This window comes from Paraburkholderia rhynchosiae, assembly GCF_002879865.1.
GTDB classification, from domain to species: Bacteria; Pseudomonadota; Gammaproteobacteria; order Burkholderiales; family Burkholderiaceae; genus Paraburkholderia; species Paraburkholderia rhynchosiae.
Genome location: NZ_PNXY01000034.1, coordinates 1 through 57,671, shown reverse-complemented (window position 1 = coordinate 57,671; position 57,671 = coordinate 1). Strand labels below are relative to the sequence as shown.

At 57.5% G+C, this 57,671-nt stretch carries 53 protein-coding genes and 4 pseudogenes (1 of these 57 running past the window's edge); 20 read left to right on the top strand and 37 right to left on the bottom strand.

Annotated elements, in window-relative coordinates; all coding sequences use genetic code 11:
* Both C0Z16_RS30950 and C0Z16_RS30945 read left to right on the top strand, forming a co-directional pair.
* Positions 1-721 carry the 3' portion of a cytochrome P450 gene (locus C0Z16_RS30950; protein WP_102635849.1) on the top strand. 476 nt of this gene lie to the left of the window's left edge, so the window shows 721 of its 1,197 coding nt (coding positions 477-1,197); the start codon falls outside the window, past its left edge; the stop codon is at positions 719-721.
* Positions 722-740: 19 nt separating this feature from the next.
* Positions 741-1,547, top strand: coding sequence for an SDR family NAD(P)-dependent oxidoreductase (locus tag C0Z16_RS30945; RefSeq protein ID WP_102635848.1), 807 nt, complete (start codon positions 741-743; stop codon positions 1,545-1,547).
* 106 nt (positions 1,548-1,653) lie between these two features.
* Here C0Z16_RS30945 and C0Z16_RS30940 read toward each other — a convergent pair.
* Positions 1,654-2,070, bottom strand: a pseudogene (locus C0Z16_RS30940) (tyrosine-type recombinase/integrase); the annotation flags it as partial.
* A gap of 2 nt (positions 2,071-2,072) precedes the next feature.
* On the opposite strand from C0Z16_RS30940, the gene C0Z16_RS30935 reads away from it, so the two are divergent.
* Complete coding sequence (locus C0Z16_RS30935; protein ID WP_455430271.1) at positions 2,073-2,414, top strand: transposase; 342 nt, start codon at positions 2,073-2,075, stop codon at positions 2,412-2,414.
* Positions 2,415-2,910: 496 nt separating this feature from the next.
* Here C0Z16_RS30935 and C0Z16_RS30925 read toward each other — a convergent pair whose 3' ends face one another.
* The 10 genes from C0Z16_RS30925 to C0Z16_RS30880 all read right to left on the bottom strand — a co-directional run bounded on the left by C0Z16_RS30925 (position 2,911) and on the right by C0Z16_RS30880 (position 14,080).
* Complete coding sequence (locus C0Z16_RS30925) at positions 2,911-3,702, bottom strand: SDR family NAD(P)-dependent oxidoreductase (RefSeq protein ID WP_102635846.1); 792 nt, start codon at positions 3,700-3,702, stop codon at positions 2,911-2,913.
* 187 nt (positions 3,703-3,889) lie between these two features.
* Complete coding sequence (meaB, locus tag C0Z16_RS30920) at positions 3,890-4,870, bottom strand: methylmalonyl Co-A mutase-associated GTPase MeaB (protein ID WP_244201419.1); 981 nt, start codon at positions 4,868-4,870, stop codon at positions 3,890-3,892.
* Between the two features lie 14 nt (positions 4,871-4,884).
* Positions 4,885-5,295, bottom strand: a complete 411-nt coding sequence (locus C0Z16_RS30915; RefSeq protein WP_102635844.1) for a cobalamin B12-binding domain-containing protein — start codon at positions 5,293-5,295, stop codon at positions 4,885-4,887.
* Between the two features lie 6 nt (positions 5,296-5,301).
* Positions 5,302-6,972: a methylmalonyl-CoA mutase family protein gene (locus tag C0Z16_RS30910; protein ID WP_244201416.1), complete on the bottom strand. Its 1,671-nt coding sequence runs from the start codon at positions 6,970-6,972 to the stop codon at positions 5,302-5,304.
* Between the two features lie 50 nt (positions 6,973-7,022).
* Positions 7,023-8,417, bottom strand: coding sequence for an aromatic ring-hydroxylating oxygenase subunit alpha (locus C0Z16_RS30905; RefSeq protein WP_102635843.1), 1,395 nt, complete (start codon positions 8,415-8,417; stop codon positions 7,023-7,025).
* Positions 8,418-8,843: 426 nt separating this feature from the next.
* Positions 8,844-9,641 carry an enoyl-CoA hydratase/isomerase family protein gene (locus C0Z16_RS30900; protein WP_102635842.1) on the bottom strand — a complete coding sequence of 266 codons (798 nt, stop codon included), beginning with the start codon at positions 9,639-9,641 and terminating at the stop codon, positions 8,844-8,846.
* 46 nt (positions 9,642-9,687) lie between these two features.
* Entirely contained in the window at positions 9,688-10,080 is a 393-nt protein-coding gene (locus C0Z16_RS30895) for a Rieske (2Fe-2S) protein (protein ID WP_102635841.1), read from the bottom strand.
* Complete coding sequence (locus C0Z16_RS30890; protein ID WP_158244549.1) at positions 10,080-11,699, bottom strand: AMP-binding protein; 1,620 nt, start codon at positions 11,697-11,699, stop codon at positions 10,080-10,082. Before C0Z16_RS30890 ends, C0Z16_RS30895 begins: the two co-directional genes overlap by 1 nt.
* A 20-nt stretch (positions 11,700-11,719) precedes the next feature.
* Complete coding sequence (locus C0Z16_RS30885) at positions 11,720-12,919, bottom strand: acyl-CoA dehydrogenase family protein (RefSeq protein ID WP_102635839.1); 1,200 nt, start codon at positions 12,917-12,919, stop codon at positions 11,720-11,722.
* A gap of 60 nt (positions 12,920-12,979) precedes the next feature.
* Complete coding sequence (locus C0Z16_RS30880; protein WP_158244548.1) at positions 12,980-14,080, bottom strand: acyl-CoA dehydrogenase family protein; 1,101 nt, start codon at positions 14,078-14,080, stop codon at positions 12,980-12,982.
* A gap of 380 nt (positions 14,081-14,460) precedes the next feature.
* Here C0Z16_RS30880 and C0Z16_RS30875 point away from each other — a divergent pair, with 380 nt between their 5' ends.
* The 3 genes from C0Z16_RS30875 to C0Z16_RS30865 all read left to right on the top strand — a co-directional run bounded on the left by C0Z16_RS30875 (position 14,461) and on the right by C0Z16_RS30865 (position 18,438).
* A complete protein-coding gene (locus C0Z16_RS30875; protein ID WP_102635837.1) occupies positions 14,461-15,912 on the top strand; it encodes a hydroxymethylglutaryl-CoA synthase family protein in 1,452 nt (483 codons plus the stop codon).
* Positions 15,913-15,924: 12 nt separating this feature from the next.
* A complete protein-coding gene (locus tag C0Z16_RS30870; RefSeq protein WP_102635836.1) occupies positions 15,925-17,121 on the top strand; it encodes an acetyl-CoA acetyltransferase in 1,197 nt (398 codons plus the stop codon).
* A gap of 63 nt (positions 17,122-17,184) precedes the next feature.
* Positions 17,185-18,438: an acetyl-CoA hydrolase/transferase family protein gene (locus C0Z16_RS30865; RefSeq protein ID WP_102635835.1), complete on the top strand. Its 1,254-nt coding sequence runs from the start codon at positions 17,185-17,187 to the stop codon at positions 18,436-18,438.
* Between the two features lie 10 nt (positions 18,439-18,448).
* Here the strand turns inward: C0Z16_RS30865 and C0Z16_RS30860 are convergent, their stop codons facing one another.
* Complete coding sequence (locus C0Z16_RS30860) at positions 18,449-19,132, bottom strand: nitroreductase family protein (protein WP_102635861.1); 684 nt, start codon at positions 19,130-19,132, stop codon at positions 18,449-18,451.
* 320 nt (positions 19,133-19,452) lie between these two features.
* Here C0Z16_RS30860 and C0Z16_RS30855 point away from each other — a divergent pair, with 320 nt between their 5' ends.
* The 5 genes from C0Z16_RS30855 to C0Z16_RS30835 all read left to right on the top strand — a co-directional run bounded on the left by C0Z16_RS30855 (position 19,453) and on the right by C0Z16_RS30835 (position 23,274).
* A complete protein-coding gene (locus C0Z16_RS30855) occupies positions 19,453-19,896 on the top strand; it encodes a nuclear transport factor 2 family protein (protein ID WP_102635834.1) in 444 nt (147 codons plus the stop codon).
* Between the two features lie 159 nt (positions 19,897-20,055).
* Positions 20,056-20,568 (top strand): SRPBCC family protein, encoded by a 513-nt coding sequence (locus C0Z16_RS30850; protein ID WP_102635833.1) that lies wholly within the window; start codon positions 20,056-20,058, stop codon positions 20,566-20,568.
* Positions 20,569-20,639: 71 nt separating this feature from the next.
* Positions 20,640-21,383 (top strand): glucose 1-dehydrogenase, encoded by a 744-nt coding sequence (locus C0Z16_RS30845; RefSeq protein ID WP_102635832.1) that lies wholly within the window; start codon positions 20,640-20,642, stop codon positions 21,381-21,383.
* Between the two features lie 132 nt (positions 21,384-21,515).
* Entirely contained in the window at positions 21,516-22,424 is a 909-nt protein-coding gene (locus C0Z16_RS30840) for an LLM class F420-dependent oxidoreductase (protein WP_102635831.1), read from the top strand.
* 13 nt (positions 22,425-22,437) lie between these two features.
* The gene (locus C0Z16_RS30835) at positions 22,438-23,274 is read left to right on the top strand and encodes an NADPH-dependent F420 reductase (protein ID WP_279635087.1); all 837 of its coding nucleotides are present in this window, start codon (positions 22,438-22,440) and stop codon (positions 23,272-23,274) included.
* Between the two features lie 717 nt (positions 23,275-23,991).
* Here C0Z16_RS30835 and C0Z16_RS30825 read toward each other — a convergent pair.
* The 19 genes from C0Z16_RS30825 to C0Z16_RS30735 all read right to left on the bottom strand — a co-directional run bounded on the left by C0Z16_RS30825 (position 23,992) and on the right by C0Z16_RS30735 (position 43,323).
* A complete protein-coding gene (locus tag C0Z16_RS30825) occupies positions 23,992-24,405 on the bottom strand; it encodes a nuclear transport factor 2 family protein (RefSeq protein ID WP_158244547.1) in 414 nt (137 codons plus the stop codon).
* Between the two features lie 55 nt (positions 24,406-24,460).
* A complete protein-coding gene (locus C0Z16_RS30820) occupies positions 24,461-25,405 on the bottom strand; it encodes a zinc-binding dehydrogenase (RefSeq protein ID WP_102635829.1) in 945 nt (314 codons plus the stop codon).
* Between the two features lie 78 nt (positions 25,406-25,483).
* Entirely contained in the window at positions 25,484-25,870 is a 387-nt protein-coding gene (locus tag C0Z16_RS30815) for an EthD domain-containing protein (RefSeq protein ID WP_102635828.1), read from the bottom strand.
* A gap of 112 nt (positions 25,871-25,982) precedes the next feature.
* Positions 25,983-26,930 (bottom strand): SDR family oxidoreductase, encoded by a 948-nt coding sequence (locus C0Z16_RS30810; protein WP_102635827.1) that lies wholly within the window; start codon positions 26,928-26,930, stop codon positions 25,983-25,985.
* A gap of 144 nt (positions 26,931-27,074) precedes the next feature.
* Positions 27,075-27,959 (bottom strand): LLM class flavin-dependent oxidoreductase, encoded by an 885-nt coding sequence (locus C0Z16_RS30805; protein ID WP_158244546.1) that lies wholly within the window; start codon positions 27,957-27,959, stop codon positions 27,075-27,077.
* Between the two features lie 120 nt (positions 27,960-28,079).
* A complete protein-coding gene (locus C0Z16_RS30800; protein WP_158244545.1) occupies positions 28,080-30,047 on the bottom strand; it encodes an oxidoreductase in 1,968 nt (655 codons plus the stop codon).
* 220 nt (positions 30,048-30,267) lie between these two features.
* Positions 30,268-31,020 carry an SDR family oxidoreductase gene (locus tag C0Z16_RS30795; RefSeq protein WP_208638652.1) on the bottom strand — a complete coding sequence of 251 codons (753 nt, stop codon included), beginning with the start codon at positions 31,018-31,020 and terminating at the stop codon, positions 30,268-30,270.
* A 133-nt stretch (positions 31,021-31,153) separates the two neighbouring features.
* Complete coding sequence (locus C0Z16_RS30790; RefSeq protein ID WP_102635824.1) at positions 31,154-31,909, bottom strand: NADPH-dependent F420 reductase; 756 nt, start codon at positions 31,907-31,909, stop codon at positions 31,154-31,156.
* A gap of 237 nt (positions 31,910-32,146) precedes the next feature.
* Entirely contained in the window at positions 32,147-33,535 is a 1,389-nt protein-coding gene (locus tag C0Z16_RS30785) for a DUF1329 domain-containing protein (RefSeq protein ID WP_102635823.1), read from the bottom strand.
* Positions 33,536-33,648: 113 nt separating this feature from the next.
* Complete coding sequence (locus tag C0Z16_RS30780; protein WP_158244544.1) at positions 33,649-34,161, bottom strand: SRPBCC family protein; 513 nt, start codon at positions 34,159-34,161, stop codon at positions 33,649-33,651.
* A gap of 96 nt (positions 34,162-34,257) precedes the next feature.
* Complete coding sequence (locus tag C0Z16_RS30775; protein ID WP_102635821.1) at positions 34,258-34,653, bottom strand: putative quinol monooxygenase; 396 nt, start codon at positions 34,651-34,653, stop codon at positions 34,258-34,260.
* Positions 34,654-34,719: 66 nt separating this feature from the next.
* Positions 34,720-35,472: a 2-oxo acid dehydrogenase subunit E2 gene (locus C0Z16_RS30770; RefSeq protein WP_102635820.1), complete on the bottom strand. Its 753-nt coding sequence runs from the start codon at positions 35,470-35,472 to the stop codon at positions 34,720-34,722.
* A 19-nt stretch (positions 35,473-35,491) separates the two neighbouring features.
* A complete protein-coding gene (locus C0Z16_RS30765) occupies positions 35,492-35,722 on the bottom strand; it encodes a biotin/lipoyl-containing protein (RefSeq protein ID WP_102635819.1) in 231 nt (76 codons plus the stop codon).
* 37 nt (positions 35,723-35,759) lie between these two features.
* Positions 35,760-36,746 (bottom strand): alpha-ketoacid dehydrogenase subunit beta, encoded by a 987-nt coding sequence (locus tag C0Z16_RS30760; protein WP_102635818.1) that lies wholly within the window; start codon positions 36,744-36,746, stop codon positions 35,760-35,762.
* Entirely contained in the window at positions 36,743-37,675 is a 933-nt protein-coding gene (locus C0Z16_RS30755) for a thiamine pyrophosphate-dependent dehydrogenase E1 component subunit alpha (protein ID WP_244201414.1), read from the bottom strand. Before C0Z16_RS30755 ends, C0Z16_RS30760 begins: the two co-directional genes overlap by 4 nt.
* Positions 37,676-37,742: 67 nt before the next feature.
* A complete protein-coding gene (locus C0Z16_RS30750; RefSeq protein ID WP_102635816.1) occupies positions 37,743-40,184 on the bottom strand; it encodes an efflux RND transporter permease subunit in 2,442 nt (813 codons plus the stop codon).
* A gap of 39 nt (positions 40,185-40,223) precedes the next feature.
* On the bottom strand, positions 40,224-41,258 hold the full coding sequence (locus tag C0Z16_RS30745; protein ID WP_244201417.1) for a WD40/YVTN/BNR-like repeat-containing protein: 1,035 nt from the start codon (positions 41,256-41,258) through the stop codon (positions 40,224-40,226).
* A 91-nt stretch (positions 41,259-41,349) separates the two neighbouring features.
* The gene (locus C0Z16_RS30740) at positions 41,350-41,532 is read right to left on the bottom strand and encodes a hypothetical protein (protein ID WP_102635815.1); all 183 of its coding nucleotides are present in this window, start codon (positions 41,530-41,532) and stop codon (positions 41,350-41,352) included.
* A gap of 81 nt (positions 41,533-41,613) precedes the next feature.
* Entirely contained in the window at positions 41,614-43,323 is a 1,710-nt protein-coding gene (locus C0Z16_RS30735) for a DUF1302 domain-containing protein (RefSeq protein WP_102635814.1), read from the bottom strand.
* A 434-nt stretch (positions 43,324-43,757) separates the two neighbouring features.
* Here C0Z16_RS30735 and C0Z16_RS30730 point away from each other — a divergent pair, with 434 nt between their 5' ends.
* On the top strand, positions 43,758-44,324 hold the full coding sequence (locus C0Z16_RS30730; protein ID WP_102635813.1) for a MarR family winged helix-turn-helix transcriptional regulator: 567 nt from the start codon (positions 43,758-43,760) through the stop codon (positions 44,322-44,324).
* A 108-nt stretch (positions 44,325-44,432) separates the two neighbouring features.
* On the opposite strand, the gene C0Z16_RS30725 is transcribed toward C0Z16_RS30730, so the two are convergent.
* The 4 genes and pseudogenes from C0Z16_RS30725 to C0Z16_RS30710 form a co-directional block, all read right to left on the bottom strand.
* A complete protein-coding gene (locus C0Z16_RS30725) occupies positions 44,433-45,371 on the bottom strand; it encodes an HpcH/HpaI aldolase/citrate lyase family protein (protein ID WP_244201413.1) in 939 nt (312 codons plus the stop codon).
* Between the two features lie 23 nt (positions 45,372-45,394).
* Entirely contained in the window at positions 45,395-46,552 is a 1,158-nt protein-coding gene (locus C0Z16_RS30720; RefSeq protein WP_102635812.1) for an acyl-CoA dehydrogenase family protein, read from the bottom strand.
* Positions 46,553-46,582: 30 nt separating this feature from the next.
* Positions 46,583-47,044, bottom strand: a complete 462-nt coding sequence (locus C0Z16_RS30715; RefSeq protein WP_102635811.1) for a MaoC family dehydratase — start codon at positions 47,042-47,044, stop codon at positions 46,583-46,585.
* Positions 47,045-47,257: 213 nt separating this feature from the next.
* Positions 47,258-47,721 (bottom strand): annotated as a pseudogene (locus tag C0Z16_RS30710) (TolC family protein); the annotation flags it as partial.
* 1 nt (position 47,722) lies between these two features.
* Here C0Z16_RS30710 and C0Z16_RS30705 point away from each other — a divergent pair.
* Positions 47,723-48,532: pseudogene (locus tag C0Z16_RS30705) on the top strand (efflux RND transporter permease subunit); the annotation flags it as partial.
* Positions 48,533-48,560: 28 nt separating this feature from the next.
* On the opposite strand, the gene C0Z16_RS30700 reads toward C0Z16_RS30705, so the two are convergent.
* Positions 48,561-49,082 (bottom strand): MarR family winged helix-turn-helix transcriptional regulator, encoded by a 522-nt coding sequence (locus C0Z16_RS30700; RefSeq protein WP_102635810.1) that lies wholly within the window; start codon positions 49,080-49,082, stop codon positions 48,561-48,563.
* A 427-nt stretch (positions 49,083-49,509) separates the two neighbouring features.
* Here C0Z16_RS30700 and C0Z16_RS30695 point away from each other — a divergent pair, with 427 nt between their 5' ends.
* From C0Z16_RS30695 to C0Z16_RS37900, 7 genes are all read left to right on the top strand, one after another.
* Entirely contained in the window at positions 49,510-49,803 is a 294-nt protein-coding gene (locus C0Z16_RS30695; RefSeq protein ID WP_102635809.1) for a hypothetical protein, read from the top strand.
* A 339-nt stretch (positions 49,804-50,142) separates the two neighbouring features.
* Positions 50,143-50,811 (top strand): NADPH-dependent F420 reductase, encoded by a 669-nt coding sequence (gene npdG / locus C0Z16_RS30690; protein WP_102635808.1) that lies wholly within the window; start codon positions 50,143-50,145, stop codon positions 50,809-50,811.
* 91 nt (positions 50,812-50,902) lie between these two features.
* Positions 50,903-51,673, top strand: coding sequence for a coenzyme F420-0:L-glutamate ligase (gene cofE, locus C0Z16_RS30685; RefSeq protein ID WP_102635807.1), 771 nt, complete (start codon positions 50,903-50,905; stop codon positions 51,671-51,673).
* Entirely contained in the window at positions 51,670-52,623 is a 954-nt protein-coding gene (gene cofD, locus C0Z16_RS30680) for a 2-phospho-L-lactate transferase (protein WP_102635806.1), read from the top strand. Before cofE ends, cofD begins: the two co-directional genes overlap by 4 nt.
* On the top strand, positions 52,607-53,320 hold the full coding sequence (cofC, locus tag C0Z16_RS30675; RefSeq protein WP_102635805.1) for a 2-phospho-L-lactate guanylyltransferase: 714 nt from the start codon (positions 52,607-52,609) through the stop codon (positions 53,318-53,320). The genes cofD and cofC overlap by 17 nt, the downstream gene beginning before the upstream one ends.
* Positions 53,317-55,737: a 5-amino-6-(D-ribitylamino)uracil--L-tyrosine 4-hydroxyphenyl transferase CofH gene (cofH, locus tag C0Z16_RS30670; protein WP_102635804.1), complete on the top strand. Its 2,421-nt coding sequence runs from the start codon at positions 53,317-53,319 to the stop codon at positions 55,735-55,737. The genes cofC and cofH overlap by 4 nt, the downstream gene beginning before the upstream one ends.
* A gap of 250 nt (positions 55,738-55,987) precedes the next feature.
* The gene (locus C0Z16_RS37900; RefSeq protein WP_158244542.1) at positions 55,988-56,164 is read left to right on the top strand and encodes a hypothetical protein; all 177 of its coding nucleotides are present in this window, start codon (positions 55,988-55,990) and stop codon (positions 56,162-56,164) included.
* 66 nt (positions 56,165-56,230) lie between these two features.
* On the opposite strand, the pseudogene bktB reads toward C0Z16_RS37900, so the two are convergent.
* Positions 56,231-57,410 (bottom strand): annotated as a pseudogene (bktB, locus tag C0Z16_RS30665) (beta-ketothiolase BktB).
* Positions 57,411-57,671: the final 261 nt, after the last annotated feature.

Below are 57,671 nucleotides of genomic sequence, written 5' to 3'. Positions count from 1 at the left end.
TCTGGACAGATTGCTGGAATGGACTGAGCAGACAGTGCGTCCCAAAGACGAACATGCGACGGCATGGGCGTTCAGAATGACGAGCGAGTACCTGGACGACGTCATCAGGCAGCGTCGAGTAAGGCCTGGTGATGATCTCGTTGGCGCGATCGTGCACGCTAAGGTGTTCGGCCGCGATATCAGCGATGCGGAGATGCGCGGCGTCCTGTTCAACGTCCTTTTCGGCGGGCTCGATACCGTGACCTCCACGATGGGCTTCGCCGCAAACTTCCTCGCGCATAACCCTGCCCATCGCAAGCAGTTGTCCAAACAGCCAGAGCTTATTCCGAAGGCGGTGGAGGAATTCCTGAGGGTGTTTGCGCCTTCCAGCACCGGAAGACTGGTGATGCGCGACTACGAATACAAGGGCGTGCAATTCAGGAAGGGTGACCGTGTCTATGTCCGGCCGTTGCTTCACGGAATGGACGAACGACGTTATACGGACCCCCTTGCGGTGAAATTCGACCGTACCTCGAACATCCATGCTGCATTCGGTAATGGTCCACACCGTTGTCCCGGTGCAAATCTCGCTCGGAGCGAATTGCGGATTTTCCTCGAGGAATGGTTCCGGCGCATACCAGAATTCGAACCGCAGCCGGACCATGCGCCTCGCTTCCATGCAGGTATGGTGAATTGCGTGATCACCGTTCCGTTGAAATGGCGTGCGCCGGTTGCCGCCTGAATCTCACTACAGGGATCCTATGAACACACTGGAAACGATCGCTACACGGCTGGCGAATACCTTTGGCCTGGAAGGCAAGACTGCCGTCGTGACAGGGGCAGCGTCCGGCCTCGGACGCACGACCGCCATGCTGTTTGCGGAACTGGGCGCCAATGTGGTGATCGCCGATCTGAATCTCGAAGCGGCGGAGATCACCGCTCAAGCAATCGCTGCACAGTGCGGCAGCGCGATTGCCGTGCACGCTGACGTGTCGGACGAGGCATCTGTAACGCAGCTGTTCGAACGTATCAGCACTCGTTTCAACGGCGTCGACATCCTCGTGAACAATGCCGCAGACCGATCCAAGGCGGAATTCTTCGACATGAGTGTTGCGCAATGGGACCGCATGCAAAACGTCACGCTTCGCGGTTCATTCCTTTGCTCCCGCGAAGCCATAAGGCGGATGCGCTCATCGGGCAATGGAGGGTCGATTGTCAATGTCTCGACGGTTGGCTCTGTTCGCACCACCCTATGGGGCGTGAACGCGCACTATGATGCCGCGAAGAGTGGTGTCGACAGCTTGACACGTACGCTTGCCGGTGAATTCGCCGCTGACAACATCCGTGTCAATTCGGTTCTTCCAGGCGGTATGTGCACCGAAGGTGGACAGAACATCAGCCATTCCTTCAACATTCGTGGACCTATGATCGGGCAACACCGCATTCCGCTTGGACGCATCGCGGATCCGCTTGAAGTCGCAAATGCCATTCTCTTTCTGGCGAGTCCCGCTTCAAGCTATGTGACCGGACAGCTGCTTGCAGTCGATGGCGGCTTTATGGTGAGCTGACGGGCTATGAACAGGGTGAGTGCAATTCCCTATCATAAGAATTGACGGTATGAAATTTCCGACGTTTATACCGAAAGCGCTATAAGCGACTTTTTCCCAACTACCGCTAGAGATCCCGTGAGCGAAATGCCTGATCGAACTGCCGGGCTCGCTGCACCTCGTCGCTGTGCAGATAGGTCGAAGTCGTCGAGATCGAAGCGTGCCTCAAGTTGTCCCGCACCATGATCAGTTCTGCGCCACGCGCGAGCGCGTGCGACGCATGCGTGTGCCGCATCCAATGCGGGCTCGCGCGCCGCAGCTTCTCTGCGGTCGCCGGTCGTTCGTCCTGGATCGCATCGGCCGCCAGCACGAAGAACCGTCGCATCACGCGCCAGAGCCGTGTGCTTTCGATGTGCGCATCATCGTCCTCGAGACTCACAACAAGCGGCGTCGCCGGGCTCCAGCGTTCCGGCGTGACTGGTAGGCCGCGCTGCAGAAGATATTGATCCAGCGCGGTTCGGGCCAGCGACGGCAGCGTGCAACGCAGTGCGAAGTGACGCCGCCGGCGATCTGATCGTCGACAACTACGCGACATACAAGCATCCGAGGGTCAGGGCGTGGCTGACCAGGCATACGCGCTACCCCATGCACTTCACGCCGACCTACTCAAGCTGGCTGAACCAGGTTGAACGCTGGTTTGGCCTGATTACGCAGCAGGCGATCCGGCGAGGGTTGTTCAAGAACGTGCGCCAACTCGTTACCAGCATTGAGCGGTATATCGAACAGTACAACCAGCACGGCCGGCCGTTCGTATGGACCGCGACTGCCGATTCAATTCTCCAGAAAGTGGCTCGGCTATGCAAAGTTATTTCTGCGACGGAACACTAGCATTTCTTTTACCACGGGTGAACGCAGTGCGAGTCTCATCGAGGTCATTCGGTATTATGCTTCCCGTCGAGCGGCTTCCCGTTGCGTATCGGACAGCGGTCATCATCGATGCACCACCCTACGCTGCCCGCGACGTCATTGGCAATCCTCCGTTCGTAGCGGCGGTGGCTGGACAACAGTAAAAAGCCCTTTCAGCGCCGCCGCAAACGACTGACTAAGCGAAGCATCGTTACATGTGGCCGCAGCATCTTCGCAGTACCTGACCAGATCCGGGGTGATGACGGCGCCAAACTCCGCAGCCATGACAAACCGGATAGCGGCGAGGCGGCAATGACCAAAGCGAATGCTTCGATCCAGCAGCCTTAGAGCGGCAGCCCTAGCCCCAACGCCCGCTTGCAGCGTGTTACCACAGCTGATTCCCAGCTTGATCGCCCGCGTCATATCGCGAACGTGCTGCCTTGACATTGCAATACCCTTATATACTCCGCGGGACGCGCTACGCCTGCATGCCGCCGTCGACAGCGAGTGATTGGCCCGTAACGAAGCGAGCGCGAGACGAGAGCAAGAACAGCGCAGCGTCGGCAATGTCGCGCGCCTCGCCCATAGTCCGCAACGGAATCCCCTTGGTGATCGCTGCAACGGCTTCCGGCGTCAGTTCATTGTCGATAGCATGTTGCCCCAAGCCGGCTCGGATCCATCCGGGTCCCACGCAGTTCGCTCGTACGCCATTGCGCCCCTCCTCCTTGGCAACGCCGCGCATCAACATCTCGATAGCGGCTTTGGGTGCGGCGGACTGTATATCCCTGACCGGCACACGCTCCACCGCTGCGGTGATGACTGCGAGATAAGCGCCGCGAGCTTTTCGTACATGCGGCAGCGTGGCATGAACTAGGTTGAAGCAGCCGTTGACGTCGACTGCTATAACTTTCGCCCAGTTCGACGGGTCAATGTCGCCAATCAATTCCATGTGGAGACCAGGCCCAGAAGCATAGACGACGGAGTGTAAAACCGAATGGCGCGATGCCACATCATTGACGAAGCGAGACACGTCTTCGGAATTCTCGATTGCGAGCGCCGCGATCTCCGCCTTTCGTCCCATTGCTGTGATCTGCCGTGCCACCTCCTCTGCAGCCTTTTTATTTCGACCGTACGTGAGGACAACATCGCTGCCCGCACGTGCCAGTGTGAGGGCAATCTCGCGGCCGATACCGCCACTTCCCCCAGTAACGATTGACACTCCTTCTTTGAATCGCGGCTCGTCGGCAAGCCAACTGGTTCCCGCTTCCATACTCCGCTCCAATCGATTGAGTTGCTCGAACTTTAAAAAAGCTACATACCCTCTGATGCGCATTCACACATTGTACGCTAGCATATCATCTTATGAAATGAACTCGCATGAAGGTGGTGCGAGTACTGACGGCCCGGATTAATAACGCTTGCAATGTGGAGCAAGCCTCTGAGTGATCGGCGTTCGGTCAATTTGAGTGGGAATCCCACGGCGCCAATTGCGTATAGAACATGAGATCGGAAAGCTCGTATGGGTCGATCTCGCGGTTCAACGCGTCGAGCAGTAGTTGGCGGTCACTCCCATGCCCGTCCAATTCTTGCGCGATGCGGCGTCCTATCATATCTTTGGCAATCTCAAAGGCGCGGGCGCGCAATTGAGTCAACGACAAGTCGCGCGCCGCCGCGGGGTTTGCAGCGAGGAAATCAAAACGACGCTCAATGTGTTCATACAACTCATCGACTCCCCGTCCCGTGGTAGCTTCCGTTGCAACGACACTGGGATACCACCCTTCCATCGTATTCCGGTCATCGCGGGAGTGGACCATCTCCTTGAGCGCGTTGACCATACGGTGGCTTCCTTCAACATCAACTTTGTTGACCACAAAGATGTCGCCGATTTCAAGGACACCGGCCTTGGACACCTGCGTTTCGTCGCCGCTTAAGGCAGTCTGCAAGAGAACAATGCATGAAGCGTGACGGATGATGTCCATCTCGCTCTGGCCTATGCCGACAGTCTCCACGATGATAATGTCCCGCCCCATTGCGTCCATGATGGTAAGAGCGTCACCTACCGCCGCCGACAGACCGCCGAGGGCACCTCGCGTCGCCATACTCCGGATGAACACGTTTGCGTCGGAGTCGTGTCGGCTCATGCGAACGCGGTCACCTAACAGGGCTCCGCCCGAGTGCGGACTAGAAGGGTCGACAGCCAAGACTCCAACTCTCTTTTCCTGTCGCCGATACTTTGCTATGAGTTGATCCAATAGCGTGCTTTTGCCCGCTCCTGGAGGACCAGTGATGCCAATAGTCCGCGCTCGGCCGCCGTAACGATAGAGTTCCTTCACAGTATCACGGACCGTTGGGTCTCGATTTTCAGCCCGCGTAATTAGCCGTGCAGCGACGCGTAGATCTCCCGACCGCACAGCGTCGACCTGTTCAGCGACGGTCATTTGTTCCAGTGCACTCATTGCACAGGCGGCAAGCATGCGCTATGCACAAACGCCAATATCTCTGGCGTAGTGGACCCCGGACCGAAAATTCCTGAGACGCCGAGCTTTCTCAACGGCTCGTGGTCATCAGGATGCACCAAGCCTCCCACCATCACTGGGACGTGGTCAACGCCGCGCGCACGCATTGCATCAATGAGCTCTTTTGCATAATGCAGGTAGGTGGCAATCGAGAAACTGATGCCGACAAGGTCCACGTCTTCCTGGATCACCGCATTGACCATGCCGTCCACAGTATTGTGCTCTCCCAGGTACACCACCTCAATGCCGTTATCCCGGAACAACTGGGCCAGCGTGCGGATTCCCTTTGTGTGCACATCGGTGCCGAGCATCCCAAGCAGGCAGCGGATTTTCCTTTCGCCGGTCATGTGTTCTCAGCTCCCGGTATAGGTAAAAGGTGATTCGATCACCCTGAACGGATCGTAAGGCAGTCCATTAGCCACACGCACGGTACCCCACACCTCGCCGATGGACGCATCAGCGATAAGCGCGTCAATCATAGCTTGGTGCGAGTTTTCTCGACGCTTGGCCACACGGTAGAGGACGTCGATTTTCCCGGCAAGCCGCCGCTGGTCACGACTGGCCTTCATTTCCTTGAACCGCTCCAGGTGGCTCACCATCATTTTCTGGTCGAAGGAAAAACGCTTGGGGGGCGGTTCGTCTTTGGGAATGAATGCATTTACGCCGACCTGTATCCGCTTCTTGTTATCCAGTTCCCGCTTCTGGTTGTAGTTGAACTCGTCCATCAATCCCTCGATGTATCCACCCTCGACAGCTTTGACCAGGCCGATAGCTTCGATCTCCTCCAACATCTTCATCGCGTCTGCTTCCACGAGGTTGGTCAGGCTCTCGATGTAGTAACTTCCTCCCAGCGGATCACCGACGCGCGCGGCACCTATTTCATGTGCCAGAATTTGCTGGGTGCGCGTAGCCAATTCCCGAGCTTCCTCAGTGGGAATGCAGACGGGTTCGTCGTATGTACAGGTTTCCACCGACTGCACCCCGCCCAGCAGTGCAGCCAGAGTCTGTACCGCGGCGCGAGAGAGGTTGTTAAGCGGCTGCTGGTAGACCAGGGAGCGACCGGAGGTATGACATGCAATGCGCAGCCTTTGCGCACGCGGATCGTTCGATCCGAAACGTTCCTTCATGGTGCGCGCCCAAATCCGTCGCAGGGCGCGAAATTTCGCTATTTCCTCAAAAAAATCTATATCCGATGGCGACACCCAAGCCATGCTTGGGCAGACCTGATCTGCCGACAAACCGCGTAGGGCCAAGTCCGTGAGCGTCTGATTGACAATGGCCATGCCTACAGCGATTTCGCCGGCTGCACCAAGGCCTCGCTCACGCATATCGTAAGCCTGCGGGCACCCCAAGGCCCAGCGAGGGCTATTCCTGACACTGTACTCAAGGCAATCCACCGTCGTGCGATGGCCTAGTTCCGCGGGAACAATCTTTTCGCTCCAGCCGGCGAGCCGAAGCTGCAGATGGTCAGGCATATGCGAGCCTTGTAGCTTCGCCATGTCCTTCCCCTGTTTCTGGGCCAGCGCCGCAACAAGCGGATACGTCATCATGGTGCTGTGCCACGCGACGTCTTGCTGCGTCACGTCGATGCCTCGCAGAAGCACCTCAACGTCGCGCACGCACGAGATAGAGCAACCCTCTTGACCAGCGTCGTTCGTCAGCGCCGGATGGTCAGCGTCGATTGCCTCCTGGCCCAAGGTATCCACGACGATGTTGATACCAGCCGTGCCCATTTGCAAAGCACGTTCAATTCCGCCGCGCGTATCTTCGGGTGCGCCGAATCCCACGATGTTGCGCAGTGTCCACATGCGGCTGCGGTACATCTGCGGATATGCACCTCGGGTATAGGGGTATTGCCCTGGATCGCCGAGATCGCGATCGTACTCAACGTTTTCGACATCCGCCGGACCGTAGCTGGCCTTCGTTTCAATGCCGCTCCACGTGGCAGTCCGGGACAGCTTGACCTCGACGTTCGCGATATTTTCTGCCAGAGACGCCGCACTGTTGCGGTCTTCAATACCCATTCACCGCTCCAAAATAAGCATTGCGCGTTGCAACGGCCGGCGCCGCCGGCTCATCGTTTTGCAGGATTGCGCCCCAGGTACGCATCTATCTCAGCCAAGTAGTGACGAATTCTCGATTCGGACTCGCTAAGCAGAGAGCCTTTGAAAGCACCACTGCGCAACCCAGCTTGAACCTGGGGCACGGTGACGGCGTCCTGAGCCAGTACGGCGCCCAACTCGACCAATTCCTTGGCGTGGACTCGTTTTGGGCGAACCGACCCATCCCATCCCGCGGGTCCGATCGCCTCAGGACCAAAGGAATTGATGTCGAAAACATGCTGTTTCGGATCACGGACCGGCAGCACCATCGTGTATACCTGATAGATGCTCTTATTCGGATCCGTTGGATGCGGTCGAAAGTTCTGGATCAACATCCCGTCTGAAAACACGTTAAGGGTGATGGTCGGAAAAATGTGGTAGTTCCAATCGTCGGTGAGTTGGTCATCGGTCAGCTTGGCAAAGTCTTCGGCATAGCCATTGCGCTCGGCCCACCTTTTGCGCGTGTCGACCATTGCCTTATGGTAGTCGCTTGCGCTCAGATGCCTGTAGTCCTCCGGGTTCCCGCCGTACAGGCCTATCATCGCTTCCAGGGCGGGGTGAACGTCCGCCCCGTCGGATACTCTGAGCCGGGAGGCGCCAAAGGTGATGATCATGCGGCTCATGCCGTTTTTATAAAGGTCGTACTGGGTTTCGGTCGTCGACGTAATAGGAACGATCTCTGGATGCGTTTGGTCCGCGTGGTAGAACTCAATGAAAGCTTCCAGCGCGGTCTTCCAGTTCGCATCCCAGTGCCATTCGATATCTTTTAGCACCCGCATTTTTTCAAGCGGATAGTTCTCGAGGTGTTCCGGAATCACATCGAGGTACTCAAGCAGCGGCACCGGCTCAGGATTCATCGTAATGAATACCAGCCCCTTCCAGGTTTCGCAAGGTACTTCGACCATGTCGGGGCGAACCGCCAGCACTTCTTTGCGGAAAACCTGCTCGTCGTGAATCTCTTTCAGGTTACCGTCCAGATTGAACTTCCAACCGTGAAAGGTGCATTGGAAATGCTCTGCGAGCCGCCCGAAATCGCGATGCACAAGTCGATTTCCGCGATGCGGGCAGACGTTGTAGAACGCCTGAACTCGATCCTTCGCTGTCCGGACAATGACGAAGGATTCCTTGCCGATGTCGTATCGGAAATAGTCACCCACCTCGGACACGTCCTGAGCGACACCTGCAAAAAGCCACACCTTCCGCCAGAGCTTGCTCCACTCGAGGTCTGCCTCTTCCTGCAAGTAGTAACGCCGCGGATCTGGCGCCTCCGTACCGTGGTCTAGATAGGGAGCTTTCCGGCCTGCCTGTCCCGAACTATCGTCTGGGTAAACGACATATCCAGTCTTAACGTCGTACGACGAATCCATGCCATGTCTCCTTTCTATGTCGTTGACCTGCCAAAAGCGCGGCCAACGCTGTAACAGAGTTCTCGCCCACTGAATGTGGCTAGGTGATCGACGCAACGCAACATAATATGCAAGCCATATCGTATTTATACATACCAACTACAGCTTGCGGCCAGTTGTCGATAATGTCAAGACCGTGGGTCCGCCGTAACGCCGCGCGGGCTGATGCGGCCGGGAGCCACGCCGATAATCACGCGCACGCATTGGCCGCCGCTGTCCTTGATGCTTGTCTATATGCATCCGTTGGCGAACCAGTCGATGCATTTGCGGACAACGGAGCGCCTGTTGGACCGATCAGCTACGCGGTCCGGATGTCACCTTGTAGGCATTGGGACCATCATCGCGAGTCCCATCCTCGGCCGCCGGCGCCGTCAATGCGTTACGCCCTCAAGTCTTTTTGCCCAGCTTGTCCCGCAGCGCGGCGACCAGACTGCGGAATTCATCGCCGAAAAAAAGGCTACTAGCCACGATTCGTTCGACGTTGCGAGCTTGCGCCCGATCAAGGTCGGCGCTTAGCTCAATGGCGAGTTTCGCTGCGCCGATAGCTTCGGCCGGCTGTTTCGCCAAGTTCATGCAGAAATCCCGCACCCGCGACCCGAATTCGTCATCCGCGTACACCTCATGAACCAGCCCGATGCGCTCGGCTTTGTCTGCATCCATCTGCAAGTTAGCCATGATGAACCAGCGTGCCCACTGAGGCCCGACAAGCCGCGTCATTCGGCTGGTGCCACCAGACCCGGGTATGTTGCCGAACGCAGTCTCAGGCAGACCATAGCGGGCGCTTTGCGCCGCGAGCCGAAAATCGCAGGATAGCGACATCTCTAGCGCACCGCCCAAGCAAGGACCGTGGTGAGCGACGACGATAGGCTTTTCAATCACCTCAAAACGATCCAGCAACGGATGCAGGCTGCCGCGCCCTTCCCGGTACCACTGGCGGAACGCTGTCGGGGTCGCCAGGTTCGGATCTGGGCCCAGTTCGCTGTTGAGATCGACGCCAGCACTGAAATACTTGCCTTGCGCCCGGATCAACATTACTCGCAGCGAAGGATCGGTGGCAAAGCGCTCCGTCTGCGCAATCAACGTATCGTACATCTCCCCGTTGATGGCGTTCAGTTTTGACGGGCGGTTGAACACCAACTCCAAAATTGCATCCGATTCGGAGACCAGCACAAGAGGTTCGTTCATGCAAATTCCCCGCAACTAGGTTAGGACTATCCTTAATCCTTCGGCTCTACGGCTCCGTACGCTTGTCCTTCTGTCTGTCGGCCAGGTATTCCATATGCCTTGCCATGCTAGTTTCCGGATGCGCGACGTCGACCAACACCTGGGAGTCAACCACTCGGCAGGGATAGCCACATAATGGAAAAACTGACGGCCCATCCAGCCGGCGACCGTCCCGAATGTCGAAACTGGCGCCATGATGGGGACAAACGATTTCATACTCCTGCATGATGGCTTTATCCATACGCAGATTTTGATGCGGGCAGTTATTAGCCACCGCAAACACCCGCTCTCCCACGCGGCAAAGTAGCAGGCTAACGCCCTCCACATCGAAGCACTTGAAGTTACCGTTCGGGAGCTCCGCGAATCGCGCGACGGCGAGCCATTGTTCCGGAACTTGCATTAAAGCGACCTATCCTTGACATGCTCAAGCCACAGATCGCGCAGGAGGAATTTCTGCACCTTACCGGAAGCGTTGGTGGGGAAGGCGTCGACCCTCATCCAGTGTCGCGGAATCTTGTGCCGGGCGATCTTGCCATCCAGAAAGGCCTCAAGGCTCTCACTGCTTGCCGTCGCACCAGGCTTCACGCGTATCGCGGCGGCAACTTGTTCTCCCCACCGCTCATCCGGGATCCCGAAGACAGCGACATCGGCTAGCTCTGGATGGCCAGACAGCAGATCCTCAATTTCGCGTGGATAGATGTTCTCCCCACCGCGAATGATCATGTCCTTGAGGCGACCGGTGACTCGAATGTATCCGTCGGGACGCATAACGCCCAAGTCGCCCGTGTGCAGCCAGCCGTTACCGTCAATCGTGGCAGCGGTCGCCTCTGGCATGCGCAAGTATCCCTTCATCAGAAAAGGACTACGCACGCATATCTCCCCGATTTCCCCTATGGGCAACGGCTCACCGCTTTCTGCATGGGCGATCTTCATTTCGCAGTTACTGATCGCTCGGCCGACGGAATTGCATAAGCGCTCTTCGGGTTCCCCGCGACAGGTTTGCGCCATCACGCCGCCCGCTTCCGTCTGACCGAAGATCACCCCAACGTCAACGTTGAACTCCTCTCGAATGCTCCGAACGATTTCAGGCGTGACGATGGTTCCGCCAGTCAGCATTAGCTCCAGGCTGGACAGGTCGAACTGACCAAATGTCTCATGCTCGAGCATATCCAAAACCATAGTAGGCACCACGGTCGTAATGGTGGCCCTGTACTCTTCAATGAGCCGCATCATAAGATCCGGTTTGAACTCGGGCATCATTACCTGTGTACCCAGGTTCGCGATGCAGCCCAGCGTTGCCGTCACGCTTCCCCCGACGTGGAACATCGGCAAGGTGGCCAGCCAGACGGCCCCGGTGTCCAGGCCGTAACGCGCCGTCGAGGCGCGGGCATTGTTAACCAGTGACTGATGCCTGTGCACAACCCCTTTCGGTTTGCCGGTGGTGCCGGACGTATAGAGAATGAGCACTGGGTCGTCGATATCGACCTGCGGCAATGGACGCGGACTATGCGCTTCGCCGAGAAATTCTTCCCAATCATCGAAGTAAGCGATGGTTCGAAGATGCCCTAGTTCGGCTCGCAGACAGTCGATTACCGCAGCGTTGTCCAAGCCTCGGAACGTTTGACTCATAACTAGGCCGGCAGCTTCGCTTTGGTGCAAGAAATAGCGCATTTCCTCCGTCCGGCAGGCCGGGTTGAGGGTCACCAGCACGACCCCTGCCAGTGCCGCACCTAATTGCAGTGAAACATATTCCGCCCGGTTGGACGCCCAGACTGCTAAACGCTCGCCGGGCGCGAAACGACGCAACAGACCTGCAGCAACCCGTTCGCTCTCGACGAGCAATTGCTGGTAAGTCCAGGTTCTGCCTTTCGGATGCGACCCACTTGGGATCTCGACCAATGCAAGTCGATCAGGTACCGTGCTCGCCGCATCACGGAAGAAGTCACCCACTGTTTTGTGGATGACTGGCAATTCGTTCGAGGCAGCCACATACGAATCAGTAAGAAGATGGTCAGTCATATCTGCGCAGATCGAGTTGGTCAACGCCGCAACAACGCGCCGGCAATGATATTGCGCTGGATTTCGTTTGAACCGCCGAATATGCTCCAGCATCGCCCGTACAGATAGCCGTAGTTGATCGCTGCCGCTTGCCGCCACGGCTCCGCGGCACCCAGCCCACCGTCTCTGCGACTGGCGGCGTCATAACATGCCCCATAGAGCCCGAGCAACTCCTGCCAGAACTCGGTCATCTGCTGCAGCAGCTCGGTGCTACGCACTTTCAGGACAGATGCTCCGATTCCGTCATCACGCCGAGCCTCCCATTCGTCGACGTAACGCCGCTCCACGGCAAGAAGAGCTGAGAGATTTGCCTCAATTTCCGCTAGTCGAGCTCGCATGAGGCTCCGCTCGACGTTCGATGTCCGAGCCACATAATGAGAAAAGGTATCCTTGATCTGTCGCATGAGCCGGACCCTGCTTCCGGTATCCGCGATTGACGTCCTCTCGCGCGACAAGAGAAACTTTGCCAGTTTCCAGCCCTCGCCCTCGACACCAACAAGGTTTTCGCGGGGTACGCGGACACTGTCGAAAAATACTTGATTCGTGTGATGCTCCCCGTCAAGGGTCACAATTGGTTCAACCACAATGCCGGGTGTCCGCATGTCGATCAGCAGGAAGCTGATCCCCTGCTGTTTTTTGCCGGTTCTGTCGGTACGCACAAGGCAATGCATCATGTCAGCCCAATGCGCTTCGGTCGTCCACATCTTCGTGCCGTTAACGACGTAGTGATCGCCGTCGACCACAGCTGACGTCGATAGCGACGCCAGGTCCGACCCGGCATTGGGTTCCGAGTACCCTTGGCACCACCAGACATCGCTGCTGAGAATACCCGGGAGATATTGACGCTTCTGCTCCTCAGTACCGAAGGTGTACAGTACGGGGCCGACCATATTGACGCCATAGGGGATAATCATGGGCGCCGCATTCAAAGCACACTCCTGCAAAAATGCGTGCTCTTTTCGCAATGACCAGTCTTGCCCCCCGAATTCGGAAGGCCAAGCTCCCGCAAACCAACCGCGGCGCTGCAGTAGTTTCTGCCAGCCGACGTAATCAGATTTTTCGAGGTAAAGCCCATTCTCTATTTTGTGTTTCGTCTCCGCTGCGAGTTCAGAGCACACAAACTCACTGACCTCGTGCCGAAACTCAATCTCGTCGAATCCTGAAGCTGCATCGCCTTCCATCTCCACCCTCCGATGTTTTGTATTGCCTGGATCCGCTCCGTGAGCAAAACCGGCGCACCACTATGTTCGCAACGGCACCTCCTCATCGACCCAAGCGCGTATCAGGCGTGTCAGGACCACAAGCCTTGCATTGCAGTGGCTTACGATTAGCTCGTCGGTAACACCCATGCCGCCATGCATCTGGATGGCTTCATGACCGATCAGTCGCGCCGCGCGCTCCACCACCGACGCTGCGGCAAAACGAAGCCATGCTTGATCCTCTGAAGTTCCTTCGTCGATACTTATTGCAAGCTCGCGTGCAATTGCCTGCGCTTCTATGAGACGCATGTGCATGTCAGCAAACCGGTGCTGCAACGCTTGAAACGTCCCGATAGCGACGCCGAACTGAACTCGCGTGCGCAGATATTCCCCAGTGTTTTCCACAAGCATAGCCATTACGCCCACTGCATCAGCGCAGTAGGCGCTGACTGCTCGTAGGCTTGCGAGGCGCAACGCCTGGCAAGCCGCGTCTCCTTCGATCCATACGCCTGACGAAGGAATAGTCGCCTCATCGAAACTAACGTCTGCAGCAGGCCTGCCATCCATAAGCCGATAGCCAGAAATGGACGCGGAAATTTCGCGCCGGGGCACCCTGAGAACCGCTGGAATTCCATCGGCGTCAACCGCTGCGAGAAGCCAAAAGTCCGCTTGCTCTGCGAACGGAACCACGCACGATGTGCCGGATACCCGATAGCCGCCAGGGATCTTCCGGTATGCCAACTCGCCCGGCAGACCGGGCCGCCCACCCAGCGTCATCGTTACGCTGCTGCCGTCAATCACTCGGGTAATCGCCTGCTCGCGCTGTTGTACGTCTTGGCGGGCAGCAAGAATGCCCCCCGAGATTATCGCTGCCTCAACGAATGGTTCGAATACCAAGCCGCGAGCGAGTACGACCAATGCGTCAGCAACATCGACACTCGCTCCGCCCAAGCCACCAAAAGCCTCGTCAAACGGCAGACCGAGCACGCCGAGCTCGGCCAGCAACGGCCAGTGCAGCAAGCAGTCAACCTCCCGCTGTTTCAGTCGCTGATGCCGTGCCGTCGGTTCATACGATTCCGTAATGAAGCGGCGCAGCGTATTTTCAATGATGCTCTTCGATTCGAGATCCAACGCAAGACTCATGACCACCTCAGAAAGTGACGCCGAAACGCCGTGCGGTTCAGATCGACGCGATCCCAGACGAACCAAACTACCGAGGGAACTACTCCCGTTCGGAAGCCTACACCGTGCAATCGGAGCAAGGAACATCCGGTGCGTTTGCATTGTCAGCGGCCCTCGCACTGCGCATCACGGACGCCGTAACCCTCGCGTACCTTCGGTGCGCACCGCAAATGGTTCGCAAGCATACTATATCTGACCTCTTGCGATGTAAAGCCCGGACATAACCCTGGCTGTCTGTTCATCGCCCAGTCGAATTGATCTTTACCGTCCCCTAGTGTATCGTATTCATGCATACTTCTTTCGCTGAACCTAGTGACCAACGTGAAGGGCGACAAGTGCCGATGAACAACACCTATGGAATAACCGGCTTCGGAGGCTACATTCCGCGGCTCCGAATGCAGCGGGCCGCCATCGCCGCAGCGCACAAATGGATGGCACCGAACCTCCGCTCCCTGAGCAAAGGGCAGCGAGCATTTTGCAGCTGGGACGAAGACGCTGTAACGATGGCAGTCGAGGCCGCTCGAGACGCCCTTGACACGAAGTCAACGTCCCGCTTTGTCGCTGTGTCTATGGCGTCGACCACGATGCCGTTTGCTGATCTACAGAACTCGGCCATCGTCGCAGGCGCCCTCGGACTCCCTTCTGGCGCACGGACCATGGATGTCGGTCATTCGCAGCGTGCAGGTACTTCTGGGCTCCTCGCGGCCTTGCAGTCAACATCAGGGCCCGCCCTTTTTGTTGCAAGCGATCGCCCTCGCGGCAAGCCAGCCAGCACTCAGGAAATTAGCTATGGCGCTGGCGCCGCAGCCTTTATGCTCGGCAGCGAAGGCGTTCTGGCGCGAGTTATCGGCTCATCCAGTTGTAACGCGATGTTTGTCGACCGGTTTCGCGCGGCAAACGCCAAATACGATTATGTTTGGGAGGAGCGCTGGATCCGGGACGAAGGCTATGCGAAGCTGGTCCCCGAAACGGTAAATGCCGCACTGGAGCAAGCGGGCGTCTCAGCAGGACAGGTCGACCATTTTATTTTGGCGACGCCGATGAAAGGCATCGCGGCCATGGTTGCCAAGCGTCTCGGCATTCCCGCCGAAGCAGAGGCCGACAATCTCAACGAAAACTGCGGTTTCAGTGGCACTGCCCACGGGTTGCTCATGCTGGCCCACGTGCTCCAGCACGCCAGTCCCGGTGAGGTCATCGTATTAGCCAGCTTCGGCCAAGGCGTTGACGCGCTGGTTATCAAGACGACAGACGCGTTGAAGTCGTTTTCGCCCCGGCGCGGCATTAGCGGCGCTCTGGACGATGCACAATCTCACGATGACTATTTACGTTTGCTCTCATACGATGAAGCAATCGAATTGGAATGGGGCATGCGCGGCGAGAAGGTGCTCAAGACAGCCCTAACTGAGCAGTATCGCTCGAATTTCCAATTGGCCCACTTCATGGCGGGCAAGTGTTCTAAATGCGGGACCGTCCAGTTCCCCCAACTGGCCTACTGCGTGAACGCTTCATGCAGCGCACCAAGCGCCGACTTCGAACAGCTATCGTTGGTTGACGAGAAGTGCCGTGTGCTCACCTTTACTGCCGATTGGCTCTCGTATCATCCGGCACCGCCCCTCTACGTGGGTTTCACGCAGTTCGAGAACGGCGCCCGCCTGCTGACCGAGACAGTCGATGTCGGTACCTCTGGGCTCGAGGTCGGCACGCCACTGAAGGTCGTCTTCCGAATCAAAGACGTAGACAAAGACCGGGGCTATCCGCGTTATTTCTGGAAAACCTCACCGGTGCGTGCATAACAGGAGCAAGACATGGCATCTGGCATCAAAGACAAGGTGGCAATCCTTGGCATGGGCTGTACGCAGTTCGGCGAACGCTGGGACGTCGGCACGCACCAGCTAATGGCTGAAGCTTTCGAAGAAGGTTTGGCCGACGCTGGTATCGAACGAAAGATGATTGACGCTGCGTGGTACGGCTCCTGTCTTGATGAGATCAACGTAGGAAATTCGTCGATTCCCGCGTCGCTAGCTTTGCGTCTCGAAGGTATTCCGGTCAGCCGCATGGAAAACATGTGTGCGACAGGTACAGAGGCGTTACGCGGTGCTGTCTATGCCGTCGCGTCCGGCGCAGTTGATATCGCTCTCGCGATTGGCGCCGAAAAGTTGAAGGACACCGGCTACGGTGGCCTTCCCGCGCCTTACAAGGGAACGCTGAACGACCTCTGGTTGCCGCTAGGCTCCGCACCAGCCGGTTTCGCGCAGTTAGCGGCGGGATATCGCAGCAAGCACGATGTTTCTCAGGAAGATCTGAAGAGAGCGATCGGCCACGTATCGTGGAAAAGCCACCAAAACGGCGTAAAAAGCCCTAAGGCACATATCCGCAAGAAGATAACGATGGACCAGATTCTCGGCGCGCCGATGATCGCCGAGCCACTCGGGTTGTTTGACTGCTGTGGCGTTAGCGATGGTGCCGCTTGCGCGATAGTAACTACGCCCGAGATCGCCCGGTCACTGGGCAAGCGGGATCTGGTAACGGTCAAGGCGATCCAACTTGCAAGTAGTTCTGGTATCGAATCGCACACGACGCAGTGGGATGGCAGCCATGTCCGGACAACGCGGCACGCGGCTCGGCGCGCTTATGAGGAGGCTGGCATTACGAAGCCGCGCGAGCAGTTGAGCCTGATGGAGGTTCACGACTGCTTCTCGATTACCGAGCTAGTGACGATGGAAGACCTGTTCGTCTCGGAGGAAGGCCGGGCTGTCACCGACGTCCTCGATGGCTTCTACGATGCAGATGGAGGTGTGCCTTGCCAGATCGACGGTGGCCTAAAGTGCTTCGGCCACCCGATCGCCGCATCGGGACTGCGCATGGCATACGAGATCTACAATCAACTGCTGCATCGTGCCGGAGAACGGCAGTTGGCCAATCCAACTGTCGGACTAACTCATAATCTGGGTGGCGTCCCGTATCTCGGTGTCGCAGCGATCTCTATTCTCGGTCTTCTCTAATGACCTGCGTCACTGGCTTGCCGCGGGCTAGCGGCAAGCGGTGCGCGAGCTGGTACAACAATCATGGCTGAGTACATCGCGGAGGCGGCGCTTGCCCAATTGGTCAAGCCGCACGATCATATATTCATTCCCGGTTCAAGCGGCGAACCGTCAGCTTTTATGTCAGCGTTGCTGTGTGAGTCCGACGGTACAAAGGATCTGCGTATATTGACAAGCTACGTTCCGGGAATCAACAAGCTGGAGATCGACAGGTTCGCGCCCACGGCAAGCGTTAGTGGCTTGTTCATGCAGCCAGGGTTGCGTGATGCGCAGCGCGACGGGCGCTATCGTTTTCTTCCAATCACGTATGCCGGGTTCGTCCGCCACCTTCAGGAAAATGTTGAACTGGACCTGATTGTCATCCAGACGTCGCCGCCAGACGATGATGGCTTGTGTTCCCTCGGGCCGGCAGTGGAATTTGCTCCCACCGCGGTAAAAAAAAGCCGCCGCATCCTCGGCTTGCTCAACCATCGCACACCGCGCGTCCGCGGAGCCGTCAAAATTCCATACTCCCACTTCGATTATGTATGCGAGGTTGACTCAGAGCTGCCGGAATACACCACTACGCTCGATGACAGCTCGATATCCGTCGCACGCAACGTTGCCTCTCTGATAGATGATGGATCGATCGTTCAGATTGGGCTGGGCAGAGTCCCAGCCGCCCTATCCCTACAGCTTAGCGACCGTCGCAAACTGCGGTTTCATTCGGGCATGCTCTCAGACGGTTTGATTGACCTCGTGAAGGCGGGAGCAGTGGATGAAGATTGCATCCACAGTTGCTGTGTGCTCGTCGGAAGCGAATCGCTCTATCGATGGGCAGCCGACTACGGAGCGCTTCAGGTTGTGGGTTGCGAAGTTACGCATAACCTTCAGACTTTGTCCGCTCAAGACCGTTTCATCTCAGTCAATTCGGCCCTGGAAGTGGACTTGTTTGGACAATGCAATCTCGAGCACGCAGACGGCCGCTCTGTCAGCGGGCCTGGCGGCGCGCCGGACTTTGCGCGCGGAGCACGCCTTTCCAATGGCGGAAGAAGTATCGTCGCGCTTTGTGCCACTCACAGCGCGGGCACAGCGTCGCGCATCGTCCCGCGGCTGGGCGAGCGATCGATCGGGACTCTCTCCCGAGTCGACGTCGACTACGTGGTAACAGACTTCGGCGTCGCACGGTTGGTCGGTGCAAGCGTCCACGAGCGCGCGAAAGCCCTTGTCGCTATTGCGGCACCCGAGTTTCGTGAGGACCTATCGCGCTCGTGGCGGGATATTGCCGCCTGGCTTTAACTTCTCCAGCTCAAGTACCGCTGCTTCCAGTGCCGCCGCTGCGAAAGAACACCGTGACGTCGCGAATTGAGCGCCGCATAAACGGCTTCGGATCTGCCGAGGGGTAGCCCAGAGTGACCATTCCTTGCGCTTGCCAGTGCGCTGGCAAGCCAAGAACCTGGCCAATCACGTCAGGACAAAACAATGGGGCGCATAGCCAACACCCGCCCAAGCCAACGGCATGGGCAGCCAGCAGAAGGTTGGCGCCGGCCATCGCTGTACTTTGTACCGCCATTAGATGTTCGCAACGACTCCGGACTGGGTCCGGATAAACGTCCATGTCTTCCATTGTCATGCAGACAACAACGATCACCGGAGCGGATACGATTCGCGCATAGGATCGCTCGACGTCCCGCTCGACGTCGCCTTCGTCATCACCATCCCGTAGACGGTCGATGCGCAGACGCTCGCCCATGGACGTCGCCAACGCCGCCTTTCGGTCGAAAGAATCGATCACCGCGAACCGCCAAGGTTGCCTGTTGTGCGCAGACGGCGCAGCAATTGCCGCTCGAAGTAGGTCCTCAACCGTTTCCGGGTCAACCGCATCTGCCTTGTATCGCCGCACTGATCGTCGGCCGGAACCCGAAAGTGCCGCAGAAGCCACAGCGACGGGTGGGTATGCAATTGTCAACTTCTGTCCTTTGGCTGAGCCCATCCTCGGATCAATCCAGAGCCCTTTAAGTAGGCACCAAATCATCACCGGAGAACGGGCAGTAACCACAACATGACACAAGATCAAGTACTGGAACATTGCCTTGACGCAATGAGCGACCGGAGTATAGTATTGAAGCATATCATATGCAATGACTATGCAGGACCCTTGGCTGCTGTGCTTGGCAGTGGACGACGTTTCATAGTCGGCGGTCGCCGGATTCGCGAATTGGGCTGTAGCAGAGAAAATCGGCTCGTACCGCGGCCCCCTCTGCACCACCGGGGGCAACTCTCACCTCCACTTAACCTGTTGCAGAGGTTCCAATGAACGTAGAAGATCGCTTGGAGATTCAGGAACTCAACCACCGGTACGCTTATTTCGTGGATTGCTTTGAGATCGATGAATGGGTCAGGGTATTCGCGCCCAACGCAATCTTCGACGAGCGCGAATTTGGCAATGATCTTTTTGTGGGGCACGACGCCATCCGACGCTACGGTCATGACATTGTGGCGGTTACACAGCATGCGGTACATCTGATGAGCAACCACATTATTTGGTCCCACGACTTTGACACAGCTCGCGGGACGGTCTTCGGTCTCGTGGAGGCACTCAGCAAGCGTGGTGAGCGCACCCGCTATCAGGTCAGGTACGAAGACGAGTATGTGAAGATCGCTGGCTCCTGGAAGATCGGGAAGCGAATACTGCGCAAGACGTTCCCGCCGGAAACGGTCAATGCGCAACTGCCCGCGGAAGGATCGAGTCGTTGAGCGGTAGAAACAATTCAAGCAATCAACCGTGCGCCGCCAGCATTACCCTGGCGGCCCTTGCCGACAACTCTCCATGAGAAGAGAGATTAGTGGCCCATCATCCACCAACTTTTCGACTGTTTATATCGGAATGAAGTGGTCTCAATAAGGAGGTTTCTAATGTCTAACGTACAAAGAGGCTCTGGCAAGCGAGAGGGAATCATCGAGAGCAACGTCGAGCCGCTCTGGCAATTGCTCACCGATTGGGGAAACATGGATTGGTGGGGCAACGAGCTAGAAGACGGAGGCATGAAGGCCCATAAGACGTATCTTGAGGGTGAAAAAGGACAGGTTCCACGTACCAAGGTGATCGAGCGATCAAATGCCGACGGCGCCAAACTTCCCGTGGTGAATCGCGAGACGCTGCTTCACGAAGATCCGGTGGCGCACCGGCTCTACTACAACGCGAGCGACGGCTTTCTACTCGGCGCGCGGAACTATCTCGCTTCATGGAGTCTCGATCCGCTCTCTCAAGAGCGTTGCCGCATGACGATCACGTCGACCTTCGACGTTCTTGAGCCGGGCAACGTGGATGTGGTGCGCGACACGCTCGAAGCAGTTTATGAGGCGATTTTCAACGGGCTCAACCACTACCTCTCGAAGCGCAGGGCAGCGCAGACAGGAGTCCGCTGACTGCCGTCGCAATGGGCGCACGACGACGCCCAACATATATCAAAGCAACAAGTCCATTCAAGGAGGCCAACATGGGCCGAGTGAGCGGCAAGGTCGCTATCGTAACAGGCGCCGCGCGAGGCATGGGCGCCGCGCATGCGCGCCGGTTGATCGAGGAAGGCGCAAAAGTCATGTTGACCGACGTGCTCGACGCGGAAGGCGAAGAGACCGCTGCCTCGCTGGGAGAAAGCGCGCGCTATCTCCACCACGATGTGACTAAGGAAGATCAATGGCAGCGCGTTGTCGGCGAGACCGAGGAAGCGTTTGGCCCTGTGTCCGTGCTAGTCAACAACGCTGGCATCGTCGCCCACAGTCCGATTGAAGTCATGGAAGAACGTGACTACCGCCGGGTGATCGATGTCAATCAGGTCTCCGTTTTTCTCGGCATGAAGTCGGTCATTGCTTCAATGAAGCGCGCTGGCGGAGGGTCTATCATCAACATCTCGTCTGTCGCGGGTCTGTTCGGCGCCGCGGAGGTGCTTGCGTACACTGCCTCGAAATTTGCGGTGCGCGGCATGAGCAAATCAGCTGCCATCGAGTTGGCGCCATATAACATCAGGGTCAACTCAGTCCATCCAGGTTTGATCAGTACTCCGATGACCGTCTCGACGCCGGAATCTGAAGCGAGTACCGCTCAATTTATCGCCGCGACTCCCGCCGGTCGGCCGGGCGAGCCCGACGAGGTCGCCAATGTAGTTCTGCTTCTAGCCAGCGATGAATCGCGCTTTTCGACGGGCGCCGAATTTATCGTCGACGGCGGGATCAGTTGCCAATGAACTGTCGAATGCTTGGGCGAGCTCGGGCCGCCCTACCAACCACTTTGCCTGGTCTTGTGCCTTCGAACCACAGCTTGCTCTCAAGACGTTGGGCAGGAGGTTCGAGAATGAAGGACGACTCGCGGCGAATAGTTGTCACTGGACCAAAACCTCCGCGTCGACAACCAAACGGACGGCGAAATGAAGTACGGAATAAGCTGCAGCACACTGCTGGGTCTCTCCCCCAGTGCCGATGACGTTGTGCGTTTTGCACAGGAAGCCGAGAGGATCGGTTTTCATTCAATCCAGTTGGGAGATCATGTACTGGGTCCCGAAGAATTCGACGCATCCGCCTACCCTGCTGGTGTGTTCGACCCCAGATGGCCTTGGTACGATCCGCTCGTCCTACTGGCCTCGATCGCCGGCGCCACCAAAAGCGTCCGCCTTGCGACAGGAATTGCGGTCTTGGGCTACCGCCCGCCCATTCAACAGGCTCAGGCTGTGGCCACTCTGGATTTTGTCAGCGGCGGGCGCTTCAGCTACGGCGTTGGTATTGGCTGGATGCGTGAAGAATTCGAGGCGCTCGGGGTTCCGTTTGCGCAGCGCGGCCAACGTGCCGACGAATACCTCGACGTCATGAAGCTGCTATGGTCGGGAAGCGGGCAGGCGTTCCGTGGCAAGTTCATCGATTTTACCGGCGGACGCCTCAACCCCCTGCCGGTACAAAAGCCCCATCCGCCAATCATCGTCGGAGGGGAAACGCCACCCGCCCTCAGGCGCATTGCGAAATATGGAGATGGATTCCAGATAAATTGGAAAACGTTCCCAGAATTCAAGCGCATTCTCGACGAACTCACCACGATCATGGCGGATAGCGGCCGGCAGCTTTCGGATCTGTATAAACAACTGGCCGCGACGAACATCGAACTTGTCCAGGCGGAGAAGGACAATCTCCCCAACTATGAAGCGCTAGGCCTGGATGAAATTATTTTCTGTCCCGCCTGCTATTCCGTTAGCGAGGGGTTCCACACGATGAGAAAGTTCGCCAGTGAGTTTTTCTGATTTCAATAGATCCATGCTCATCATGACCTGCTGGATATGTGCCTCGTACGGTTCGAAATATCGCATCGAGACTACCTCACCATTTAACCCAGTAATTAAGGAAACGACCATGAAGATAGGTATCATCGGGGCGGGAAATATCGGCGCTACGCTCGCTCGCAAATTCAGCGCAGCCGGCCATCAAGTCTTGCTGGCGAACTCCCGCGGGCCCCAGAGTATCCAGTCCCTTGCGACGGAGGCCGGCGCGGTCGCCGCCACGGTGACCGACGCAGTAAAAGACGTCGATGTCGTCGTCATCTCGATTCCGCAGAAAGCGGTCCCGCATTTGCCGAAGGCCCTCTTCGCCGGCCTCCCGGAGAACGTGGTCATCATAGATACCGGCAACTACTATCCCGCGGTGAGGGACGAAACGATCACTGCGATCGAAGGTGGAATCCCGGAAAGCCAATGGGTCTCGCAGCAGATCGGACGGCCAGTAGTGAAGGCGTTCAACAGTATCATGGCGCAGAGCCTCGCCACCAAGGGCCAACCGGCGGGCACGAAGGGGCGGATCGCGCTGCCCGTGTCCGGCGACGACGCGCAAGCAAAAAAGATCGTCATCGGTCTCGTCGACGAGGCCGGATTCGACGCCATCGATGCAGGAACGCTCGCCGAATCGTGGCGGCACCAGCCGGGCGCGCCGGCCTATTGCACTGATCTTGACGCAGACGAGCTTAGGCTCGCGTTGACCAAGGCAGACAAGGCTCGCTCCCCTCAGTTGCGCGACCTCACGCTGCAAAAGATGGCAGGCTTGGCGCCGGGATACACGGGCGAGGATTTGCTCAAAATCAACCGCTCGTTGCACGAGTGACGAGCGCGTAGGCCGAAGCTTTTGCCGCGAATGAGCCGGTGAGCCAGCCCAGCCACTTGCGGCGCCTTTTAAGTCACAGGGGGCTGCACGCCGCTTGGTCCCCGTCCAGAGGTGCCGTAGCATGCCAAACGCCGCAGCGCGGGCCGACCTTCCGATCACGCCGCCCTACGGACACGGCATTGCCCGTTGCCCGCAAGCGCCCAGTGTCCTTGGTGATCGCCTTGTGATAGGAAACTTTTAATTCAAGAGTCGTGTAGGCCTGCTCCGCCGACAGCCCCGGATTGAACGGCACAGCCGCACGCGGAGTCCAGCAAGGTTGCCGCATAGCCTCCGTGGACCGTTCCGATCCGGTTATATGCATGCGCTCTCCCGGCTGGCCGGCAAAAACAGCCGTGCCGGGATTGACCTCCACCAGATCAAAGTCCAGCGTTCGCAGCATCCCAGGTTTGCGCCCTGAAGTCATCAGGGCACGCAGTTGATACAAGCCGACAAGGGCGGGAGCGGTTTGTTACACGGAACTTATTTCAAGTCCAGAGAAGGACATTCAGCTGTTCCAACAAGAGAAGTGAAGCACCCAGTGACCAGCACGTAGCGCGAGACGGCATGCTGCGCGAAGCGCCCCGGCGCCGTACTCTTCGCATTTGAAGGTGTCCCACACGCGGTGCCATCAGGGCTGATCTGAGATGTCCCGCGTGCGACCTTCCACTCAAGACACGTTCATTCGACCGTCTCAGGAGGAAACGTCTTGCGCAACACGCGCTTGGCGATCTTCCAGATCCCATCGAGTTTGACGTACTCATCGTCGTACTTGACCTGATAACGCGACCGCTGACCGGTTTTGCGCATTGACTCCACTAGTCCGAAGACCGTCCCGCGAGCCGAACTCGAGTCGCCCTCCCAGATGATAAGGTTGCTCATCAGATGCACCAGATGGGCCGTCTTTTCAGCGATTGAGGACGCGTATTGCCGAATGGCATCGTGTCCAACGAACACGCCATTGCCGAATTCGCTCTCGTCGAAGAAGGCATCCGGAGCGAATACATCTACCCACGATTCGACTTCGAAAGAGTCCACAAAGTACGCGTAGCGATGATTCAATTCCTGAATCGCGATTCGATCTTCCGCATTCATAGCAACTCCAGTAATTTGTCGACGCACTATTCCAAGCTGGCCAGAGTCCGACATCTCAGTTGACTTCGGCGACGAGTCGTCCAACGACCTTACGTGCCTCGAGTCGCTCAAGTCCTTGGGGGATCTCCTCGAACGGGATGACGCTAGCCTTTATCTCCAGTTCGCCGGCCTTCATGTGTCCCAGCACGGCAGCCGTATCGCCGGGGCGTCCGCCATTGTTGCCCCGAAGGCTAACACTGCGTCCAATCAGCGCGCCGGTGGAAATCGTCGCCTCGGTCACGCCCAGACCGACCAAGACAACGATACCGCCCGGCCGGACTACGTTGATCGCGCCGGCGGTGGTGGTGCCGAATCCAGCGAAGTCGACGATCAGATCCAAGTTGTATTGCGCCAGATCCAGCACGTCCGCGACTACTTCACGAACACCTTGCTCTTTAGCCATAGCCCAGGCTTCGCGACGAGGCTCGGCAGCATAAACCTCGGCACCGTTAAGCACGGCGATTCGCGCGCCGGTCATTCCGAGGCCCCCAAGACCGATGATCCCGACACGCTGGCCGGCCCTGAGTTCGCCTGTGCCCATCAACGCGCCATAGGACGTTTGCCCCGCGTCCGTTGCCGCGGCACCTTGCACAAAGCTCACCTCCGAGGGCAAAGGAATTAGGATCTGTTCCCGCAACAGACAGTGCGTTGCATAGCCTCCATCCACTCCCCATCCCGGGCAATAATCGGGACTAGCTGAGGCGACGACTCGATCGCCGACCTGGTAGTCCGTTACACCCGGTCCCACCTCGGCGATCACGCCGGCCATTTCGTGACCGAGAATGATCGGCGGCTGCTTTGCCATCATGGCTGTAATAGTTCCATCAATGCATCCGACGTCACTATGGCAAAGCCCAGTGGCACGCAACTCAAGTATCACCTCGCCGGGACCTGGCCGGGGCGTCTCGCGCTCTATCAGTTGCAAGGGCTCGTGCGGTGCAGTGAATAACCAAGCCTTCATGATTTCTTCCTTTCAATCCCCGAAAACAAAAGCGGCTTTTTTTCGGAGCCGCAGACGCAGAGTGGCGATGCCGCGACCTTATCCATTGATTCCTGGCCCGAAAAATTCCTCTGCGCTGCCCTCGAGGGTCGCAGCTCGATCGCAAAAGCGTTCCTCGTCTTCTGTGATGAGCCGTAGGAACTCCGGGTTCTGGCCAATCCGCATCAGCTCCTCGAAGGAAGTTTCATCCTTGATCGTGTAGACGGAGATGGCATCATAGGGTGTGCCTGCGGCAGTACCTGAATCGGCGTCGGGGCGACCGTGATACAGGTTGTTCAGGTTTTTCGGGTAATACCGACGGAAATCGTGGAACAGATGTCCGATCCATTTGGCGCACAGGGGAACATGGACGTTCTCATAATGATTACGGAAATCCTCAAACGACATACCTTCCTTTTTTTTAAGAAGGACTATCATTTTCTTCATGGTTCGCTCCTAAGTAAGGCTCCATCCTGGCGACTCGGTAGTCTCCTAGTCACCCTTGCCGGTTTCCAGATGACAGATGCGGGTCTTCAACATCGATCAATTGACTTTTTTCTCACCCTGCCAGTGAACCTACCGCGACGGGTCCCTTCGCTTCTAATGACCAGTCTTGACGTGATGCCCATTCACGAAGGGTACTCATATGAATGGGTATTTCCTTTAGTACCGTTGCCATGTCGACAACGAACGGTTGATGGGCAGACTCGTTGTTAAACGTATAGAAGCTGCGCATCATCTCGGCGTACGCCTCACGGGGGAATTGATCACCGAGACCAAGAACACCGTGCATTCTCACGCCGAGGTCATACGGGCTTTCATATTCGTAGGTTATGGAGCGTCCAAGAATTTCAGAAAGAATGGAGACAACTTCTTCAATGGCTAGCGTTTGCGGGCCGCCAACCACAACTCGTCGACCAATCAAGTCGTCCCGATCCAAGGCCGCAACCATGAACTTAGCAAGATCATCCATCGAAATCCAGTTGGCCATCAGGCCTGGCCTCTGACAATAGCGATACAGCCCGCGTCCGACAAGATCGGGCTTTTGGAAGCGGGTCAGCAGATTGTCCATGAAAAGCACTGGCCGGAATATCGTTACGTCAAGACCGGAAGCAGCAAAAATGTTCTCAAGTTCGAGAACCAAGTCGTAGAGCGGCTCTCCGCATGGTGTGTCGGGGGCCCACATGGCGGAATTGTGGACAATCCGGGTAACGTCGGCGCGTTTCGCGGCGTCAATGAGATTACGCGCGTATTGAAACGAGTTCGCGCCTGCGAAGGACGGAATGGTGCTGAAAATCGCGTCAAGGCCCTCGAACGCCGACGCCATGGACTCCACGTCGCCAAAGTCAGCCGCGACCGCCTTCACGCTACGAAACTCCTCCGCAACGGCTTTCCAACTACGCGAAAATGCACGCGGACTGTGGCCGGTCGCGAGCAACTGACGAACTTGCGCCTGCCCCATGCGTCCACTCGCGCACATTACCCCCACTACTCTCTTCTCAGACATATTAAACCTCCTATTCCATAGGGTTAGGCCGCTGGCCGCTCTCGATGGTTGGGCTCTGTTGCATAAAGTCCGGATCTTTACCGGTGATTTAAAGAGTTACAGCCTCTTTAATGACCACCTCGAGCGATGACCGTTCCTAATCCATTAAAGCAACAACGGAGCTAATTTAATCAAGCTTTCCAAGTCGGACTCTGCATTCCACTCTCTTCCGGGTACATCGCCCGCTGCGCCACGGATCGGGTTGAGAACGACCCGCGTGGCTCCCGCGACCTCGTATTCATCCACGCGCTGCTTGATCTTTGGCGGGTCCCCCCAAGCGACGATTGCATCAATCAGTCGATCGCTTCCGCCATTTTCGAAGTCATCGGCCGCGAAACCTATCGCCGTATAGGCAGACCGGTAATAATCGAGCTGTAGGTATGACGATAAAAATTCTCGGGCAATCTTTCGAGCCTCGTTTTCGTTTGCGTTCACAACGCAAGGGAAATTCGCGGTGATCTCGAGGTCGTTGCCAATATGACTCCGAGCGACCCGGACACTGTCTACGGGAAGGATCCATGTGATGATCCCGCTAGCATGCTTGATAGCCAGATTCTGCAAACCGGGCGCATGGGCAGCAAGGTAGATAGGTGCGAGGGCTCTTGGGCGCGGATGGGCCAGTTCCGTGGTTACCATTGCTTCCAGGTACGCTGACATCTTCTTCACGGGCGGCATCCACGCCCCTCCCCGCATTTTCACGATCGTCTCATTTGACGCACCGAGTCCCATCAGGAAGCGTCCAGGGTAGTATTCCGAAAGAGTCTCTCGTGCTTGTACAGCTGCCATGGCATCACGGCTGTAGACCGTCGCGATACCGGTCCCGACCGCAATCTTGTCCGTCTTGCTGAGTATGAACGAAGCAGTGATAAACGGATCTCGGCTAAAGGAGTCGAGCAGCCAAACACTCTCGTACCCCAATTGTTCAATCTGTTTCACTGCGCCGATGAGTTCGTCAGATGCCAGGTTATAGGCATTCTGATCTAGAAGCACGGCCACTCTTGGCATGGCGACAACCTCATATGGGTGAGACGCAGCACTAGTCACCGAGACAAAAAATGCTGCGTAAAGACAACCAGGTCCGAAATAACAGGCATTCCTGGCGCGAGCCCGTCAGACGGACTTGCCGGCGATATGGCCTTCACGGATGGCCGTTTGCAAGAACCGCGGCGAGGCGGCATCTCCTACAACGTGGAGGTTTTCGATCTGACCTACCAAGGCATCGTAGACGTCGCGATTTGGCCTATTGTGTGAAACGAGAACTACCGTATCTGCTCGCACCTTGCTGGAATCGGCAAGCGTATCGAATAGATAGGCAGGGCCGACAACGACCTCGCCTTGTTCGATCGCAATGGCGCGAGTGCGTATCATGTAGCGGAATGGCTTACCCTGCATCCGCTGCAGATAAGGTTCGACCATCAGCGTCTGCCGCGCGAGCGGACCGACCTCCCGCCTTGGGGTGATGTAGGTCACTTCAAGGCCTTGGTTGATCAGGAACTCAGCCGCACCAAGGCCTTCGAAATGGCCGACGTCGTCGATGACAACTGCACTGCGCCCCAACTCTGCAGGTGTTGCCATGAACAGTTCGGTCGACGAAATCACGCCCTTGCGAGCGACGTTTTTGATCGGCTCCCCGAGGTGAGAAGACTGAATCCCGTCCATTCGCTCCATCGCCCCTGTTGCGATAATCACCGCGTCAGGGCGGATTTCATGCACATCAGCAGCATCGAGATAGGTGTTCAGTCGCACGTCGACGCCCAGCCGATAGACTTCCTCCTCGAGCCAGGTCACGATATCAACTAGAGTGTGCCGCGTAGGTACCTTTGCGGCGGTCCGAATCGAACCACCAAGGTATGAATTCGCTTCGGCCAAAATGACCTTGTGTCCGCGAATCGCCGCAACACGCGCGGCTTCAAGACCTGCGGGCCCACCGCCGACAACCAGGATCACGCGGGACTCTGGTGCCCGTTCGAGCATGTGATCGCCGCGTTCCAGCTCATGACCCGCGCCCGGATTGACGGCGCATTCGATCGGCAGGCCTCGGACCTGATTGGCCACGCACGCCTGGTTGCAAGCAATGCACGGGCGAACACGATCGGCGTCGCCCGCCAAACTTTTTGAAACCAGTCTCGGATCGGCGATCATTGCCCGAACCAGTCCAACCATGTCAGCGTCGCCAGCGCGGATGACCTGATCAATTTCTTCCAGCGTCCGGAACCGGCCCGTGATGAGCGTCGGTATCTTTACGTTGTGCGTGATGGGAGCGCTGGTTGACAATTCGTAACCAGGGGGCTCATTCATTCCGCCAATCATTTTGTCGTTGCGGCAATAATTGCCCACAGAGACGTTTACATAGTCGATCAGCCGCTGGTCTTCCAGTGTCCGTGCAACTCGAAGAGTTTCCTCAATTCCAATCCCTCCAGGCGCGAGATCCGGGCCGATGCGGACTCCCACGACGAAATTCGCAGAGACAGCGCTTCGAATCGCCTTCATCACCTCAATCGTGAAGCGAAGGCGGTTTTCGAAGCTCCCGCCATATTCGTCCTCGCGGTCGTTGGTAAGAGGCGAAAGAAACTGATGGAAGAGGTAACCGTGCGCGCAATGTACATCGACGCCATCAAGTCCGTATTGCTCCATGCGGTACGCGCACTCGGCGAACGAGCCTATGATCTCATCGATCATTGCCTTGCTCATGCGAACTGGCACAACGCCCGCTTCAACGTTTGGAATGTCTGATGAACTCCACGGCACTGACCCGTCCCAGCCGCCGTAATGCCCTCCATGCCAGAGTTGCTGGAAAAGCCTCGTTCCATGGGGCTTTATCCGGTCGACCAGCTTGCGCATCCCGCCTTCGATATTGGGATCGTAAATGTTCTGGAGCAGCGCCGTTGATGGGTGAACCGATCCGACCTCGTTGATAATAAGCCCGACGCCGCCGCGTGCCCGCTCCTCATGGTAGGCAATCAGCGCATCGTTCATCCAGCCCAAGCCTATACCGGTCCCGTGCGCTGGCCGGAATGTCCTGTTCTTGATCTCGATATTGCCAATTCGGATAGGCTTATCTACATGCGTGTATGACATCAAATCCTCTCCACAATGGGAACTGCGCAGGTGCATACAGCTTGCACCGATGCCCAATTTCCGGCGTTAGCTCAGACGTGCGCCCTGACTACCGGCTGGCTTTTCAGCTCCCGCCTTGCGTAGGTCGCTAGGAACTTCGCAACGAGGTCGCACGGGCTGACCCGTCTGTCCGAGGAGCACTGAGGCGACCCAGCCGTTCTCGCCTTCCGAGCACCCATCTTCATGCTGAGAAACCACCGTCGATTGTCAGTGTCGCGCCTGTAATATAGGCTCCTGCCCGGCTCGTCAGATAGGAGACGAGCGCGGCGATTTCTTCAAGGTCACCGAATCGGTTCAAAGGAATTCCAGTCATGATCCTGATCTTATCGGCCTCGGGCATAGCATGGGCCAGGTCTGTATTCATCATCCCCGACTCAATCAGATTGACAGTGATCTTCCTCGGCGCCAGGTCGTGCGCAGCACCCCGCGTGTAGCCTGCGACGGCTGCTTTCGACCCGCAATAGTCCGCAGATCCCGCCATTCCAGCCTTTCGTCCGCTGACCGAGCCGATCGTGATGATGCGGCCTCCATCGGCCATAACATTCGCGGCCGCCCTGATCGTAGCGACTACACCGAATGTATTGACTGCCCACACCCTATCCGCCGCGGCCCAGTCGCTGTCATCCCCCAAGCGCTGAAGATGAGCAATTCCAGCGTTATTGACCACGATATCAAGCCTGCCGAATGTGGCCACTACGCCATCGATCATGCGCCGGCATGCAATGGGATCTGCCATATCCGACGGGCGAGCAATGGCTTTGACGCCATGCTTTTCGATCTCACTGACGACGTCAGCCGCGGCAGCCTCGGATTCCCGGTAGTTGATAAATACGTTCGCGCCTCTTACCGCCAATGCGAGCGCGACTGCTTTGCCGATACCGCGGGTGCCACCTGTCACAAGAGCCGCTTTGCCTTCAAGATCTCTATCTATCATTGCGTCTCGTCCTCTTTACTGGAGCTAGTTTTGCACCCGGTACTGCTGCCCTTGCTCTGCTTCACAGCGACCTGCTATCGCGTGAGCCGGTCCTGGTAGGGCGAGATGATCCACGGAGGATTTGCGCAGGGACTCACATGAACAACGCACGGTTCAAACGGAGGGAGTATTCGGCATCCGGGTTCGTTGAGACTCCCTCGATCCGTTCCATCACTGCTGCGAACGCAAGGTCACGCCGCTTAGGCAACCTCGCCGCTTCGGCTGACGCCAGCGCAGCAGGCATCTCGTCGCCGGTTAAATCAGTGCAGTAGCTCGGCGCGCCAGGTTGCTGCCGCCACGATTGCGCAAGGAGGCCCGCATCGAACCCGTCGAACCCCGTGTCGTTGACGAGAGCCATTCCAATCTTGCGATCCGCTTCTCGGTCCGCTGCGACGGGGATAGCGATGCGGTCCGGACTGCCCGCGGCTCTTCCCTTCTTGGCAAAAGAATCGGAACCGATCGCGTTCCATGCTTTGACGACTGTACGTCCCAACTGCTCTACCACCCAAAGGCTCTCGACTTGACCGCTCTCAATGGCGACAATCCTGCCGTCACGTACGGGATAGTAGTTTGACGTGTCGATGACAACCGTTTCGACCGATACCGCAGCGATCAGCGGTGCGATCGCTGGAATACGGCACAGGGGAATTGAGAGAATGGCGACGTCGACGTCCGCCACGGCCTCCGCCGCGTGAACTGCTCGCCCGCCGGAGGCGAGGACGTCGGCCCCGATGGTGTGCGGGCCGCGGGAGTTAGCCACCTTCACGTCATGTCCAGCTCCGCTCAACCTATGGACCAAGGTCTTCCCGATGTGACCGGTACCGATAATGCCGATTTTCATGAATTCCATCTCCTTGTAGCCAGAAGGCTTCGCCCGCTCTCCTGGTCCCTCACCGCCCGCGGCTGTTCAGCACACCGGAGTTTTTGATATGCAAGCATACTATATAGAGAATTCAACTGCGTCAATCGATGGAAACCCAACTGGTCTAAAGAGCGTTTCCGCACAGGAAGCGCGCCATCAGACAACTGCGGTAGAGCGCGCGTTCCGCACATGCAGCCTGCGGGACGCGCGTGAAAATCGACGAACCTACCGGACACCCTCCCCCGCCATGGTCTCCGGCGAGAAAAAGTCCATGCTCTTGGGCTTCTGGTGCACGATGCCCGCGCCGACGTTACTTAACGAACCCTGTGCAGACCAAACACCGGTCTGCAAATCGTAATTAAACGTATCCTCCGCCAGCATTCCACCGCCCTCGCTCACGTAATATGGAACACTGAGAGCGGTCACTACGCGATACAGTTTGCCGGCTGCATCGTAGTTCTCCGAGAGCCCCGCACCGAAGCTATCTTCATCCCAGTAAAACATACGGCGAGCATAAATATGGCGATAACCCGGCTTTAGCTTTCCTTCCACCACCCAGACCCTGTGCAACTCCCAACGTACGCAATCGGGATTCGCGAAGTCCTTTGTCAAGAGTTTCTTATCGTCACAACTCGTGTGGTCTGTTAGCTTGAAGTTGTTGTACATAATGTATTTTTCCTTTTTGCCAACCAACTTCCAGTCGTAACGATCTAGCGCTCCCAGAAACACTGAAGAATCATCCATCGTTGCCGCACCGCCCGCTGCCGGGCTCGGGGTGTCATAGGCCAAAGAAGGGGCAAGCTTGACGCGACGCAGTCCAGGAAAGTACTGGTAGGCACGACGGCCGACATCGAGCACGTCAAGCGGATCGATCAGAACCAGTTTTTCTCCGTTCCGACTCGATGGCGCATCAGTATCGTCCCGAAAGGCCCAATATATGGTTTTGCCCATCGCCGGCGCCGTTGCCTTGGGGTCGTAGTAGGGAGATTGCTCCGCAACCTTGTTCCCGCCCACAAGGTACGACGAGCCGTTCGCGGAGACCACATAGGAATTCGTGTACCCGCCCCATGCAAAGCCGCGATAGTTCGTCAAGTGGTCCCACATGGCCTGCGCGCCGTTGGCCGGAATCGGGAACGCCAGCCCGCCCCAGCAACCTTCCAGCTGAAGGTCGCCATTCTTTCCCTTACAGTCGGTCGCGTTCTTCAGCGTATTTTCAATAACGGTCTTGTTGTACGTGACCGTGCGATGAGTAGGGTAGATGTCCATTCGGAAATCCGGATAGCGTTTGAACATCTCGAGCATGCCGTCGAGCTTATCCGCGTACTGCGCGGCATTTTTGGCCGTGATTGTGTAAAGCGGCTTTTCGTTGGCAAAAGGATCGGGGCGTTTGTATGGGTCGGAGGAGTCGCTACCAAATCCCGCCGGGGCACTCAGACCTTCTCCCTTATAGGCCGGGATGGTGCCGTCCTTGTTTCCTGCTGCCTCCGCGCCCATCGGCGTTAGCTCAGGGCCCTTCAGTCGCTGCGCTTCCGTTTCGCTAACTGCCGCCACCGACTGACCGGAAAAAATCACGGCCAGCAAAACCGGGATGATATGCGTCGTCTTGCGAATCATTCGATGCCTCCTCTAAGGCTGGGTGCCTATGATATGGATTGACTGCCAAGTCGAAATCGGCCATGACAGGCCGGCCGCTTGACTTCTTATCTGGTAGAAATCACTGGTCAACGCTACGACGTCTTCGCGTTGGCAAAGTAACGTCGAAAGCCTTGCAAGATTGCGTCTGTCCAAGTCCTTTCGATGAGCGAGCGCATGAGGTCGAGGTCGGCGGATTCGACGATGTCAAACTCGGCCTTGAACGTCATCAGCGTCTTACCGTCCGGCAGGGTATCCACAGTAGTAGTCGCCAGATAGTTCTCAAACTCGCTACGCAAGACGGCGCCGCCAGGGTTGGGGCGGAAGACCATGTTGTAGTAGATGCGTCGGGTCTCGTCGTTCTGAACCAGCAACGTTTCATCGACGACGGACCCGGTCACGTGGCGAACGACGCGCGTCCGTGGCACGTTGTGCGGATCACCCTCTAACTCAACGCTTGCGAGGTCGGGCCCTGGACGGCCGCCCTCGCCAGGTTTGACCCACCATCTAAGCAGGCCAGCCCAATCCGTTAGCAATTCCCAAACCTGTTCAGCGGACGCATCCACAACGCCTCGAACTTCCGCATGACCGCGCTTGAACTTACGCATGCTCATCTCCTTCAGGAACAAACATTCGATGTGGCACAGCACCCCGGGAAAATCGCTTTCGCGAACTCCGGGAGCAAATCATTTGACGAGCAATGGCTACAGGAAAACCACGTCGAGCGTCTTTGTCTTCATATGTACCTGAGAACTCCCAGCCGGATATTGCTCAAACACCGAGCGGTCGCAATTCATGCCGCTGAACTGCTCCATCACCATTGCATCCGTACTGCACTCGAGCATCCGTTGCTGAGTGTCCTTGTACCAGGGTGTCTGACGCATCCTGTTTACAAACTCCTCGGATTTCCAGGAGGCGATCGCTACCCATTCGTTAGGATTGCGGGCCCATCCATGAAAAGCGAAATTGCAGCCTTCCTCATACCAGGACTCGGCATTCCTGGCCAACTCGTCTAGTGCAGCAAGAAATTCTTCCCTATGCTGCGGGTCGACGGTAAATCTCGAGATAAAGCAGTTGGCGTCACGCACCCATTTGGACATGAACGACTCCTAGCAAAAAAATCGTGGTTTATGGAACGCTGGATTAGCGTTTCAACTGTTTCCTTTCTATTCGATCAACGACTGGGGCCGGCCAAGTACATCGGCCACGAACACCGCGAATCGTGCGGCATCCGCACCATTGATGACGCGATGATCGTAGGTCAGCGCCAGCGGCAGCATGAGCCGCCAGTCGATCGCGTTGTCGTTGCGGCACGGCTTCCATTGCGCCTTGGTGACGCCCAAAATTGCCACTTCCGGCGCATTGATAATCGGCGAAAACGCTGTACCGCCGATGTTGCCGAGTGAGCTGATGGTCATACACCCGCCTACCATGTCACTCATAGGCAGTCCCTTTTCTCTGGCACGCGCAGAAATTGAATGGATTTCGCCAGCAAGTTCCACCACACTCTTCTTGTCGCAGTCCCGTATCACTGCGACCAGCAAACCCGACGGTGTATCTACAGCGATACCTATGTGGAAATACTTCTTGACGATCAGGTTCTGACCGTCAGCGTCAAGGGAGGCGTTGAAGCGCGGGAATTCACGCAGCCCTTGCGCCAACGCCTTGACGATGAACGCCAAAGGAGTCACTCGAGAGCCGCATTGCTCCGCTAGCTGTGCTCGACATGCGTCGAGAGACGTAATATCCGCTTCGTCGTGGTGGGTCACTTGCGGAATAGCAAGCCAATTGCGAGACAGATAGCCAGCGGTCAGTTTTTGAATTCGCGACAAAGGTAACGTTTCCGTTTCCCCGAAGGCCGCAAAATCCACTTCAGGCCACGGGGGCAAATCGACGTGGAATCCAGATGACGATTTCATCGCTTCAATAGCCTCCGCCTCAGCCGATGTGGGCGAGCAGCTCGCCAACCGGATAAACCTGACCGACGCTCGCGATGATCTTCAGCGTCCCCGAGGCTGGTGCCTCCACTTCCTGAACCGACTTGTCGCTCTCGAGCGCATACAACGGTTGCCCTTCACTGATCGTTGCACCATCAGCCGCCAGCCATTCGACCACGGTTCCCTCATTCATCGAAAAACCAAGCTTCGGCATAAGAACATCGGTACTCATAGACAATCACCTTCCATAGGAGCAGGTTGAATTCGGATCAGCCAAGCGTCTTGCGAACGGCGGCCTCAATCTGTCCGACGCTGGGAACGAAAGCGGTTTCAAGCGGCTTGCTAAACGGTACGGGGCAGAAGGCGGACGCGACCCGCTGCACGGGGGCCTTGAGCTGGCTGAACAACTCTTCGTGAATGCGGGCAGATATTTCAGCACCCACGCCAAAGGGCTTGACCGCCTCATGCACGACAATCGCTCTTCGAGTCTTTGCGACGGAATCAAGTATCGTCGCGACATCGAACGGTGCCACCGTGCGAAGGTCGACAACCTCCACGGAAATCCCTTCCCTCTGCAAATTGTCTGCGACTGCGCAAGCATCCAACACCTGTCTGCTGTACGCGATGATTGTCGCGTCAGTACCCTGTCGGACAACACTGGCCTTTCCCAGCGGAATACGAATGCCCCGCTCGGGAGCCGGCCCATCGCTCCAATAGGTGACCATATTCTCGATAAAAATACAGGGATCGTCGTCTTCTATGCATGACAACAGAAGACCGTAAGCATCTGCGGGCGTGGCGGGCGCCACGACTTTGAGCCCAGCCGTGTGAGCGAACCATGCCTCCAGAAAGTCTGAATGCTGTCCTCCCACTCCAAACCCAGCACCGGTCATCGTGCGAATCGTGATGGGAACATGCGTCTGACCGCCGGACATGAATCGCAGCTTGGCCGCATGATTGACGATCATGTCCATCGCGACGGTCGTGAAGTTCATCAGCATGATTTCTGCCACCGGACGCATGCCGGCAAGCGAAGCGCCGATCGCCGCGCCTATGATCGCCTGCTCCGAGATCGGCGTCGATCGCACCCGAACGTCGCCATGCTTGGTCGACAAGCCCTTCGTGACCCCCATCACGCCACCCTCTTGACGGTCCGCGACGTCTTCGCCGAAGACAATCACGTTCCCGTCCGACGATAGTGCATCGTCAAGAGCCAGATTTACCGCTTGGACCAAATTCATTTTCGGAGCGTTCATACTTCGATCTCCTGCGCATAGACATCGCGTTGCAACTCGGCGACGTCGGGATAGGGACTGGCAAGCGCGAATTCGACGGCTGCGTCAATTTCTTTCTCGATAGTCTTTTCAATTACCTCTAGCTCGCTTTCGCTAGCGTGAGTCTCTGCGATCAGCCAAGACCGATAGCGCGGAACCGGGTCGTTTTCGACAGCCGAGGCCTTCTCTGCCGGATCCATGTACGCATCGGCATCGCCGAACACATGGCCATGGAACCGGAAGGTCATAGCCTCGATCAGAGTTGGCCCGCCGCCTTCGCGGGCCCGCGCAACAGCTTCGCCGGCGGCCTGCCACATGAGAATTGGATCGTTGCCGTCAACGTGGATCGACGGCATCCCGTAGGCTGCACCGCGATCAGCGATGCGGCCGATCGATGTGCCCGTGGCATACGGCGTGTGCTCTGCATAACGATTGTTCTGGCAGAGGAAGATCACCGGCAGCTTCCATAGCGAAGCGAGATTCAACGCCTCGTGGAAGGCCCCGATGTTGCTCGCCCCGTCGCCGAACGTCGCAACGGCGATCCGCTTTTCGCCACGAATCTGTGCTGCGAGCGCCAGGCCGTTGGCGATCGGCATGCTGCTACCGACGATACCGGTCGTCACCATGACTCCGCTACCCGGATGAGTCACGTGCATCGGTCCGCCCTTTCCTTTGCAGGTACCCGTAGCACGACCCGCCAGTTCGGCCCAGAGAAGCTTTGAGGGGACGCCCTTAGCCAGCATGTCGTGGATGCCACGATAAATGGTGCAAAGGTAATCGTCGTTCGTTAAGTGTACCGACAATGCAGATGGAATAACTTCCTGGCCCCGCGGCGAGTAGTAGGTCATCGCCAGTTTCCCGGACTTAATGATCGAACGAAATCGCTCATCGTTCAGCTTGATGAGAACCATTCGCCGATATATCTCCACCAGCGTAGTCCGATCGGGTCTAAGTCGAGCTTGGTTCATGGTGGTTTCCTTATGCTCTAAGTGAATTTGTACGAACGGTAGTCGTCACTCGAACGTCCTGGAGCAGAAAGTGCGACAGCGCAGGAATCAGAACGAGTGCCCCGATCATGTTCCAGAGGAACATGAACGTGAGCATGATGCCCATATCGGCCTGGAACTTAATCGGCGACCAGACCCACGTAACCACGCCGGCTGCAAGTGTCACGCCGACCAGCCCCACCACCTTGCCGGTGAAGGCAACAGCATTCTTATATGCCTCCTGCAAACTGAGCCCTTGCCGCTGTTGCGCTAGTTGCACGCTAAGCAGATAGAGCGCGTAATCCACGCCAATGCCGACGCCCAGCGCTACGACCGGCAGCGTTGCAACCTTGACGCCGATGCCGAGCGCCACCATGACGGCCTCAGCCAAAATCGACGTGAGGACCAAAGGAAGGATGGCCACAACGACGGCACGCCAATTTCGGAAAGTGATCAAGCCGAGCAAAATAACGGCGCCATAAACGTAGAACAACATCGTACGGTTAGCGTTGCTGACGACGATGTTCGTCGCTGCGTCGACACCCGAATTGCCTGCGGCCAGAAGAAACTGTCGGTCGTGAGTATCGTGCGCGGCTGCAAACTTTTGCACGGCTTCAGTGACCCGATCCAACGTTGCGGCTTTGTGGTCCGAGAGATATGCAACCACGGGCAATACCGAACAATCGTTGTTCAGGTACTCGGAGTTCCACAGCAATGCATTGGTAACCTGAGGATCGATCAGACCTTGGCTTTCGCTGATCGTCATCCATTTCGGGTTACCCTCGAAGTCGCCCATAGTGTAGAGACGGACAGTATCAACCAGCGATGCCGTACGCAGTACACCAGGGACCTGGTCGAGCGTCCATTCGAGCCGATCCGCTTCGACCAGGGTAGAAAACGAACGGCACTGACCCGGTGGTGTCTTGACCATTACAGCGAAGGCGTCGCTGGATGTGCTGTAGCGGGAAGTGATAAACGCATCGTCCCGGTTATAGCGGGAATCAGGTCGCAGCTCCGGCGCACCGGCGTCGAGGTCACCCACCTTGAGCCCGAGGCTGCCTACATAACCCACAGCCCCAAGCCCCAGTGCCGCCACTAAAGCTGTGGTCGCCCAGCGGCGCTCGGTGAACCGGTCCAGCAGACTCCAAACCCTCCCCAAGCCCCGTCCGCGGTTTTCCTCCTGACTTAGCGTCAGCGAACGCTTCGCTGCCAACGGGCTGACACCTACGTATGAAAGCAACACCGGCAGCAGTATGAGGTTGGTGAAGATGAGCACGGCTACGCCGAGGCTCGCGGTCATGGCCAACTCGCGGATCACGGGAATGTCGATGACCATCAGCACGCCAAAGCCGACTGCATCAGCGAGCAGTGCCGTCATGCCAGCGAGAAATAACCGACGGTACGTGTAGCGTGCCGCGATCCACTTGTGCGTACCCCGCCCGACATCGAGCATGATGCCATTCATCTTTTGCGCACCATGAGAGACGCCGATAGCGAACACAAGAAAGGGAACGAGAACAGAGAACGGATCGATGCTGCGGCCCAGTAGAGCAACGATTCCAAGTTGCCAGACGACCGCAATCAACGAACACATCACAACAAGGATGGTGCTGCGAAGGCACCGAGTGAACAGATAGATAATGACGCTTGCCACGAATGCGGCGGCAAGGAAAAAATACATGACTTTCCCGAGACCGTCGATGAGATCGCCAACCAGCTTGGCAAACCCGGTGATGTGGATTGCCACGCGTGGTTTGCCGTCAGACGAAGACTGGGTGTACCTGCTACGAATTTCCTCCAGCTTCGTCGATAGCGTGTGATAGTCCAGCGGCTTTCCTTCCGCGTTTTTTGCCAGCAAGGGGATCACGATCATGCTCGACCTGTAGTCGTTGGAGACAAGGCTACCAACTACGCCAGCGCGCGCAATGTTGAGGCGAAGCTTTGCAATCGAGTCCGGCGATCCATTAAAGGCATCAGGCAACACCGGACCGCCGACAAATCCCTCCTCCGTCACCTCTGTCCAGCGCACAACCGGTGTAAAGATGGACTTCATCCATGCCCGGTCAACGCCTGGCAACAGAAACAGTTCGTCGTTGATTTTCCCCAACGTTTCAAGGTATTCCGGGTCAAAAATGTCGCCGCGCGGATTCTCCACGGCCACACGCACGGTGTCACCCAACCCCCGCAATTCGCCCCGATTCGCAATGAAATTCTTAATGTAGGGGTGGGACACGGGCAGCATCTTGTCGTAGCTCGCACTGATAGCCAAGCCGCGCAACTGAAACGCGAAGAACACCGTCAGCAATGTGCTACCAAGGATCACCCACGCCCTGTGATTGAATATCAACCTTTCCAGGAAGTTTCCAGACTTCTTATTGAAGTCGTTCGGATCCGCTACCACTTCCATTGCATCAGACTTGGAGATTGCAACCATATCTAGAACCTTTCTTTCCAAATTTTCCGTGGCTGCGGCTCAGTTCACGCTATGTGTCGCACTGTGCGAGAACTGAGGAACAGTCTCGACTACCACGCCATCCGCGCCAACTAGCGCGACATTACCGTCGGCAAATCCGCCGGCGCCGAAGTAGGACATCGGCCGCGCTAGCTTCACTGTCTCGAAGGAATTGCCGCCGTCCCTGCTTAGTAGTGCAATTCCGGCCTGATTAACCAAAAGAAAGGCTCCGTCGGCAAGCACGACTCCACCAGTGATCCCCGCCCGGTTAGGTACCTCGACCTTCTTCCACGTCGCACATCCGTCTGAGCTCTGAAACAGGCTCCCGCGCATGCCGTACACGACAACATCGTTTCCCGACTCGAGCGAACCGAACAGCGTACCCTTGTATGGCGTCGGCCTCGGTTCAAAGATTCCCTTTGCGCGATTCAACTTCCAAACCATGCCGTGCTCCCCCGTCAACAGGATGCGCTCACCGTCGCCATGAACGGAATAAAAATGGAAATCGTCGGGATTGCCGGTGCGCTCCATCCAGGGTATCCAGGTTTTTCCCCCATCTTCAGTCCGGAAGATGCGATTGAATGTGCCGACGATGAACCCGCGCTTCTCGCTCTCAAAAAAAACGTCGAGCAGAGCCTCGCTGCTTCCGTCAGATGCAAGCGCCTTAGCGTCGCGGAAGGCTCGCTTCACTTCTACCGAGGAACTATCACCGAGCATTTGCTTGTAGTAGTTGACCGCCAGCTCTGAAAGACGCCTACCGTCCACCTGCTTCACCCAGGTCGCACCGCCGTCGTCCGTATGAATCACGACGCCACCATGACCGACCGCCCAGCCCCGCTTCGCGTCCGGGAACGAGACCGCGACCAGATCTGTGCTCACGGGGACTTTCGCCTGCGCCCATGTGCGTCCCTCGTCGTCGGAATAAACGATGTCTCCCCGGAGCCCCACCGCGACAATGCGATGCCCAGCCCGAGTCACACCAATAAGTGGCGCTCGAGCAGCCAGTAAGCTCGGCGTAGCCGGTACGTCGATCGGACTGTCAAACGTCCGTGCCATCGCCGAGGCGGCTACGAAAAACAGCAGGACGGTGGAGCACATGTGCCTCAAGCCTCGGCTGCGGCTGAGCTTAGCAACATAGAGCATCTTGCTAGAAACTGACATTGATCACCTTTTTGTCAATTGCTGCCGTCTCACGACGCACAACGGTACGTGCGCCAATGAGTAAGACAAATCCGCGCTGTTCGGGCGCGCAATACCAAATGCATGCTGTCGAATGACCGTGCGCCGACAGGTTCTCGTCGTCCGGGATATCTGCGAGCTTCGCTTGCATGATTCATCGGCGTCGTTCTAGCGTTTCGGGTCGAGCGCGACCGTGTTCCGAGTCAACAGGGTCGCACCAGCCAGATAGCACCTAGAAGGTCGTTTCAAGGGTCAACGAAACCCAGTTTCTGTCCCAGTATTTACCGAGGCTCGAATTACTATTCGACGCGACGCCCAGGTTGTCGTTACTGTGAAGCGCGAGGTATCCGATATACTTTAGTGAAACCTTGTACTTCGATTTCACATCGAAAGAGAGCCCAACGCTGTACGACCCTTGTCCCTGGTTACTGCCGAACAGCACCGGTGAGTTTCCAGATAGACCCACGCTAATAAACAACGGCATGCTGAGGTTGACACCAGGCCAAAGCTCATACCAGATGGGTTCGAACTGGGCAGCGATACCTACTGCATTTCGCGTGGGGCAGCCGTGATGTGTAGCTACCCCATCGGAACCACAGTTTTGGGATCGCCCAAAATAGAGATTGAACGGATCATGCGTGACACGTTGCAGCCCCGCATAATTGACTTCCGCGATCAGCGTAGCCGAATCGAACAAGGGCGTTTTGCCAATGTAGTCGATCATGTTTACCACGCCCGAAAATACATTTCCTCGCGGAATCCAATCTGCCCCTGCTGCGTTCGCAGCAACGACATTTGAAAATGCCGGCGCACCCAATTCTGCATTCGTACGGTAAGTCAGATCAGTGCCAAACGAAATCCCGGCAATCTGCTTGGAGAGACTGAATGCGTACATCCGCTCCCGCGGTGCTCGATAGTTTAGATCGACATTCAGATTTCCCCCGGAAGCGCTACCGATCACTAGCTGGGGAAACGTGGTGGTGTACTGGCGATAGTAGAAACCAGCTGTCCCGCCCAACCACTCAGGGCGCCATTTCACTGCGACTCCAAAATCCCCCGTCATATGCGCAGGCTTTTGCTGCCCCTGGAAGACGGCGGGCGTACCAAGAACCGGCACTATAGTGCCACCGCCAAGGGAAACGAAGTCGGCGGGGCCGAAGTAGGTGCCGCCGTCAGGAAGCCGGGAGGCCGACCAGTCGAGGAAGTACTGCCCGGCAAGCGTAACCTCAGGCGTAAGCGCTGCGGAAAATGAAAGCTGAGGCCTGGGAAGGAAAAGCTCTTGCGCTTGTGCGCTTGGGTTTGTCAGCGCTTTGCGTATATCAACCGGGCCTTGGTTGTATGCAACGCCGCAGACGAAGCAAAAGATCGACTCGCCCCAAAAGATGTTGTACTGGCCGGCCCTGATGTCGACAGGCACCGAACCCAGGTCGACTCTTGTGAAGGCAAATGCGTCTAGCAATTCGCCCGACGGACCACGGTTCCAGCGATCGATGTAGTTCGTGTATTGGTTATTTCGGAATGAATTCAGGCCCTGCGACAAGAAGAAGGGGTCACCTTTCGGGCCGCCGGTGTACGCGGCATCGTACCAGCCTGTGCCGCTCAAGCGAAATCCCGTATGGCCCTTGTAGATGACGTCCAACTGCGACAAAAGGTCGAGCCGATTCGTAACGAGGTCGCCGGCTTTCGCGAATTTTCGATCCGACTGGTGTGCCGTAACATCTCCAGCTCCCTTGCCGTTGCCGCAGATATCCGCATCGCAGTCCTCGGCACGAACTCCCAGACTGTAGCGAACGGTGTTGTCCCACTGAACGCTGAGATCTGGAATACCTGTATCGAACTTGTAAGCGTAACCAATCTCTGGCCATACCGCGCCGGAAACCGCTAATACTGCGATTAAAGCTCCAAGCAATCTGCTGGAGGATCTCGCGACATTCCTCATCATGGACCGTCTCCTCTACCGAGTTTTAGTTTTCCGTCTCTGCGGTACATCGGTCGGGCGTCAAGCGATGTTTCCGCCATACACTGACGTCTCCTCCAGTGCTACTACGTATGCTAGCATACGATACGCTAAAGTCAATGTTAGGTCGTGACCGAATGCCGCTATTGCATGAGCGGAAGGGATCGCGCACCTTGGGGACCCACCCGTGAGGCGGATGCTCAGAATCCGGCGGAAGGTGACGGTACATCGCCCGGCCGGTCGAAGGGCTACGTTGCCCGCACGCAACAGCACACTTCACGAAAGATCCGACGGCTGCGGCTTCCAATGACAACGGCCAAACTATCTAGTCACGCATATCGTATGGTACTATACCGTACACGTAGCGCACGTAGGTGTTTCACTACCTAGTAATCAATGGCCTGCCAGGGAAAAGACGAATGAAAAACCACACGGCGATAGCAATCGCATCAACTGTTACCGCGCCGGGCCGCCCGCGAACCCGGCGATGCTCTGAAGGCATGCCAGACGAGGAAAATTGGGATCAACGACTAGGGTTCCTCATGCACGACGTCTCACGATTGAGACGCCTGGTTTTTGACTCGTTTGTAGAGCCTCTTGGCGTGACTCGCTCGCAGTGGTGGGTGATCGCGCATCTCTCTCGCCACGATGGCATGATGCAGAGTGACTTGGCTAATGTTCTCGAGCTAGGAAAAGCTGCACTAGGTGGACTTGTTGACCGACTTGAAGCTTCGGGCTTCATCGAAAGGCGACCGGATGGCACGGATCGACGCGTCAAGCGCATTTATCTGACGCCCGCCGGCAACGGCCTCGTGAACCAAATGCGTGCAATGAGCCACGAGATGAACGAGCGAATTCTTGCAGATCTCGATCACCAGCACCGTCACGAGCTGGCGGAGCTGCTTCAGCAAGTAAAGAAGAATTTGCTCGCACTTAAGCGCGAAAGCGAGGCAACCGGCACTGGCACCTCATTCGACATTGAATGACTTGTTTTCGTAGCGCGCGAGCCTCGCCTCGTGTTAGCCGACCCGGAGACGGCGGAGCGCCAGGCATGCGACTCATCCATCGCGGAGCCGTTGTTAGCTGAGTGTGCGCTAGCCCGCTTCGTCCGTACCATGCAAGCTGGCTGCTAGGGCTAGAATCTGCTGTGCCCGCTTCAGATGCGGCATGTCAACCATCCTTCCATCCAGGCCAATAACCCCCATCCCCGGATTTCTCGCGAAGACGTCAACCACACGCTGTGACCAGACGACCTCCTCGTCACTCGGCGTGAACGCCCGATTGATGATGTCAATTTGATTTGGATGAACCGCCAACTTCCCGGTAAACCCGGCTTGTCGTGCCGCATTAGCCTCGATTTCCAAGCCCGTAGAATCGCCGAAGTCGGCAAATATCGTGTCGATCGGCTGAATATTGGCTGCAGCAGCGCCCGCAAGGCATAGCGCGCGTGCCAACTGATATACCATCTCATATTCCCCGTCTGGCCGGCGGTTATTGCTCGCGCCGAGTGCCGCAGCGATGTCTTCCGCGCCCCACGTCAGGCCTGTGAGCCGCGGGCTGCACCCTTCATACCCGCCCAGCGTGAAGAGCGACCGTGGAGTCTCGGTTGTGACCGGCAGTATTCGAATCGATCCGGTGGTGGCCCCTTCGCGCGACTCGAGAGCATCGAGGTAATGCGCAAGGCGCACCACATCCTGCGACGAACGTACCTTAGGCAGTACGATACCGTCGGGCGATCCGGTAACAACAGCAAGGTCATGAAGCGCGGCCGGGCTCGTCAGTGCGTTGATTCGAACCCAAATCTGCTGCCCCTGTCTCTGGTGTCGTGGCCTGGATCTGAGATACTCGAGCACCATCTCGCGAGCGATGTGTGTCCTGGACGGTGAGACGGAATCTTCGAGGTCGACGATGAGCGCATCAGCAGGCGATGAAATCGCTTTAGCGAGCTTTCGTTCACTGTCGCCCGGCACGAATAGCATTGAGCGCAGAACCGCAGCTTTATGCACGCTCACGTTTGGCATTTTCTGCATCATGTCTACCTCGCTCGTAGGCCGATCTATTTTTTCTTTTTGTTTGAAAAGAGACTACGACCAATAATGTGTTTCATAACCTCGATCGAGCCTCCAGCAATACGCGTGATCCGTGCGTCCGCGAAGGCGCGTGCGATTGGATACTCCCACATGTATCCCCAGCCGCCAAAGAACTGCAGACATTCATCAACGGCCCGTCCGTGCAGATTGGAAAGCCACATTTTGGCCATGGCGGCATCGGTTCCATCTAGCTTGCCGGACATGAACGCTTCGATACAACGATCAACGAAAACCCGTCCGATGGTGGCCTCGGTCTTCAAGTCCGCTAGCTTGAACTGAGTGTTTTGGAAGTCCGCCAACGTCTGATCAAACATTTCCCGATCTGCGACGTAATCGATGGTCCACTCGAGAACAGCCTCCACCACGGCCGCTGAACGAACCGCCTGGGTGAGACGTTCCTGAGCCAGGTTTTTCATCAGCAGCTTAAAGCCGCCGTTCTCAGGACCCAGCAGGTTACTCGCAGGAACACGAACATCTTCGAAAAAAAGCTCGGAAGTATCCTGAGCCTTCAGCCCGATTTTTTCCAGTCGGCGACCGCGCTTAAAGCCGTCGCGGGAAGCTTCTACTATAAACAATGAGATACCGTTGCTATTCGCCATCGGGTCGGTCTTTGTGGCAAGCACGATCACGTCGCACAACTGGCCGTTCGAGATAAAGACCTTCTGCCCGGAAATGACGTAGAAGTCGCCGTCGCGCACAGCGCGCGTCCGGATGTTTTTCAAATCGCTCCCAGCATGCGGTTCCGTAAGACCCAACGCACCGATGACTTCGCCTCTGACCATCTTCGGCAACCAATGGCGTTTTTGTTCGTCGGTGCCAAACGCCAGGATATAAGGCATCACCATCTCGTTATGCACGGCAAAACCGGGCCCGGTGATCCCCGCCCGTGCAAGTTCCTCGACCAATACAAAATCAAAGAGGTGGTCGCCTCCAGCGCCCCCGTATTCCTCAGGAATTGAACATCCAAGCAGCCCTGCCCGCCCGGCAGCCTCCCAAATGGTGCGAGGAACGATCCCCTTGTGTTCCCACTCCGCGTGAAATGGGGATATTTCAGTCTCTATGAACCTGCGGACCGATTCGCGGAAAATTTCATGTTCATCCGAGAATAAAGTTCTTTCGATCATTTCCGCCTCTCTTTCAGTCGTTTCCAGGAATCACGACTTCTTGGCATTCAGACAGTACATCAGCGCCGATCGCTTGCAAGTCGCCACAATTTCTCCTCGCTGATTGAAAGCGATATGCTGGAAGATGACGATTCCGTTGTCTGGACGCGACTTGCTTTTCCGCAGCTCAAGCACCTTGGTTTCGACTCGAACTGTATCGCCTTCGAAAAGCGGCCGTGGAAACCGGATTTCATCCCAACCCAGGTTGCCAACGGTGGTGCCTAATGTTGTGTCACTTACAGAAATGCCGACCATAAGGCCCAACGTGAAAACGCTATTCATCAGGGGCCGACCGAACTCGGTAGTACTCGCGTATTCCCTGTCTAAGTGAATTGCAGCCGGGTTATGGGTCATTGCACTGAACATTACATTGTCGGTTTCGGTGACCGTCCGCCGCACGTCATGCTTGAACACCTGACCAATTTTGAACTCATCAAACCATAGTCCGGCCATGCCTAGAGACCCTCCCTGCGTGTTTGTCACATGCACTAACGATGGACGGTGAACCTCGTAAGCGCAACGGTTCGCATGCATACTATATCAGTTGCATACCAATGACAAGATACCGCCTGAATGTCTCCAAGCCGTTCGCGACGCAGCCGGTCGACCACCTCGCTCGCTTTTGGCGCGGTTAATTTTTTCGGAGAAGTGCCCGGTGTACCGCCGTCACTTGATTGCGACCGCGTCCGATTCGCTGGGCTGCCATCCACCACTAGCGCCTCGAAGGCGGCGACTGCTGCGCGTACCGTTTCGGTTTGTGCCTGTGCTCGGTCATCGAAGGCACGTAGCAAGTTTTCGTCAGCCTGCAAGACTTCGATCAGGCTGACGACGCCTTTCTGACAGGCCGCGAACGACGCCGTTCGCTCGTGGCCGAGCGAGTCGACTCCCTGCGCAAGGACTGCCGCCTGGTGCTCGCGCTTGACCAGCGCCGAGAACGCATTCTCGATATCTTCCGTCGCATGCAATGCAGCAAGCCGACACGCGGCGAGCATTTCGGCCTCCTGGCCCTCGGCCTGCTGAATCTGCGCGTTGATGCGGCCGAAATCGAACAGACGCCAGCGCAGCCGCAGCACGTCATTAGCCTGGCTGGCGCCGCTATTAAACACGTTGCCGCTGGCTACGGAGGTGGCGCGCTGGTACGACGTACCGAGACCTATACACGACTTGGCCTAGCCTTTACGACGTTGACCTTGCTGGACAGCACGCCACCGTCGGAAGTTCAGGAGCACTTCTACCAGGCCCGGAAAAAAATCGGCGACGAGGCAGCCAACCTTTGGGCCGGCGTGATTGGACCGATGGTCAATGATGAATACGCGGACGTCACGCGTGGCTATGAAGATCCGGCGACATCCATGATCCGCAACAACAGCGAACCCTGCGCTGCTGCTGGGCATCGTCATTCGCGACGGCTGGAACGGGCTCGACCTCGGCAAGGCGTTGGACGGCGAGGTTGGCGCCATCAACGCCGAGCTGCCCTTGGGCATGAATCTGACCAAGGTCACTGATCAGGCCGTGAATATCAGCTCGGCAGTCGATGAGTTTATGCTCAAATTTTTCGTCGCTCTACTGGTGGTCATGCTGGTGAGCTTCGTGACCATCGGCTGGCGCGTGGGCTTGGTGATCGCCGCAGCGGTACGGCTGACACTTGCGGCGGTGTTCGTGGTGATGGCCGCGACAGGCAAGAACTTCGACCGCATCACGCTCGGGTCCCTGATCCCGGCGCTGGGCCTACTGGTGGACGACGCAATCATTGCCATTGAAATGATGGTGTTGAAGATGGAGGAAGGCTACCGCCGCGTGGCCGCATCCGCCTATGCGTGGAGCCACAACTCCGCGCCCATGCTGTCAAGCACGCTTGTAACAGCCGTCGGCTTCATGCCCACCGGCTTCGCCCGATCCGATCTTCTTGAATGTACCGATTTATTTATTAACAGCGTCGGCGGGGAAATGAAGAGATGAGAAGAATGTCTCATTCATTGTCGCGGACGATCGCTTGCAGATTTCGTTTAACGCGGGTTAGCAAGTCGGTCAGGTTTTCGCGCTCTTCAGCGCTCAGTCCTTGGAGGATCCGCTCATTCATTTCATCGCTACGCACCTGCATATCCCTGATGAGTTTCGTACCGGCTGCAGATAAATAGATTCGCTTAGCGCGCCGGTCAGTCTCATCTGCGCCGCGGCGGACCAAGCCAGAAGCCTCCAGCCGGTCAATCAGTCCACCCAGAGCGGCCTTTCCCAACTCAAGCAATTTCGCCAGATCACTTTGGATCATGCCGTCATGGCGAGCCAGATAGATCAGCACCCACCACTGTGAGCGCGTGATCTTCAGCGGCTTCATATAGCCGTCGTAGGCCGTGCGGCGTAGCCGTGATACATCGTGCATCAAGAAGCCTAGCCGCTGGTCCCAACCTTCTTCATGAGTTTGCGGCGCGCCATTGCTCGTCGGCGTGCTGACCTTCTTCTTGCGCGTGGGCAACTCTGCCTTTTGATTCATCCGTAGTCCTCGAGCGTTCGCTCATCCTGCGTTGGGGTTCGAAGTTGAAGCCTTTTCAGGGAAAACCATGAAATACGTGCTTACGATATGTTAGCAGGCATTCCCGCCGCCGCGCCACCAACACTTTTCCGTCGGCCCGGCGATGGCGCGCCCCCGCACTGCAAACCAGTCGCGGCCCCTTGCTGCTTACCTTGCGCTCTCGACTTAACCTCGATGCCCCTTAAGTCCGAAGACGCCGTCAACTGACCCAAATATGTCCTTGACGCTGCGCCGCCCCCACAGTATCGTATGTGTACATACGGTATGCAAACAATACGACGAACAGTGCACACCGCATGCTCCTCGCGAAGCTCTACTCCCGTACTGCTCTATTTGCAGTGCAGTCAGTAGTCGAAGGCCTCGCGGGCAAATAATGTAGGAGGAGACGATGCAGACGACACTTCGAAAAGGCGACGCCCCCCTGTACGGTGTCTTGGCTGCCTTGGGCCTTCTGGGCGCAGGCATTCGATGGTACCTGGGAAACAATCCTTCGAACAATCTGATGGAATTCGTCATCTCGGTGAGCGGGGCATTGTTCGTCTGTCTTGGAGTCACCGCAGTTGGAGGATTCGTGAGCTTAGCTGTTAGCGAGAAAATCGGCGACCAGCAGGACTTTTTCGCTTTCCTTGGCAGCGTACTCGGCGCGGTCATGTTTTTCGCCTGGGTAGTCACATCCGGTTGATGTACTACAACGAAAGCTTACATGGAAGCGCATCGTGGCTGTCGCTCGCTATCCGCCCTGACGAGCTGTTGGATCGTTGCCCGCGGCTATGCCACTCATCCCTGCAATGGTTCCAATGGGCAAGCGCAAAGAGTCGACCACACGCCATCTGTTGGAGCCCGCTCTCGTCGAGCCCAGGCGGCCATCGCGGTAGTCGGAAAGCCGTGGCCTCGCAAACAAACTCGACGGCCACCGCGACCCAATTGAACAGCGGAAAAGGATGGCACGGAGCTCCGTTCGCCAGGAATGCCGCCGGTCAGGTAACAGCAACGAGCGTTGCCTTATATCAGGATTAAGAGCATGAAAACCAAACCCTCTCTAGCCGTTCTTGGTGGCACCGGCGACCTCGGGTCGGGACTTGCGCTTCGCTGGCTTGAAGCGGGATACGCAGTAGTTATCGGTTCACGCGATCGCGAAAAGGCGGCGGCTGCGTGCGTCCAGCTGCGCGGGACTCTCGCTGAGCGAGGCATAGATGACGTGAAGCTGACGGACATGGACAACGTTGCCGCAGCCGACGCTGCCGACATTGTCGTGCTGACCGTTCCGTTCAGCCACCAGCAGAGTACATTGGCAGCTGTCAAAGACCACCTCAACGGCAAGATTCTGGTCGACGTTACGGTGCCACTGGTTCCGCCCAAAGTCGGCACTGTCCAGTTGCCGCCCTCTGGATCCGCCGGCCAGGCCGCGCAGGCCTTTCTCGGCGATTCCGTGCGGGTTGTATCGGCGTTCCAGAACGTTGCGGCCGACCACCTCAAGTCAGGGCACGAGCTGAACTGTGACGTGCTCGTCTGCGGTAACGACCCAGAAGCTCGCACAGCTGTCGTGACGCTGGTAGAAGCGTGCGGCATGCGCGGGTTCCAGGCGGGCCCCATTAGCAACGCCGCAGCGGCGGAAGCCTTGACATCCGTGCTGATCACGATCAATCGCCAGTTCAAATGTCATGCCGGCATCCGTATTACGGGCGTCTAACAGGCGAGCCCAGAGACCGCAGCGCGCCACTCGCAAAGCAAAGCGACGATAAGGCAAGCCGCCTCATAACCGTACGTAAAGCGAGTCCCCTGTGCCAACGCAATTGACGCTAACCGCGCTACCGGAAATCCCGGCGATCGAGCCAGGAGACGACCTTACGCAGATAGTCGTTGACGGATACGCGAGAGGCGGCCTGGAGCCGGCCGACGGCGACGTGCTAATCGTCGCGCAAAAGGTGGTGTCTAAAGCGGAGGGCCGGTATGCACGACTGTCGGAAATAGAGCCGTCGGACACCGCGCTCCAACTTGCTGGCACGACTGAGAAGGATCCCCAAGTGGTAGAACTGATCCTACGCGAATCGCGCGAGGTGATACGCCAACGGCCCGGCGTGATTATCGTCGAACATCGGCTTGGTTACGTTCACGCCAATGCAGGCATCGACCGCTCTAACATCACTTCCGATGACGACGGGGATCCGCGTGTACTGCTGTTGCCGCTTGACCCCGACATGTCGGCGAAAGCTCTGCGGGATGCCTTGCGCGCACGATGCAACGTTGATATCGCCGTCATCATCAACGACTCGGCCGGACGCGCGTGGCGCAACGGTGTGGTCGGCTTTGCCATCGGTTGCGCCGGCATCGAGCCGGTGCGCGACTTGGTGGGCCATCCCGACATGTTCGGGCGCAAGCTCGAACGCACCCAAGTCGCCGTCGCAGATGAATTAGCCGCCGCCGGCTCCCTCCTGATGGGGCAGGCCGACGAAGGCACGCCGGTAGTACTCGCGCGTGGCATCCGCTTCCGCTCCAGCAGCGCGGACGGCAAGGCCCTGATTCGCGCTAGGAGCGAGGACTTGTTCCGATGAAAGGCATCAGCACTATTGCGTTCTCCGGTGGCGTTGGAGGCGCGAAACTGGCGCTCGGCCTGGCACGTGTGCTGCCACCTGAAGAACTGCTTATCGTCGCTAACACGGCCGATGACTTCGACCATCTAGGGTTACACATCTGCCCCGATCTCGATACGATCACCTATACCCTCTGCGGGCGCGCAAATCGCTCACAGGGCTGGGGAATAGAGGGGGAAACCTGGAACTGCCTGCAGGCGCTGTCCGAACTCGGCGGTCCGGACTGGTTCCGCCTCGGCGACCGTGATGTTGCAACGCATCTCTATCGCACGCAAAGGCTGCGCGAAGGCGCGCGCTTGAGCGAGGTCACGGCTGAGATTTGCCTCGCCTTAGGCATTGGGCAGCGATTGATACCAGTGTCCGACGACCCAGTCAGGACCATCGTCCACACCGCCGGAGGCGACCTGCCTTTTCAGGATTACTTCGTGCGTCAGCGCTGCGAGCCTCGTGTGACAGGCTTCCGTTTCGACGGGGCTGACCGCGCGGCCATTAATCCCGAGCTGCATGCGGCACTTAGCTCGCCGGACCTGAGCGCGGTGATTTTCTGTCCGTCAAATCCGTTTGTCAGCATTGCCCCCATGTTAGCCATCCCCGGCATGCAGGAGGCGCTGTTGGCCGCCCGCGCACCTATTGTCGCGGTGTCACCTATTGTCGGCGGCACGGCGGTGAAGGGTCCGGCGGCGAAAATGATGAGCGAGCTTGGGCTACCGATCACGCCGCTTGCGGTAGCAAAGCGCTACAGCGACCTTGCCACCGCTTTCATCGTCGACGTTGTCGACGGCGATCAGGTCGCGCGTGTACGCGAACTGGGCCTCGCCTGCGAGGCGATGCCGACGCTGATGAACAACGACGACGACAAGCTGCGTCTTGCCAGTTCCGTGATCGACTATTGCCATGCGCTCTCACGCTGATGTCATCTGGGCCGTTGTGCCCATCAAAGACTTCGCTAGCGGGAAGAGTCGACTGGCGGCCGCCCTCAGTCCAGTCGCACGCGCTCAACTCGCATGCGCCATGGCTGAAGACGTCCTGGCAGCCCTGCACACTGCGCAGGTGGCTCAGCACGTTTGCGTGCTGTCGGATTCTGCTGCGGTCAGCACGCTTGCTGTCCGAAACGGTGCGACTTGGCTCGACGAAAAGACAGTGGCTGCGACACCTGGTCTGAATTCAGCTGTCGCCGGCGCCGCGCGGGTTGCAGCTGCCGACGCGGCCACGGCTTTGCTGGTTGTGCACGCCGACCTGCCTCTGCTGACGGCGAATGCGATTCAGCGTGTCGTTGACACCTGGCGCCACCTGCCCGACACAGGGCGCGTCGTGCTGGCTCGTTCGCGCGACGGCGGCACAAACATCTTGCTGGCGGAGCGGCCAGAAGAATTCACTTACCACTACGGGGCGGGTAGTCACGCTCGACACGTCGACGAGTGCGCTCGACTTCATCGCGTCGTCGCAAACGTTGAGATGCCTGCCACCGTCCTCGACGTAGACACGCTCGACGATCTCGAGATGCTTAAAGACGCTGCACGAGCGGGCACGTGCGGTTCGCACACCGCCGCGCTCCTGTCGACAATTGACCCGACGGTAGTCCGGGACCAAATGGAGGCCGCACCATGACCGATATCCGAGCCGTGATTCACGCCGCCTCCAGCGGTCGTCCGCCGTCCGCAGCCGAAGCACTCATGCTCGCCGTGTGCAACGACATGCCACTTTTGTTGGCTGCGGCAACTGAGATTCGCGACCGTGGCGCTCGCAATGTGGTCACCTATTCCCGCAAGATCTTCTTGCCGGTCACCAGGCTCTGCAGAGACGTCTGCCACTATTGCACTTTCTCTCGACAGTCTCCGTCCGTACATACCGCGTACTTGACGCTCACTGAGATGCTCGAGACAGCCCGGACCGGAGCACGCATGGGCTGCAAAGAAGCGCTGATTACGCTCGGGGAAAAACCGGAACTGCGTTACCCCGCTGCACGGGAAGCATTGGATAAGCTCGGCTTCGAAACAACGATCGACTATGTGGTGCATGTTGCCGAAGCAGTTTTCAAGGAAACGGGCCTGCTCCCGCACGTCAACGCCGGCTGCCTGTCTGATGAAGAGGTTTCCAAGCTACGCCGAGTGTCGCCTTCGATGGGCATCATGCTGGAGTCCGCGGCCGAACGGCTCTGCCAGCCTGGCATGCCCCATTTCGGCAGCCCGGACAAACTTCCGGCAGCGCGTCTCGCCACGCTGGAAGCAGCAGGACGCCAAAACGTACCGATGACATCCGGAATCCTCGTAGGCATCGGGGAAACCCGGCGCGAGCGGGTAGAAGCCCTCCTCGCGTTGCGAGAGATACACGGCCGCTACGAGAACCTGCAGGAAGTTATCGTCCAAAACTTCCGCGCCAAGCCGGGCACACTTATGGCTAACGCCGCCGAGCCCAGCCTCGATGAATTAACCTGGACGATTGCCGTGGCCCGAATCATTTTTGGTCCGGACATGGGAATTCAGGCGCCGCCCAATCTTTCTCCTGGCGCATTAGGTGCACTGCTAGAGTCCGGAATAAGCGACTGGGGTGGCGTGTCGCCTTTAACTCGTGACTTTGTCAATCCCGAAGCGCCTTGGCCGCATCTCGACGAATTGACGCGAGAGACGCGGGCGAATGGAAAGCATTTGCAGGAGCGGCTGACCATCTATCCGCGATATGCCCTCGGCAATGCTCGCTGGGTCGACGATGGACTCCGTACCACCGTCCTTCGGACGATCGACAGCGAGGGCTTCGCGCGCATCGACCCTTGGGTCGCCGGTGGCCAACTGCCTCCGCCGACTGCCGACCTTGCCCTGTTGCGTCAGGCCGACCGTGCTTTGGTCACCCCGGAGCTCGATCGTATTGTCCGGCGTGCGAGCGACGGCGAACTGCTTGACGAGCAAGATGTCGTTCGCCTGTTCCAGGCACGGGGGGAAGATTTCGCCCATGTCTGCCACGCAGCGGATCAATTGCGTCGCGCCCATTGCGGCGATACGGTGACCTACGTAGTCACCCGCAATATCAACTACACCAACATCTGTTATTTCGGCTGCCAGTTTTGCGCATTTTCCAAGGGCCAACGCGCTCATCGCGGCGCCACCTATGATCTCGACCAGGATGAGATCGGCACGCGGGTGCGGGAAGCATGGCAGCGAGGCGCTACCGAGGTTTGTCTTCAGGGAGGCATACACCCGTCCTATACCGGTGAAAGCTATCTCTCTATTCTTAAAACGGTCAAGACCGCCGCACCCGACATTCACGTCCACGCATTCTCGCCGCTCGAGATCTGGCACGGTGCTCAAACCCTCGGCCTGCCGCTTAACGAATACCTGCTGCGATTGAAGAATGCCGGCCTTGCCACGCTTCCCGGAACGGCGGCCGAAATCCTCGACGATGAAGTGCGCGCGACGCTCTGCCCTGACAAGCTCAAGACGGATCGGTGGCTAGAGGTGATGCACGCCGCACACGGTCTAGGTGTCAAGAGCACGGCTACGATAATGTTCGGCCACATCGAGCGGCTCGAACACTGGGCGCGCCATCTTCTACGCCTGCGCAATCTCGCTGCTTGCACCGCGGGTATCACCGAATTCGTCCCCCTTGCCTTCGTCCATATGGAAGCGCCGATCTACCGAAAAGGTAGATCACGCAAGGGTCCGACGTTTCGCGAAGCGTTACTCATGCACGCCGTGTCGCGACTAGTGCTGCATCCGCACGTTAAGAACATTCAAGCCTCCTGGGTCAAGATGGGTCCGCTCGGTGCCCAAGCCGCGCTCAATGCGGGCGTCAACGACATGGGTGGCACGCTGATGGATGAGTCAATCACTCGAAGCGCTGGTGCCGTTCACGGTCAAGAAATGACGCCCGCCGCGCTGTCGGCGCTAATAAGGTCCGCAGGGCGGGTGCCTCGACAGCGGACTACCGTCTACGGCACGGTGCCGGAAGAACGGGTTGCGATCGGCGCAGCCCACGTCGGCCGGAGCGACTCAACGACCATCAGGGTAATTCAGGTCTCCACTCGTGGATGATGAACATCTGCCGCGTTGAAAGCGGAACCTGGACACCTATCACATCGGCTCTGCGTTCGCTTGCAGGAAAGCCCCGCGTGCCCAAGCAAGCGACGCTGAGAGCAGCTAGCTGTCGGCGAGCACGTCGTAACGAATGGCTTGCATAAACCGTCGCCAAGCACGGTTCGGATCATCCCGTCGCGCATACGCAAAGGACAGGGTGTACAAATTATGAAACGCCGAAAGAGCCTAGAGCAACGGAGACACGGCAATGAAGCGACGCACTCGAGCTATTTTAATGATCGCAGCCGCCGGTTTCGTAATCGTCGTCGGCTTCATGTTTTTCGCTCAAGACCCGCCGGCCAAGGAACCATGCATCAATTATCAAGGCGCGTGCATCGATATGCGCGTCCTCATGGCCGGAGCGCCTCGTCATCTCTTACCGTGACCGAGGGCTATTGAACGCTTCGGTGCGAAGCCGAGCGTAGCCCGGATGCCCGTTTCGCCTCCAGCCTCAGACGCGTTCAAATACCGCGGCGATTCCCTGGCCGCCGCCAATGCACATCGTGACGAGTGCGTATCGGCCGCCGATGCCATGTAATTCGTGGATCGCCTTAGTGGCAAGAAAAGCGCCTGAGCAGCCGATAGGATGTCCCAATGCGATGGCGCCTCCGTTAGGATTGGTCTTCTGCATGGTCAAGTGCGCGGGCCACCACAATGGCCTGCGCCGCAAAAGCTTCGTTGCTCTCGATCACGTCCATCTGGTAGAGCGCAAGTCCACCCTTTTTCAGAGCCAGTCTCGTGGCGCGGATTGGTCCTTCACCATGATTTCGTTCGGTACACCAGCCACTGCGTAAAGAGACGAACCTGGCGATTGGGTTATGCCTGGCCGCGGCGGCCGCCGCCGAATCAGCAACCACGAGGAAGGCTGCTCCGTCGTTGATGCCAGAAGCGTTGCCGGCAGTGACCGATCCATCCGTCTTGAACGCCGGTTTCATCACAGCAAGTGCGTCCAGAGACGTATTCGGTCTCACATGCTCATCAGTGTCGAATATCACCTCCCCCTTTTTCGTTTGCTTGACGATTGGGACGATCTGCGATTTGAATCGCCCCTCCACTATCGCCCGTGCCGCTCGGCGGTGCGATTCCATCGCCAGCACGTCCTGCTCTTGGCGTGTAATACCCCATTTGGTCACCAGGTTCTCGGCGGTGATTCCCATTTGGCCCGCGCCAAACGGATCGGTCAATGTGGCGGCCATGGTATCGATGAGCCGCGTGTCACCCATGCGTGCGCCTGAGCGCATCGCCGTAGACAGATACCCGCCGCGGCTCATCACTTCAACACCGCCTCCGACGCCGAAGTCGCAGTCATCGAGCAGAATGCTCTGAGCAGTCGTCACCATGGCCTGAAGACCAGATGAGCACAGCCGATTGACCGACATTGCAGCAGAATCCATCGACAGCCCCGCGTTGATGCTCGCCACCCGCGCTACGTAGGCGAACCGGCTGTCAGTGGGAATCGTGTTGCCCACCGTCACATAGTTGATTGCCAGCGGATCGACGCCGGATCGCGCAATTGCTTCTTTCATCACGATGCCGGCGAGCTCGGGAGGTTCGATGTCGGCAAGGGATCCGCCAAAACTTCCGATTGCCGACCGGGCCGCCGCCAGGACCGCTACGTCACGCTTGCTCACGACTACTCTCCTCGCCAGTTAAACAATCGAAAATCAACTCGCGCACACTAATGCTTTCTGCCGAAAGCGTAGCGACTTGATTTCTGACATCAACACAGCTTCAAAACAATGAATTCGTCACGCCGCCATCGACAACTATTGAGACTTCCATAATTCATGACGTCACCACAGCGTAGCCTGCATCCAGCAAGCGGCAATGATCGAAGGCCGCTTTTGAGCGCTCTTGAGCTTGTTGCGGGCGCTCGCGTGCAGTTCGCCGAG

Bases quoted from the DNA above. Each gene is read 5' to 3' on its own strand.
- C0Z16_RS30945 (WP_102635848.1), top strand. From the start codon at position 741: ATGAACACACTGGAAACGATCGCTACACGGCTGGCGAATACCTTTGGC.
- C0Z16_RS30925 (WP_102635846.1), bottom strand. From the start codon at position 3,702: ATGGAAGCGGGAACCAGTTGGCTTGCCGACGAGCCGCGATTCAAAGAA.
- meaB (WP_244201419.1), bottom strand. From the start codon at position 4,870: ATGACCGTCGCTGAACAGGTCGACGCTGTGCGGTCGGGAGATCTACGC.
- C0Z16_RS30915 (WP_102635844.1), bottom strand. From the start codon at position 5,295: ATGACCGGCGAAAGGAAAATCCGCTGCCTGCTTGGGATGCTCGGCACC.
- C0Z16_RS30910 (WP_244201416.1), bottom strand. From the start codon at position 6,972: ATGGGTATTGAAGACCGCAACAGTGCGGCGTCTCTGGCAGAAAATATC.
- C0Z16_RS30905 (WP_102635843.1), bottom strand. From the start codon at position 8,417: ATGGATTCGTCGTACGACGTTAAGACTGGATATGTCGTTTACCCAGAC.
- C0Z16_RS30900 (WP_102635842.1), bottom strand. From the start codon at position 9,641: ATGAACGAACCTCTTGTGCTGGTCTCCGAATCGGATGCAATTTTGGAG.
- C0Z16_RS30895 (WP_102635841.1), bottom strand. From the start codon at position 10,080: ATGCAAGTTCCGGAACAATGGCTCGCCGTCGCGCGATTCGCGGAGCTC.
- C0Z16_RS30890 (WP_158244549.1), bottom strand. From the start codon at position 11,699: ATGACTGACCATCTTCTTACTGATTCGTATGTGGCTGCCTCGAACGAA.
- C0Z16_RS30885 (WP_102635839.1), bottom strand. From the start codon at position 12,919: ATGGAAGGCGATGCAGCTTCAGGATTCGACGAGATTGAGTTTCGGCAC.
- C0Z16_RS30880 (WP_158244548.1), bottom strand. From the start codon at position 14,080: ATGAGTCTTGCGTTGGATCTCGAATCGAAGAGCATCATTGAAAATACG.
- C0Z16_RS30875 (WP_102635837.1), top strand. From the start codon at position 14,461: ATGAACAACACCTATGGAATAACCGGCTTCGGAGGCTACATTCCGCGG.
- C0Z16_RS30870 (WP_102635836.1), top strand. From the start codon at position 15,925: ATGGCATCTGGCATCAAAGACAAGGTGGCAATCCTTGGCATGGGCTGT.
- C0Z16_RS30865 (WP_102635835.1), top strand. From the start codon at position 17,185: ATGGCTGAGTACATCGCGGAGGCGGCGCTTGCCCAATTGGTCAAGCCG.
- C0Z16_RS30860 (WP_102635861.1), bottom strand. From the start codon at position 19,132: ATGGGCTCAGCCAAAGGACAGAAGTTGACAATTGCATACCCACCCGTC.
- C0Z16_RS30855 (WP_102635834.1), top strand. From the start codon at position 19,453: ATGAACGTAGAAGATCGCTTGGAGATTCAGGAACTCAACCACCGGTAC.
- C0Z16_RS30850 (WP_102635833.1), top strand. From the start codon at position 20,056: ATGTCTAACGTACAAAGAGGCTCTGGCAAGCGAGAGGGAATCATCGAG.
- C0Z16_RS30845 (WP_102635832.1), top strand. From the start codon at position 20,640: ATGGGCCGAGTGAGCGGCAAGGTCGCTATCGTAACAGGCGCCGCGCGA.
- C0Z16_RS30835 (WP_279635087.1), top strand. From the start codon at position 22,438: ATGCTCATCATGACCTGCTGGATATGTGCCTCGTACGGTTCGAAATAT.
- C0Z16_RS30825 (WP_158244547.1), bottom strand. From the start codon at position 24,405: ATGAATGCGGAAGATCGAATCGCGATTCAGGAATTGAATCATCGCTAC.
- C0Z16_RS30820 (WP_102635829.1), bottom strand. From the start codon at position 25,405: ATGAAGGCTTGGTTATTCACTGCACCGCACGAGCCCTTGCAACTGATA.
- C0Z16_RS30815 (WP_102635828.1), bottom strand. From the start codon at position 25,870: ATGAAGAAAATGATAGTCCTTCTTAAAAAAAAGGAAGGTATGTCGTTT.
- C0Z16_RS30810 (WP_102635827.1), bottom strand. From the start codon at position 26,930: ATGTCTGAGAAGAGAGTAGTGGGGGTAATGTGCGCGAGTGGACGCATG.
- C0Z16_RS30800 (WP_158244545.1), bottom strand. From the start codon at position 30,047: ATGTCATACACGCATGTAGATAAGCCTATCCGAATTGGCAATATCGAG.
- C0Z16_RS30795 (WP_208638652.1), bottom strand. From the start codon at position 31,020: ATGATAGATAGAGATCTTGAAGGCAAAGCGGCTCTTGTGACAGGTGGC.
- C0Z16_RS30790 (WP_102635824.1), bottom strand. From the start codon at position 31,909: ATGGAATTCATGAAAATCGGCATTATCGGTACCGGTCACATCGGGAAG.
- C0Z16_RS30785 (WP_102635823.1), bottom strand. From the start codon at position 33,535: ATGATTCGCAAGACGACGCATATCATCCCGGTTTTGCTGGCCGTGATT.
- C0Z16_RS30780 (WP_158244544.1), bottom strand. From the start codon at position 34,161: ATGCGTAAGTTCAAGCGCGGTCATGCGGAAGTTCGAGGCGTTGTGGAT.
- C0Z16_RS30775 (WP_102635821.1), bottom strand. From the start codon at position 34,653: ATGTCCAAATGGGTGCGTGACGCCAACTGCTTTATCTCGAGATTTACC.
- C0Z16_RS30770 (WP_102635820.1), bottom strand. From the start codon at position 35,472: ATGAAATCGTCATCTGGATTCCACGTCGATTTGCCCCCGTGGCCTGAA.
- C0Z16_RS30765 (WP_102635819.1), bottom strand. From the start codon at position 35,722: ATGAGTACCGATGTTCTTATGCCGAAGCTTGGTTTTTCGATGAATGAG.
- C0Z16_RS30760 (WP_102635818.1), bottom strand. From the start codon at position 36,746: ATGAACGCTCCGAAAATGAATTTGGTCCAAGCGGTAAATCTGGCTCTT.
- C0Z16_RS30755 (WP_244201414.1), bottom strand. From the start codon at position 37,675: ATGGTTCTCATCAAGCTGAACGATGAGCGATTTCGTTCGATCATTAAG.
- C0Z16_RS30750 (WP_102635816.1), bottom strand. From the start codon at position 40,184: ATGGTTGCAATCTCCAAGTCTGATGCAATGGAAGTGGTAGCGGATCCG.
- C0Z16_RS30745 (WP_244201417.1), bottom strand. From the start codon at position 41,258: ATGGCACGGACGTTTGACAGTCCGATCGACGTACCGGCTACGCCGAGC.
- C0Z16_RS30740 (WP_102635815.1), bottom strand. From the start codon at position 41,532: ATGCAAGCGAAGCTCGCAGATATCCCGGACGACGAGAACCTGTCGGCG.
- C0Z16_RS30735 (WP_102635814.1), bottom strand. From the start codon at position 43,323: ATGATGAGGAATGTCGCGAGATCCTCCAGCAGATTGCTTGGAGCTTTA.
- C0Z16_RS30730 (WP_102635813.1), top strand. From the start codon at position 43,758: ATGAAAAACCACACGGCGATAGCAATCGCATCAACTGTTACCGCGCCG.
- C0Z16_RS30725 (WP_244201413.1), bottom strand. From the start codon at position 45,371: ATGATGCAGAAAATGCCAAACGTGAGCGTGCATAAAGCTGCGGTTCTG.
- C0Z16_RS30720 (WP_102635812.1), bottom strand. From the start codon at position 46,552: ATGATCGAAAGAACTTTATTCTCGGATGAACATGAAATTTTCCGCGAA.
- C0Z16_RS30715 (WP_102635811.1), bottom strand. From the start codon at position 47,044: ATGGCCGGACTATGGTTTGATGAGTTCAAAATTGGTCAGGTGTTCAAG.
- C0Z16_RS30700 (WP_102635810.1), bottom strand. From the start codon at position 49,082: ATGAATCAAAAGGCAGAGTTGCCCACGCGCAAGAAGAAGGTCAGCACG.
- C0Z16_RS30695 (WP_102635809.1), top strand. From the start codon at position 49,510: ATGCAGACGACACTTCGAAAAGGCGACGCCCCCCTGTACGGTGTCTTG.
- npdG (WP_102635808.1), top strand. From the start codon at position 50,143: ATGAAAACCAAACCCTCTCTAGCCGTTCTTGGTGGCACCGGCGACCTC.
- cofD (WP_102635806.1), top strand. From the start codon at position 51,670: ATGAAAGGCATCAGCACTATTGCGTTCTCCGGTGGCGTTGGAGGCGCG.
- cofC (WP_102635805.1), top strand. From the start codon at position 52,607: ATGCGCTCTCACGCTGATGTCATCTGGGCCGTTGTGCCCATCAAAGAC.
- cofH (WP_102635804.1), top strand. From the start codon at position 53,317: ATGACCGATATCCGAGCCGTGATTCACGCCGCCTCCAGCGGTCGTCCG.
- C0Z16_RS37900 (WP_158244542.1), top strand. From the start codon at position 55,988: ATGAAGCGACGCACTCGAGCTATTTTAATGATCGCAGCCGCCGGTTTC.